The sequence below is a fragment of the Streptomyces sp. NPDC046977 genome (assembly GCF_040644455.1).
Classification (GTDB): Bacteria; Actinomycetota; Actinomycetes; order Streptomycetales; family Streptomycetaceae; genus Actinacidiphila.
Window position 1 is genome coordinate 228669 of sequence record NZ_JBEYWO010000001.1, and the last position, 56594, is coordinate 285262.

General features: G+C 72.5%; 53 protein-coding genes (2 of these 53 cut by a window edge). 33 read left to right on the forward strand and 20 right to left on the reverse strand.

Going from position 1 to position 56594, the window contains the following annotated elements; all coding sequences use genetic code 11:
* The 8 genes in view from ABZ883_RS00900 to ABZ883_RS00935 are tightly spaced (at most 37 nt apart) and all read right to left on the reverse strand, a layout consistent with a single transcriptional unit that may run on beyond the window.
* A protein-coding gene (locus tag ABZ883_RS00900) for a hypothetical protein (RefSeq protein ID WP_360899285.1) crosses the window boundary here: on the reverse strand, positions 1-412 show its 5' portion. The gene continues 455 nt to the left of window position 1, outside the view; only the first 412 of its 867 coding nucleotides appear in the window; its start codon is at positions 410-412; its stop codon lies beyond the left edge, outside the window.
* Positions 413-449: 37 nt separating this feature from the next.
* Positions 450-1064 carry a TetR/AcrR family transcriptional regulator gene (locus ABZ883_RS00905; RefSeq protein WP_360899288.1) on the reverse strand — a complete coding sequence of 205 codons (615 nt, stop codon included), beginning with the start codon at positions 1062-1064 and terminating at the stop codon, positions 450-452.
* Positions 1052-1798, reverse strand: a complete 747-nt coding sequence (locus tag ABZ883_RS00910; protein WP_360899291.1) for an enoyl-CoA hydratase family protein — start codon at positions 1796-1798, stop codon at positions 1052-1054. The genes ABZ883_RS00905 and ABZ883_RS00910 overlap by 13 nt, the downstream gene beginning before the upstream one ends.
* Complete coding sequence (locus ABZ883_RS00915) at positions 1798-3384, reverse strand: 4-coumarate--CoA ligase family protein (RefSeq protein WP_360899294.1); 1587 nt, start codon at positions 3382-3384, stop codon at positions 1798-1800. Before ABZ883_RS00915 ends, ABZ883_RS00910 begins: the two co-directional genes overlap by 1 nt.
* Positions 3385-3413: 29 nt before the next feature.
* Positions 3414-4616, reverse strand: coding sequence for an acyl-CoA dehydrogenase family protein (locus tag ABZ883_RS00920; RefSeq protein WP_360899297.1), 1203 nt, complete (start codon positions 4614-4616; stop codon positions 3414-3416).
* Complete coding sequence (locus ABZ883_RS00925) at positions 4613-6505, reverse strand: biotin carboxylase N-terminal domain-containing protein (RefSeq protein ID WP_360899300.1); 1893 nt, start codon at positions 6503-6505, stop codon at positions 4613-4615. Before ABZ883_RS00925 ends, ABZ883_RS00920 begins: the two co-directional genes overlap by 4 nt.
* A gap of 23 nt (positions 6506-6528) precedes the next feature.
* On the reverse strand, positions 6529-8091 hold the full coding sequence (locus ABZ883_RS00930) for a carboxyl transferase domain-containing protein (RefSeq protein ID WP_360899303.1): 1563 nt from the start codon (positions 8089-8091) through the stop codon (positions 6529-6531).
* On the reverse strand, positions 8088-8894 hold the full coding sequence (locus ABZ883_RS00935; protein ID WP_360899306.1) for a TIGR03084 family metal-binding protein: 807 nt from the start codon (positions 8892-8894) through the stop codon (positions 8088-8090). The genes ABZ883_RS00930 and ABZ883_RS00935 overlap by 4 nt, the downstream gene beginning before the upstream one ends.
* Before the next feature lie 200 nt (positions 8895-9094).
* Here ABZ883_RS00935 and ABZ883_RS00940 point away from each other — a divergent pair, with 200 nt between their 5' ends.
* Entirely contained in the window at positions 9095-10069 is a 975-nt protein-coding gene (locus ABZ883_RS00940; protein WP_360899309.1) for an AEC family transporter, read from the forward strand.
* A 56-nt stretch (positions 10070-10125) separates the two neighbouring features.
* On the opposite strand, the gene ABZ883_RS00945 is transcribed toward ABZ883_RS00940, so the two are convergent.
* Both ABZ883_RS00945 and ddaH read right to left on the reverse strand, forming a co-directional pair.
* On the reverse strand, positions 10126-11091 hold the full coding sequence (locus ABZ883_RS00945) for an acyl-ACP desaturase (RefSeq protein ID WP_360899312.1): 966 nt from the start codon (positions 11089-11091) through the stop codon (positions 10126-10128).
* 88 nt (positions 11092-11179) lie between these two features.
* Positions 11180-11956, reverse strand: coding sequence for a dimethylargininase (gene ddaH / locus ABZ883_RS00950; RefSeq protein WP_360899315.1), 777 nt, complete (start codon positions 11954-11956; stop codon positions 11180-11182).
* A 162-nt stretch (positions 11957-12118) separates the two neighbouring features.
* Here ddaH and ABZ883_RS00955 point away from each other — a divergent pair, with 162 nt between their 5' ends.
* The 7 genes from ABZ883_RS00955 (at position 12119) to ABZ883_RS00985 (ending at position 20120) form a co-directional block, all read left to right on the forward strand.
* The gene (locus ABZ883_RS00955; protein WP_360899318.1) at positions 12119-13756 is read left to right on the forward strand and encodes an ABC-F family ATP-binding cassette domain-containing protein; all 1638 of its coding nucleotides are present in this window, start codon (positions 12119-12121) and stop codon (positions 13754-13756) included.
* A 116-nt stretch (positions 13757-13872) separates the two neighbouring features.
* Positions 13873-14361, forward strand: a complete 489-nt coding sequence (locus ABZ883_RS00960; RefSeq protein ID WP_360899321.1) for a glutathione peroxidase — start codon at positions 13873-13875, stop codon at positions 14359-14361.
* A 95-nt stretch (positions 14362-14456) separates the two neighbouring features.
* Positions 14457-15116, forward strand: a complete 660-nt coding sequence (locus ABZ883_RS00965) for a L,D-transpeptidase family protein (protein WP_360900188.1) — start codon at positions 14457-14459, stop codon at positions 15114-15116.
* A 106-nt stretch (positions 15117-15222) separates the two neighbouring features.
* Positions 15223-15834, forward strand: coding sequence for a TetR-like C-terminal domain-containing protein (locus ABZ883_RS00970; RefSeq protein WP_360899324.1), 612 nt, complete (start codon positions 15223-15225; stop codon positions 15832-15834).
* Positions 15831-17030, forward strand: coding sequence for a GDSL-type esterase/lipase family protein (locus ABZ883_RS00975; RefSeq protein WP_360899327.1), 1200 nt, complete (start codon positions 15831-15833; stop codon positions 17028-17030). The genes ABZ883_RS00970 and ABZ883_RS00975 overlap by 4 nt, the downstream gene beginning before the upstream one ends.
* A gap of 95 nt (positions 17031-17125) precedes the next feature.
* A complete protein-coding gene (locus tag ABZ883_RS00980; RefSeq protein ID WP_360899330.1) occupies positions 17126-19111 on the forward strand; it encodes an FUSC family protein in 1986 nt (661 codons plus the stop codon).
* A 94-nt stretch (positions 19112-19205) separates the two neighbouring features.
* Positions 19206-20120 carry a DMT family transporter gene (locus tag ABZ883_RS00985; protein WP_360899333.1) on the forward strand — a complete coding sequence of 305 codons (915 nt, stop codon included), beginning with the start codon at positions 19206-19208 and terminating at the stop codon, positions 20118-20120.
* Here the strand turns inward: ABZ883_RS00985 and ABZ883_RS00990 are convergent, their stop codons facing one another.
* Complete coding sequence (locus ABZ883_RS00990; RefSeq protein ID WP_360899336.1) at positions 20121-21032, reverse strand: LysR family transcriptional regulator; 912 nt, start codon at positions 21030-21032, stop codon at positions 20121-20123.
* Positions 21033-21134: 102 nt separating this feature from the next.
* Between ABZ883_RS00990 and ABZ883_RS00995 the strand changes: the two genes are divergently transcribed.
* A complete protein-coding gene (locus ABZ883_RS00995) occupies positions 21135-22040 on the forward strand; it encodes an EamA family transporter (protein ID WP_360899339.1) in 906 nt (301 codons plus the stop codon).
* 573 nt (positions 22041-22613) lie between these two features.
* Here ABZ883_RS00995 and ABZ883_RS01000 read toward each other — a convergent pair.
* Entirely contained in the window at positions 22614-23489 is an 876-nt protein-coding gene (locus ABZ883_RS01000; protein ID WP_360899342.1) for a hypothetical protein, read from the reverse strand.
* Positions 23490-23651: 162 nt separating this feature from the next.
* Between ABZ883_RS01000 and ABZ883_RS01005 the strand changes: the two genes are divergently transcribed.
* Entirely contained in the window at positions 23652-24308 is a 657-nt protein-coding gene (locus ABZ883_RS01005; protein ID WP_360899345.1) for a pyridoxamine 5'-phosphate oxidase family protein, read from the forward strand.
* Here ABZ883_RS01005 and ABZ883_RS01010 read toward each other — a convergent pair.
* A complete protein-coding gene (locus tag ABZ883_RS01010) occupies positions 24305-25081 on the reverse strand; it encodes an enoyl-CoA hydratase-related protein (protein WP_360899348.1) in 777 nt (258 codons plus the stop codon). The genes ABZ883_RS01005 and ABZ883_RS01010 overlap by 4 nt on opposite strands.
* A gap of 167 nt (positions 25082-25248) precedes the next feature.
* Here ABZ883_RS01010 and ABZ883_RS01015 point away from each other — a divergent pair, with 167 nt between their 5' ends.
* Both ABZ883_RS01015 and ABZ883_RS01020 read left to right on the forward strand, forming a co-directional pair.
* Positions 25249-25854 (forward strand): DUF308 domain-containing protein, encoded by a 606-nt coding sequence (locus ABZ883_RS01015; protein WP_360899351.1) that lies wholly within the window; start codon positions 25249-25251, stop codon positions 25852-25854.
* A 214-nt stretch (positions 25855-26068) separates the two neighbouring features.
* Positions 26069-26557: an ATP-binding protein gene (locus tag ABZ883_RS01020; RefSeq protein ID WP_360899354.1), complete on the forward strand. Its 489-nt coding sequence runs from the start codon at positions 26069-26071 to the stop codon at positions 26555-26557.
* Between the two features lie 10 nt (positions 26558-26567).
* Here ABZ883_RS01020 and idi read toward each other — a convergent pair whose 3' ends face one another.
* The 3 genes from idi to galE all read right to left on the reverse strand — a co-directional run bounded on the left by idi (position 26568) and on the right by galE (position 29411).
* Positions 26568-27179, reverse strand: coding sequence for an isopentenyl-diphosphate Delta-isomerase (idi, locus tag ABZ883_RS01025; protein ID WP_360899357.1), 612 nt, complete (start codon positions 27177-27179; stop codon positions 26568-26570).
* A gap of 122 nt (positions 27180-27301) precedes the next feature.
* Positions 27302-28252, reverse strand: a complete 951-nt coding sequence (locus ABZ883_RS01030) for a cation diffusion facilitator family transporter (RefSeq protein WP_360899360.1) — start codon at positions 28250-28252, stop codon at positions 27302-27304.
* 172 nt (positions 28253-28424) lie between these two features.
* The gene (gene galE / locus ABZ883_RS01035) at positions 28425-29411 is read right to left on the reverse strand and encodes a UDP-glucose 4-epimerase GalE (RefSeq protein ID WP_360899363.1); all 987 of its coding nucleotides are present in this window, start codon (positions 29409-29411) and stop codon (positions 28425-28427) included.
* Positions 29412-29656: 245 nt separating this feature from the next.
* On the opposite strand from galE, the gene ABZ883_RS01040 reads away from it, so the two are divergent.
* From ABZ883_RS01040 to ABZ883_RS01125, 18 genes are all read left to right on the forward strand, one after another.
* Positions 29657-31462, forward strand: coding sequence for a DUF5941 domain-containing protein (locus ABZ883_RS01040; protein ID WP_360900191.1), 1806 nt, complete (start codon positions 29657-29659; stop codon positions 31460-31462).
* The gene (locus tag ABZ883_RS01045) at positions 31459-32208 is read left to right on the forward strand and encodes a phosphocholine cytidylyltransferase family protein (protein WP_360899366.1); all 750 of its coding nucleotides are present in this window, start codon (positions 31459-31461) and stop codon (positions 32206-32208) included. The genes ABZ883_RS01040 and ABZ883_RS01045 overlap by 4 nt, the downstream gene beginning before the upstream one ends.
* On the forward strand, positions 32196-33257 hold the full coding sequence (locus ABZ883_RS01050) for an iron-containing alcohol dehydrogenase family protein (protein ID WP_360899369.1): 1062 nt from the start codon (positions 32196-32198) through the stop codon (positions 33255-33257). The genes ABZ883_RS01045 and ABZ883_RS01050 overlap by 13 nt, the downstream gene beginning before the upstream one ends.
* Positions 33235-34020, forward strand: coding sequence for a CDP-alcohol phosphatidyltransferase family protein (locus ABZ883_RS01055; protein ID WP_360899372.1), 786 nt, complete (start codon positions 33235-33237; stop codon positions 34018-34020). Before ABZ883_RS01050 ends, ABZ883_RS01055 begins: the two co-directional genes overlap by 23 nt.
* Before the next feature lie 53 nt (positions 34021-34073).
* Positions 34074-34919 (forward strand): glycosyltransferase, encoded by an 846-nt coding sequence (locus tag ABZ883_RS01060; protein ID WP_360900194.1) that lies wholly within the window; start codon positions 34074-34076, stop codon positions 34917-34919.
* Positions 34920-34998: 79 nt separating this feature from the next.
* Positions 34999-35928, forward strand: coding sequence for an ABC transporter permease (locus ABZ883_RS01065; protein WP_360899375.1), 930 nt, complete (start codon positions 34999-35001; stop codon positions 35926-35928).
* Positions 35929-36391: 463 nt separating this feature from the next.
* Complete coding sequence (gene hpnC / locus ABZ883_RS01070) at positions 36392-37261, forward strand: squalene synthase HpnC (protein WP_360900197.1); 870 nt, start codon at positions 36392-36394, stop codon at positions 37259-37261.
* A 26-nt stretch (positions 37262-37287) separates the two neighbouring features.
* On the forward strand, positions 37288-38196 hold the full coding sequence (hpnD, locus tag ABZ883_RS01075; RefSeq protein WP_360900200.1) for a presqualene diphosphate synthase HpnD: 909 nt from the start codon (positions 37288-37290) through the stop codon (positions 38194-38196).
* Between the two features lie 183 nt (positions 38197-38379).
* Positions 38380-39822: a hydroxysqualene dehydroxylase HpnE gene (gene hpnE / locus ABZ883_RS01080; RefSeq protein WP_360899377.1), complete on the forward strand. Its 1443-nt coding sequence runs from the start codon at positions 38380-38382 to the stop codon at positions 39820-39822.
* Positions 39819-40940 (forward strand): polyprenyl synthetase family protein, encoded by a 1122-nt coding sequence (locus ABZ883_RS01085; RefSeq protein ID WP_360899380.1) that lies wholly within the window; start codon positions 39819-39821, stop codon positions 40938-40940. The genes hpnE and ABZ883_RS01085 overlap by 4 nt, the downstream gene beginning before the upstream one ends.
* Positions 40941-41038: 98 nt before the next feature.
* Positions 41039-43066 (forward strand): squalene--hopene cyclase, encoded by a 2028-nt coding sequence (shc, locus tag ABZ883_RS01090; RefSeq protein ID WP_360899383.1) that lies wholly within the window; start codon positions 41039-41041, stop codon positions 43064-43066.
* Positions 43066-43701: a 1-hydroxy-2-methyl-2-butenyl 4-diphosphate reductase gene (locus ABZ883_RS01095; RefSeq protein ID WP_360899386.1), complete on the forward strand. Its 636-nt coding sequence runs from the start codon at positions 43066-43068 to the stop codon at positions 43699-43701. Before shc ends, ABZ883_RS01095 begins: the two co-directional genes overlap by 1 nt.
* Before the next feature lie 5 nt (positions 43702-43706).
* On the forward strand, positions 43707-44735 hold the full coding sequence (gene hpnH, locus ABZ883_RS01100; RefSeq protein ID WP_360899389.1) for an adenosyl-hopene transferase HpnH: 1029 nt from the start codon (positions 43707-43709) through the stop codon (positions 44733-44735).
* Between the two features lie 7 nt (positions 44736-44742).
* The gene (gene ispG / locus ABZ883_RS01105; RefSeq protein WP_360899392.1) at positions 44743-45909 is read left to right on the forward strand and encodes a flavodoxin-dependent (E)-4-hydroxy-3-methylbut-2-enyl-diphosphate synthase; all 1167 of its coding nucleotides are present in this window, start codon (positions 44743-44745) and stop codon (positions 45907-45909) included.
* 34 nt (positions 45910-45943) lie between these two features.
* Positions 45944-47869 (forward strand): 1-deoxy-D-xylulose-5-phosphate synthase, encoded by a 1926-nt coding sequence (gene dxs, locus ABZ883_RS01110; RefSeq protein ID WP_360899395.1) that lies wholly within the window; start codon positions 45944-45946, stop codon positions 47867-47869.
* A complete protein-coding gene (locus tag ABZ883_RS01115; protein WP_360899398.1) occupies positions 47850-49253 on the forward strand; it encodes an aspartate aminotransferase family protein in 1404 nt (467 codons plus the stop codon). Before dxs ends, ABZ883_RS01115 begins: the two co-directional genes overlap by 20 nt.
* Positions 49254-49326: 73 nt before the next feature.
* Positions 49327-49947: an XRE family transcriptional regulator gene (locus ABZ883_RS01120; RefSeq protein WP_360899401.1), complete on the forward strand. Its 621-nt coding sequence runs from the start codon at positions 49327-49329 to the stop codon at positions 49945-49947.
* A gap of 23 nt (positions 49948-49970) precedes the next feature.
* The gene (locus ABZ883_RS01125; protein WP_360899404.1) at positions 49971-50102 is read left to right on the forward strand and encodes a DUF6126 family protein; all 132 of its coding nucleotides are present in this window, start codon (positions 49971-49973) and stop codon (positions 50100-50102) included.
* A gap of 16 nt (positions 50103-50118) precedes the next feature.
* Here the strand turns inward: ABZ883_RS01125 and ABZ883_RS01130 are convergent, their stop codons facing one another.
* Positions 50119-50949, reverse strand: a complete 831-nt coding sequence (locus ABZ883_RS01130) for a tyrosine-protein phosphatase (protein ID WP_360899407.1) — start codon at positions 50947-50949, stop codon at positions 50119-50121.
* Positions 50950-51213: 264 nt separating this feature from the next.
* On the opposite strand from ABZ883_RS01130, the gene ABZ883_RS01135 reads away from it, so the two are divergent.
* Positions 51214-52005 (forward strand): SGNH/GDSL hydrolase family protein, encoded by a 792-nt coding sequence (locus ABZ883_RS01135; RefSeq protein WP_360899410.1) that lies wholly within the window; start codon positions 51214-51216, stop codon positions 52003-52005.
* Between the two features lie 37 nt (positions 52006-52042).
* Here the strand turns inward: ABZ883_RS01135 and ABZ883_RS01140 are convergent, their stop codons facing one another.
* Positions 52043-52501: an ATP-binding protein gene (locus ABZ883_RS01140; RefSeq protein WP_360899413.1), complete on the reverse strand. Its 459-nt coding sequence runs from the start codon at positions 52499-52501 to the stop codon at positions 52043-52045.
* Positions 52502-52636: 135 nt separating this feature from the next.
* Between ABZ883_RS01140 and ABZ883_RS01145 the strand changes: the two genes are divergently transcribed.
* Both ABZ883_RS01145 and ABZ883_RS01150 read left to right on the forward strand, forming a co-directional pair.
* A complete protein-coding gene (locus ABZ883_RS01145; protein WP_360899416.1) occupies positions 52637-53503 on the forward strand; it encodes a helix-turn-helix transcriptional regulator in 867 nt (288 codons plus the stop codon).
* A gap of 228 nt (positions 53504-53731) precedes the next feature.
* The gene (locus tag ABZ883_RS01150; protein WP_360899419.1) at positions 53732-54538 is read left to right on the forward strand and encodes an SAM-dependent methyltransferase; all 807 of its coding nucleotides are present in this window, start codon (positions 53732-53734) and stop codon (positions 54536-54538) included.
* A gap of 46 nt (positions 54539-54584) precedes the next feature.
* On the opposite strand, the gene ABZ883_RS01155 is transcribed toward ABZ883_RS01150, so the two are convergent.
* Together ABZ883_RS01155 and ABZ883_RS01160 are read right to left on the reverse strand one after the other, a co-directional pair.
* On the reverse strand, positions 54585-55472 hold the full coding sequence (locus tag ABZ883_RS01155; protein WP_360899422.1) for an STM4011 family radical SAM protein: 888 nt from the start codon (positions 55470-55472) through the stop codon (positions 54585-54587).
* 11 nt (positions 55473-55483) lie between these two features.
* On the reverse strand, positions 55484-56594 hold the 3' portion of the coding sequence (locus ABZ883_RS01160; protein ID WP_360899425.1) for an STM4012 family radical SAM protein. Its footprint extends 278 nt past the window's final position; only the last 1111 of its 1389 coding nucleotides appear in the window; its start codon lies off the right edge, out of view; its stop codon occupies positions 55484-55486.

Consider the following 56594-nt stretch of genomic DNA (forward strand, 5'->3'; position numbering starts at 1 on the left):
GCCCCATCGACCCCACCTCGCGCAGTACGGCCGTCAGTTCCTCGGGACCGGACGCCAGGCGAACCTCCGGCGGGGGGAACCGTGACAGAGCCCTGTCGACTTTGACACGCCGGGTGCGGCCGGGGCCTTGCGGGACGCCGCGGAGGATGTCGTGCCGTACCCGGTCGTCGATCCGGGCATGCTCGTAGACCAGCACATTGACGTCCGGATCGTCCTGCTGGAGCATCCACCACACCACCGAGGCGGGCAGGTCACGCAGGCCGTACTGCCATCCGTAGCCCTTCGGGGGCCGGCCGGCCGCCGCGGGGTCCTCCTCCGGGAGGCCCGTGCGCAGACGTACCCGTGCCGCCTGCTCCCGGTCCACCAACGCCAGCAGGAAACCCAGTCCGCCGGCCTGATCCACTGTCGCCATGCCGGGATCGTCCCACCGGACACCGACAGCGGGCGAATCAGAATCCGCCGCGCAACACCCCGTCCAGGACCGTCGACCACTGGCGGACGATGCCCGCGCGGCGCGCGCTGTCGTCGCTGAGCAGATGGGCCAGTCCCAGTCCGCGCGCCATGTCCAAGGTGGCCTGGACGGTCTCGCGCACCCCCGGCACGGACTCGTCGGCGCCCAGCATCTCCACCGCCAGGCGGTGCGCCTCACGGCCGATCCGGGCCTCCAGGGCCCCGACGCGGGGCCGCAGTTGCTCCTCGTTGGCCGCCGCGACCCACAGGTGCAACGCGGCACGGAAGATCGGGCCGGTGTAGAGATCGACGATCAGCTCGACCACGGCGCGCGTGCGCGGGACGCCCTGGTCCGGCAGCTCGAGCGCCCGCTCGCGCAGCGCCGTCAGCCACTGCTCGGAGACGAACCCGATCGCCCCGGTGAACAGGTCCTCCCGGGTGGGGAAGTGGTGCTGCGCCGCCCCCCGGGAGACCCCGGCGTGCTCGGCGACAACGGCGACCGTGCTGCCCGCCCAACCGCGATCGGCCAGGCAGGCGACGGCCGCCTCCAGCAGCCGCTGCCGGGTGGCGCGGCTGCGGTCCTGCTTGGGCACCCGGGCGCTCACAACGTCCATGGCGCCGCCCGCCGTTCGAGAAGGGCCCGCATCCCTTCGGCGGCCTCGGGGGAGCCGAACAGCCGTGCCGAGCGTTCCGCCAGCGCGTCCGCGTTCCGGTCGAAGGCCCGCAGCACCTCCGCCGAGGTCAGCGCCTTGGACTCCGCCAGCCCTTGGGGCGAGCCGGCGCGCAGGCCCGCGAGGATGCCGTCCAGCGCCTCCTCGGGCGCCGTGACCAGGCCGATGCGCACCGCCTCCGCCGCGTCGAAGACCTCTCCGGTGAGGTAGTAGCGGGCCGCGGCCCTCGCATCCAGGCGCGGCAGCACCGTCAGCGAGATCACCGCGGGCGCAAGGCCGAGCCGCGCCTCGGTGAAGGCGAAAGCGGCCCCGGGGCCCGCCACCGACAGGTCGCACGCCGCGAGCAGCCCGAGGCCGCCCGCGCGCACATGGCCGGTCACCTTGGCCACGACCGGCTTGGGCAGCTCCACGACCGACCGCAGCAGCGCGACCATCCGGCGCGGGCCCTGCGGGGACGTCGCCTCCTTAAGGTCGGCCCCGGCGCAGAAGGTGCCGCCGGTGTGCGTCAGCAGCACCGCGCGGGTCGCCGGGTCCTCGCCTGCCCGCGCGAGCGCGTCGGACAGTTCGTCCACCATGCGCGCGGAGAGCGCGTTGCGGTTGGCGGGGGAGTCCAGGGTGAGTGTGGTGATCCCCCGCTCGTACGCGGCGCGCACCAAGGGTGCCGTTTCGCCGGCCATCAACTGCCGCCCCTTTCGCGGGCGCGGAGCTCGCGCCGCAGGATCTTTCCGCTCGCGGCACGCGGTATCGCGTCGGTGAACTCCACCCGCCGCACCTTCTTGTACGGGGCGACCTGCGCCGCCACGTGCGCCATCACGTCGTCCTCGGTGAGGGGGCCGCCCTGCTGCGGGACGACGTACGCCTTGGGGATCTCGTTGCCGTCCTCGTCCAGGACGCCGATGACGGCCGCGTCGGCGACCCGGGGATCGGTGAGCAGCACCGCCTCCAGCTCGGCCGGCGGCACTTGGTAGCCCTTGTACTTGATCAGCTCCTTGACCCGGTCGACCACATGGAGCCAGCCGCCCTCGTCGACCCGTCCGACGTCGCCGGTGTGCAGCCAGCCGTCCTCGTCGACGATCGCGGCCGTCTCGTCGGGCCGCCCCAGGTAGCCCTTCATCACCTGGGGGCCGCGGATGTGGATCTCCCCGGTGTCGTCCGCTCCGGTGCCCGCCTCGCCGTCCAGCGGGACGATGCGCATCTCGGTGCTGGGGACGAGCCTGCCGACCGTCCCCGCGGGCGCGTCCCGCACGTCCAGCGGCACCACATGGGTGCCCGGCGACAGCTCCGTCATCCCGTACGCCTGGAGGAGGGGCGGCAGCCCGAGCCGCTCCGAGCAGGCCCGCGCCAGATCGGCGTCCAAGGGCGCGGCCGAGCACAGCACGTACTCCAGGGAGCTCAGATCGTGCCCCGCTACCGCCGGGTGCTTGGCGAGCGCCAGCACAATGGGCGGGGCTACGAACAGACCCTGCACCTTGTGCGTCTCGATGGCGGTCAGGAACTGCTCCAGGTCGAAGCGCGGCAGCACGACGACGGTCGAGCCCTTGCGCAGGGGGACGTTCATCAGCGCGGTCAGGCCGTAGATGTGGAAGAACGGCAGCACCGCCAGGATGCGGTGGCCGGGCTCCGAGGCCAGCATCGGGTCGAGCTGGGCGAGGTTGGTCGCGATGTTGCGGTGGGTCAGCATCACGCCCTTGGGGACACCGGTGGTGCCCGAGGAGTACGGCAGCGCCGCCAGGTCCTCGGCCGGGTCGAAGGAGACCTCGGGCTCGGGCGCGGTGGAGGCGAGGAACTCCAGCACCGAGCGGTGTCCTTCGGCGGTGTCGCAGACGAAGATCTCCCGGACGCCGCCCGCCTGCTCCGCCGCCTTGCGGGCGGTCTCCAGCAGCGGCGAGACGGTCACGATCCACGCGGCGCCGCTGTCGCGCAGCTGCCGCGCGAACTCCTCGGCGGTGGCGAGCGGATGCACCGTGGTGACCGCCGCCCCGGCACGCGTCGCCCCGTAGAAGACCGGCGGATAGGCGACGGTGTTGGGGCTGTGCAACGCCAGGACGTCACCTTTGCGCAGCCCGGCCTCCGCCAGGGCGGCGGCGATGCGCCGCGTGAAGGCGTCGAGCTGCGCATAGGTGAGGGTCGTGCCGTCCACACCGTCGATCAGCGCGGGCCGTTCGCCGAACTCGGCGGCCCGGCCGAGCACGGCCTCGTGGATCGGCAGGTCGACGGCGGGAACCGCGGGGTACTCGCTGTGGAACACGGCCGGCTGTGCCATGACCGCTCCCCCTCCTCGATAGGACGTGCTCAGTAGGACTTGGGCAGGCCCAGCGTGTGGTGCGAGACGTAGTTGAGGATCATCTCCCGGCTGACGGGCGCGATGCGGCCCACACGCGACGCCGTGAGCATCGACGCCAGACCGTACTCGGTGGTGAGGCCGTTGCCCCCCAGCGTGTGCACGGCCTGGTCCACCGCCCTCGCGCCCGCCTCGGCGGCGGCGTACTTCGCCATGTTGGCGGCCTCGCCCGCGGCCGCGTCGTCACCGGCGTCGTAGAGGAAGGCGGCCTTCTGCATCATCAGGCGGGCCAGTTCGAGTTCGATGTGCGCCTGCGCCAGAGGGTGGGCGATCGCCTGATGCGCGCCGATGGGCGCCTGCCACACCTGCCGTGTACGGGCGTAGTCGACGGCCTTCTCCAGCGCGTGCCGGCCCATGCCGATCGAGAAGGCGGCGGTCATCACGCGTTCGGGGTTGAGCCCCGCGAAGAGCTGGAGCAGGCCCGCGTCCTCGTCGCCCACCAGGGACTCGGCCGGCAGCCGCACATCGTCCAGGAAGAGCTGGAACTGCTTCTCCGGGGCCGACAGTTCCATCTCGATCTGCCGGAACTCGAAGCCCGGGGTCTCGCGCGGGACGATGAACAGGCAGGGCTTGAGCCGGCCCGTGCGGGCGTCCTCGGTGCGGCCCACGACGAGCGTGGCGTCCGCGATGTCGACGCCGGACACGAAGACCTTGCGCCCGGTGAGCAGCCAGTCCGAGCCGTCGCGGCGCGCGGTGGTGGTCAGCCGGTGCGAGTTGGAGCCCGCGTCGGGCTCGGTGATGCCGAAGGCCATGCGGACCGACCCGTCGGCCAGCCCCGGCAGCCACTGCCGCTTCTGCTCCTCGGTGCCGAAGCGCGCGATCACCGTGCCGCAGATCGCGGGCGAGACGATGAGCAGCAGCAGCGGGCAGCCCGCCGCGCCCAGCTCCTCCAGGACGATGGCCAGTTCGGCCAGTCCGCCGCCCCCGCCGCCGTACTCCTCCGGCAGGTTGACGCCGAGGTAGCCGAGGGCGCCGGCCTCCTGCCACAGCTCGTCGGTGTGCTTGCCCTCCCGGGCCGCCGTGGCGAAATAGCCGCGCCCATAGCGGCGGCCGAGGTCGGAGACCGCCTTGCGCAGGGCGCGCCGTTCCTCGCTCTCCACCAGGGCGTTGTCAAAGGTGCCTGCCGGTCCGCTCGCAGCGGTGATCCCGCTCATGCCGAGCCCTCCTCCTGAACGACGGCGAGTACGGTCCCGACGTCGACCTGGCGGCCGACCTCGGCGTGCAGTGCGGTGAGCACGCCGTCCGCCGGGGCGGCGACGCGGTGCTCCATCTTCATGGCCTCCAGCCACAGCAGCGGCTGACCGGCCGCCACCTTGTCGCCGACCGCCACCTCGGCGATCCGGACGACCGTGCCCGGCATCGGCGCCAGCAGGGAGCCGGGCGCGATCCTGTCCACGGGATCGGGGAAGCGCGGTAGTGCGGTCAAGCGGTGCCCGCCCGTGGGACTGTCGACGTGCACCTCGGCCCCGTACGCGGTGACCTCGAAGGCGCGGCGGATGCCGGAGACCTCCAGGACGACCTCGTGCGCGGCCGCGGACAGCAGCCGCACGTCCGGTTGGCCCTCTGCGGTCAGGCCGTCGCGTCCGAGGCGGTAGCGGACCTCGTGCTCCGTCCCGTCGGGCTCGGCGCGGTACGTTTTGCGCTGCGGCGCCGACGGCACATTGCGCCAGCCGCCCAGGGCGTGCCGCCCGGACGCGTCGGCCAGGGCGGCGGCCAGCGCGGCCAGCCGCACGGTGCCGGGGTCCGCGGGGGCGGCCGGGCCGAGCCGTTCGAGGAACGCCGTGGACAGCCGCCCGGCCGCGAAGTCGGGGTCGCGCAGCACGCGTACGAGCAGGTCGCGGTTGGTGACCAGGCCGTGCAGGCGGGCCCGTTCCAGAGCGCCGGCGAGCTGCCGCAGGGCCCGTTCGCGGGTGGGGGCGTGGACGATCACCTTGGCGAGCATCGCGTCGTAGTGCACGCCGACGCGGTCCCCGTTCGTGAAGCCGGCGTCCACGCGCAGGCCGGGCATCGCGGGCAGCGCGAACCGGTGCAGGACGCCGGTCTGCGGCTGCCAGTCGCGCGCCGGGTCCTCCGCGTACAGGCGTGCCTCCACGGCGTGCCCGGAAGGGCGCGGGGGAGCGGCCGGCAGGCGGCCGCCCTCGGCGATGTCCAGTTGCAGGGCGACGAGGTCGACCCCGAAGACGCACTCGGTCACCGGGTGCTCCACCTGGAGGCGGGTGTTCATCTCCAGGAAGTACGGGCGGCCGTCCGCGGAGACCAGGAACTCCACCGTTCCCGCGCCGGTGTAGTCGATGGCCCGCGTCGCCGCCTCGGCGGCCTCGTGCAGGGTGCGGCGCAGTCCGTCGCCGATGCCGGGGGCCGGGGTCTCCTCGATCACCTTCTGGTGGCGGCGCTGCACCGAGCAGTCGCGCTCGCCCAGCGTCCATACGGTGCCGTGCGCGTCCGCCAGCACCTGGACCTCGATGTGGCGCCCGTCCTCGACGTACGGCTCCAGGAAGACCTCGTCGTCGCCGAACGCGGACAGCGCCTCGGCGCGGGCGGCGGCCATCTCCGCGTCGAGGGCGGCCGCTTCGCGTACGACGCGCATGCCGCGTCCGCCGCCCCCGGCGGCCGCCTTGACCAGGAGCGGCAGGTCGTCGGGACCGGCCTCCAGCACCGGGACACCGGCCGCGGCCATCAGGCGCTTGGCGCGGGTCTTCGAGCCCATCGCCTCGATGGCCTCCGGGGCCGGGCCGATCCAGGTGAGGCCCGCGGCGATGACGGCCCGGGCGAACTCGGCGTTCTCCGACAGGAATCCGTAACCAGGGTGCACGGCGTCGGCACCGGCAGCCAGGGCGGCCTTCACGATCAGGTCGCCGCGCAGATAGGTGTCGGCCGGGGCGTCTCCCGGTAGGCGCACGGCGGCGTCGGCCTCCCGTACGTGCGCCGCCCCCGCGTCCGCGTCCGAGTACACGGCGACCGTGGCGATGCCCAGGTCGCGGCAGGTGCGGAAGACGCGGCGGGCGATCTCGCCGCGATTGGCCACCAGCACTGATGCGATCACGGTCACGCTGCCCCTCACACCACTCACATCCGGAAGACGCCGAAGCCGCCGCGCGTGCCCTCGACGGGTGCGCTGTGGATCGCCGACAGGCACATGCCGAGCACCGTGCGTGTGTCGCGCGGGTCGATCACCCCGTCGTCGTACAGCCGCCCCGACAGGAACATCGGCAGGGACTCGGACTCGATCTGCTGCTCCACCATGGCGCGCAGGCCCGCGTCGGCCTCCTCGTCGAAGGGCAGGCCCCTGGCCGCCGCCGACTGCCGCGCCACGATCGACAGCACGCCCGCGAGCTGCTGCGGGCCCATGACGGCCGACTTCGCGCTCGGCCAGGCGAACAGGAAGCGCGGGTCGTAGGCCCGGCCGCACATGCCGTAGTGCCCGGCGCCGTAACTGGCACCCATGAGCACGGAGATGTGCGGGACCCGCGAATTGGACACCGCGTTGATCATCATCGCGCCGTGCTTGATGATGCCGCCCTGCTCGTACTCGCGGCCCACCATGTAGCCGGTGGTGTTGTGCAGGAACAGCAGCGGGATGTCGCGCTGATTGGCGAGCTGGATGAACTGCGCCGCCTTCTGCGACTCCGCGCTGAACAGCACCCCTTGTGCGTTGGCCAGGATGCCGACGCGATAGCCGTGCACCTGGGCCCAGCCGGTGACCAGGCTCGTCCCGTACAGCGGCTTGAACTCGTCGAACAGGGAACCGTCGACGACGCGGGCGACGACCTCGCGGGGGTCGAAGGGGGTCTTGAGGTCACCGGGGACGATGTCCAGCAGGTCGTCCTCGTCGTGCAGTGGCGGGTCGTAGGCGGCCTCCGGCGCCGGGCCCTGCTTGCGCCAGCCAAGCCGGGCCACGACGCGGCGGGCGGTGCGCAGCGCGTCCGGCTCGTCCAGGGCGAAGTAGTCGGCCAGCCCGGACACCCGGGCGTGCATGTCGGCGCCGCCCAGCGACTCGTCGTCGCTCTCCTCGCCGGTCGCCATCCTCACCAGCGGCGGGCCGCCGAGGAACACCTTGGAGCGCTCCTTGACCATGACGACGTGGTCGGACATGCCGGGCACATAGGCGCCGCCGGCGGTCGAGTTGCCGAACACGACGGCCACGGTGGGGATGCCGGCCGCCGAAAGCCGCGTCAGGTCGCGGAAGAGCGCGCCGCCCGGAATGAAGATCTCCTTCTGGCTGGGCAGGTCCGCCCCGCCCGACTCCACCAGGTTGACCAGGGGCAGCCGGTTGGCGAGCGCGATCTCATTGGCCCGCAGCGCCTTCTTGAGCGTCCACGGGTTGCTCGCGCCGCCGCGCACCGTCGGGTCGTTGGCGGTGATCACGCACTCGGTGCCCTCGACGACTCCGATGCCGGTGACCAGCGAGGCGCCGACGGGGTAGTCGCTGCCCCACGCCGCCAGCGGCGACAGCTCCAGGAACGGCGTGTCCGGGTCGAGCAGCAGTTCCACCCGCTCGCGGGCGGTCAGTTTGCCCCGGCCGCGGTGCCGTTCGACGTACTTGGGGCCGCCGCCGGCGAGCGCCTTCTCGTGCTCGGCCTCGATCCCGGCGAGGCGCTCCAGCATGATCGCCCGGTTGTCCCCGGTCATTTCGTCGCCTCCTGCCGCGGATCACGTGGCTTGCGTCCTTCACCGGGTGGCCCGGCGAAGGCCTGCGCGATGTCCAGCCAGCGGTCGGCGCCGGCGCCCTGCGCCCGCAGTGCCAGGTCGTCGCGGTGCCGGCGCCGGGTGGCCAGCAGGCACAGGTCGAGGGCGGGGCCCGTCACGCGCTGGACGGCGTCCTCGGGCCCGAACGTCCACAAGGTGCCGTCCGGGGCAGTCAGTTCCACCCGGAACTCCTCGGCGGGCGGCGTGAGCCCGTTGACGGCGTGGGCGTAGTCCCTGGCCCGCACGGCGATCCGTGCCACGTGCCGCAGCCGCGTCGTCGGCTCCCGGCGCACCCCGAGGGCGTCCGCGACGTCCTCGCCGTGCGCCCAGCTCTCCATCAGCCGGGCCGAGGCCATCGAGGCCACCCCCATGGGCGGCCCGAACCAGGGCAGGCGCGCGCCGGGCGGCTGTGCCCGCAGGGCCTCCTGGAGGGCGCTCCGGCCGGCACGCCAGCGCTCCAGCAGCTCGGCGGGCGGCAGCGCCGCGCCCTCCTCCGCGCCTTCGTCGACGAAGGTGTCGATCGCGGACGCGGCCTTGCCGACCTCGGCTCCGAAGCCGGCCGGATCGGTCGCGGCGAGCAGCGCCTGCCTGTCCGTCCAGGCCAGGTGCGCGATCTGATGAGCGACCGTCCAGCCGGGAGCGGGTGTGGGCGTGGCCCAGGCGGACGCCTCCAGCGGGGCCACGAGGGCGTCCAGCCCCTCGCTCTCGTCCCGCAGGTCGTCCAGTACGGGTGTGGGGTCGGACACGGGTCCCCCTGGTTGACGCGGCGTCAGCGAAGCCGTGGTGCGTCACAGGCTGGCACCGCCCGCAGAAACAATCAAGCGTGCTTGCATGATTTTTCATACCGGCCCCCGCGCGCCGGCCCGGGGGCCGCCTGATTGACTGCACCGGGCCTCCCGGGGATTCCGGCCTCGGCCCGATTGCCTGTCGGACAAACCGAGGTTCCATGCACACCCTGCCACCACTGCTCTCCGGTTTCGTCCCCATATGGGCGCTCAGCGCGGCGGGCTACGCGGTCGGCCGCAGCGGGCTGCTGGGCCCGCAGGCGGAGTCCGTGCTCGGCGGCTTCGTCTTCAACGTGGCCATGCCGGCTGCCCTGTTCACCATGGTCGCCGGGACACCCTTGGGAACCTTCGCGAACATGTCCATGATCGCCTTCGCGGCGGGAACGGCACTGGCCTGCCTGCTCGGGTTCGCCGTGAGCCGGTGGATTTTCGGTCGGGGCCTGCCCGACCAGGCGATCGGCGGCATGGCCGCCGGTTACGTCAACTCGGCCAACCTGGGCATCCCGGTCGCGGTGCAGATCCTCGGCGACGCGTCGTTCGTCGCTCCTGTACTGCTGTTCCAGGTGCTGCTGGTCACCCCGGTGATCCTGACCGCGCTCGATGCGGGCACCGCCGGAACCGCCGGCGCCGGCGCCGGCGGGCGGTGGGGGGAGCGGGGCGCGGTCCGCATGCTGCTGCTGCCGCTGCGCACCCCCGTCATCCTGGGCACGGCACTGGGGTGCGCGGTCTCCGCCACCGGCTGGCGGCTTCCTGTCGCCCTCGGCCACTCGGTCGAGTTGCTGGGCAACGCGGGCGTGCCGACAGCACTGATCACTCTGGGCATGTCGCTGCACGGCCGCCGGCCCGCCACCGGCATCGCGATCCGGGCGGAGGTCGGGGCCACCGTCCTCATCAAGACCCTCGTCCAGCCCCTGGCCGCGTTCGCGGTCGGCAGTCTCGTCCTGCACCTGCCCGCGCACCAGTTGTTCGCGGTGGTGATCCTCTCCGCGCTGCCCAGCGCGCAGAACGTCTTCATCTACGCCCGCCAGTACGAGCTCAGCACTGCCCTCGCCCGCGACGCGGTCATGTTCTCGACACTGCTGTCGATGGGCACGCTCTCCGCCGCGGCCTGGGCGCTGGGCCCGGGGCACACCTAGACGCGCCCCCGCGGGCGAGGCGCCCCCAGGGGGGTGCCCCGCCGCGTGCGGTTCGGTCAGGCGCGGGCGGCCCGCCGTGCCAGGAGGGCGTCCCGGCGCTCCTCGAACTTGCGGGCCTGGCAGTCCAGCTCGCCCATGAAGAAGCCCAGTTCCTCCTGCGCCTTCAGGCCCTCCGGGCCCAGTCCCGCGACCTCCAGCACCTTCAGGTGCCGCAGCACGGGCTGCAGGACGTCGTCGTGGTGGATGCGCAGGTTGTAGACACCGCCGATCGCGATCCGTGCCGCCGACCGCTCGAAGCCGGGCATGCCGTGGCCCGGCATCCGGAAGCCGACCACCACGTCGCGGATCGCCCGCATCGCCTGGTCCGGCGCCAACTGCAGGGCGGCCGCGAGCAGGTTGCGGTAGAAGACCATGTGCAGGTTCTCGTCGGTCGCGATGCGCGCCAGCATGCGTTCGCACATGGGGTCACCGGACTCCCGGCCGGTGTTGCGGTGCGAGATGCGCGTGGCCAGCTCCTGGAAGGCCACGTAAGCGACCGAGTGCAGCATGCTGTGCGCGTTGTCGGACTCGAAGCCCTCCGACATGTGCTGCATGCGCAGCCGCTCCAGTTGCACCGGGTCCACGGCACGGGTCGTCAGCAGGTAGTCCCGCATGACGATCGCGTGCCGGCCCTCCTCGGCGGTCCAGCGGTGCACCCAGGTGCCCCAGGCGCCCTCGCGGCCGAAGAGCGTGGCGATCTCGTGGTGGTAGCTCGGCAGGTTGTCCTCGGTCAGCAGATTGACCACCAGCGATATCCGGCCGATCTCGGTGACCTTCGACTGCTGCGGCTCCCAGGCCTCGCCGCCCATGACCCCGTCGTAGTCCCGGCCCTGACTCCACGGCACGTACTCGTGGGGCATCCATTCCTTGGCCGCCTTCAGATGCCGGTTCAGCTCGGTCTCGACGACCTCTTCGAGGGCGTAGAGCAGCCGGGTGTCACTCCACACGTCCGATCCGGTGTTCTGGGGCGGGGCAATGGTCACGCTGCGCTCCTGGCGGTTCGCTGAGGGTACCTACGGAATCGTAAGTTACGAAACCGTAGGTTACGTGCCGCCCACATGGCAACCCGCTCTACGTGTCCGTCCCCCGAACCCGCACCGAGAGGCAGGTCACGCAGCCCTCGAGCTTTTCGAACTCCCCTATGTCGACAAGTACGGGCGTATAGCCCATTGCGGCGAAAATCTCCGCGCTGCGCGGCGCGCTCGCCGCCATCAGCAGCTTCCCGTCTCCCAGAAGCACCACATGGGAGCCCGATTCCTCCGGGACCGGCAGGAAGTTCGGGAACACCTCGGGCGCGTCCACCAGCGGCGGATGGCCCACGACCGTGCCGTCCGGGAGCGCGGTGACGGCCGACTTCAGATGCAGCACCTTGGTGACGGGTACCGCCACCACCCGTGCCCCCAGCGGCTCGAACGCGGCGCGCAGTTGGCGCACGCCTTCCGCGTTCGTCCGGCCCCCGGTGCCCACGTAGACCGTGTCCCCCGTCTTGAGGACGTCGCCCCCCTCCAGGGTGCCCGGCGCACGCACCTTGGTGACGGACATCCCGAGCCCCGCCACGACCGCCTCGGCCCCCGCCGTCTCCGGGCGGCGCGGCAGCGCGCCCGGCCGCGCGATGAGCGCCGCGCCGCGGAACAGCACCATGGTGTCCTCCACGAACACCGCGTCCGGGCACGCGTCCGCCGGCGGGACCTCCACGGTCTCCCACCCGTGCGCCCGCAGCGCCGCCCCGTAGGCCTCCCATTGCTGCAGGGCCCGTTCCCCGTCCACGGGCGACCGTTCCAGGTGGGTCACGATCCCCTCCGCCAGACGCGGACCCGGACGCCGGACAAGTGCCCTGCGGTGCGGCATGGTGTGCGATCTCCCCTCGTGGCGGCAACGGCTTGCCGAAGGTGATGCTCCCTCACCCGGCGCGGCGCGCCCAGGGCGCGCGGGCGGGGTCCCGACGGGGTCCCGCCGTCCTGGTCGCGGCCGGCCGGGACGGACACGGGGGGCGATAGCATCGGCGGTCTGATGAGTGCCACTCTTGTCGTCAAAGACCTCGCCGCAGGCCACGGGGACCGCGTCCTCTTCTCGGGCCTGGACCTCGTCGTCGCGCCCGGCGACGTGATCGGGCTCGTCGGTGCCAACGGCGCCGGCAAGTCCACCCTGCTGCGTCTGCTGGCGGGCCTGAGCGCGCCCGAGGACGGGCAGTTGCGGCTGAACCCGCCCACCGCCACCGTGGGCCATCTGCCGCAGGAGCCCGAACGGCGGGCGGACGAGACGGTACGGGACTTCCTGGGGCGCCGCACCGGGGTCGCCGCCGCACAGGCGGCCCTGGACGCCGCGACCCAGGCGCTGATGGACGAGGCGCCGGGCTCCGACGACGCCTACGCCGACGGTCTGGAGCGCTGGCTGGCGCTCGGCGGGGCGGACCTGGACGAGCGGGCCGAGGAAGTGGCCGCCTCGCTGGGCCTGACCGTCGGCCTCGACCTGCCGATGACGGCACTGTCCGGCGGCCAGGCCGCCCGTGCGGGCCTCGCGTCGCTCCTGCTGAGCCGCTACGACGTCTTCCTCCTCGACGAGCCGACCAACGACCTCGACCTGGACGGCCTGGAGCGCCTGGAGGCGTTCGTCACGGGCCTGAAGGCCGGCACCGTCGTGGTCAGCCACGACCGCGAGTTCCTCGCCCGCACCGTCAACCGGGTCGTCGAACTCGACCTCGCGCAGCAGCAGGTCAACACCTATGGCGGCGGCTACGCCTCCTACCTGGAGGAACGGGAGACCGCCCGCCGGCACGCCCGCGAGGAGTACGAGGAGTACGCCGACACCAAGGCGAGCCTTGAGGCTCGCGGGCGCATGCAGCGCAACTGGATGGAGCACGGCGTCCGCAACGCCCGGCGCAAGGCGACCGACAACGACAAGATCAGCCGCAAGCTGCGCACGGAGTCCACGGAGAAGCAGGCCGCCAAGGCGCGGCAGACCCAGCGCATGATCGAGCGCCTGGACGTGGTCGAGGAGCCCCGCAAGGAGTGGGAGCTGCGCATGGAGATCGCCGCCGCCCCTCGCGCCGGCGCGGTCGTGGCGACGCTGCGCGGCGCCGAGGTGCGCCGCGGGGACTTCGCCCTCGGTCCGGTCGACCTCCAGATCGACTGGGCGGACCGGGTCGCCATCACCGGCGCCAACGGCTCCGGCAAGTCGACGCTGCTCGCCGCGCTCCTCGGACGCCTGCCACTGGACGCGGGCGCGGCCTCCCTCGGCCCCGGAGTCGTCGTCGGCGAGGTCGACCAGGCGCGCAAGCTCTTCCACGGCGACCAGGCCCTGCTGGACGCCTTCGGCGCCGAGGTGCCCGACATGCCGCCCGCCGACGTGCGCACGCTACTGGCCAAGTTCGGTCTGAAGGCCGCCCATGTGATGCGTTCCGCCGCCACGCTCTCCCCGGGCGAGCGCACCCGGGCCGCGCTGGCCCTCCTCCAGGGCCGCGGCGTCAACCTGCTCGTCCTGGACGAGCCGACCAACCACCTCGACCTGCCCGCCATCGAGCAGCTGGAGTCGGCGCTCGCCTCGTACAACGGCACCTTGCTGCTGGTCACCCACGACCGCCGGATGCTGGAGGCCGTGCACACCACGCGCCGCATCCAGGTGGCGGCCGGACGGATCACGGAGAACTGACACCTCGCGTCGCTGCCCCTTTCCGGGGACCCTCCCGTGGGAAGATCACCGGAGCGGACGGGGTTGAATGGGCGGTCTGTGATCCCTTACCCGTCCCCCGACGAGGAGTTCTAATCGTGAGCATCTACGACATTCCGCTGCGCACGCTCTCCGGTGAGTCCGCGTCTCTCGCCGACCACGAGGGCAAGGCGCTGCTGATCGTCAACGTGGCCTCCAAGTGCGGGATGACTCCGCAGTACGAGGGCCTCGAGCGTCTGCAGAAGCGTTACGCCGACCGTGGCTTCACCGTGCTGGGCTTCCCCAGCAACCAGTTCGGCGGTCAGGAGCCGGGCACCGCCGAGGAGATCGCGACGTTCTGCTCCGCGACGTACGGCGTGAGCTTCCCGCTCTTCGAGAAGACGGACGTCAACGGCGAGGACCGGCACCCGCTCTACGCGACGCTGACCGAGACCGCCGACGCCGAGGGCGCGGCCGGCGACATCCAGTGGAACTTCGAGAAGTTCCTGATCAGTGCGGACGGCCAGGTCGTCGGCCGGTTCCGTTCGCGTACCGAGCCCGAGGCCGACGAGGTCGTGGGCGCGATCGAGGAGCACCTCCCGCGTTGATCCGAGACCGCTTCGTACGACTCGTCGTGGCGGGTTCCGCCGTGCTGGCCGCAGCGGCCGGCACGGCGGGCGCGGGCACGACCGCGCCCACGGCCATGGCCACGACCGCGGCCGAGCAGCCGCGCGTGCTGACGCTCCCCGACGACATGGTGGACACCGGCGGCGGCAGCCAGCTCATCACCGCCGTGGCACCGGACACCGGGTCGACCAAGGGCACCGTGACCTGGTGGGACCTGCGCGACGGCGTCTGGCACGCGGCGGGCTCCGCGCCCGCCCGCTTCGGTGCGGGCGGTCTCGTCGAGGGCGAGGAACGCGCCCAGAGCACCTGGACCACCCCCACCGGCCTGTACGACCTGCCGTACGCGTTCGGCATCAAGCCCGCGCCCAAGGGCACCCGCATGCCCTACCGCCCCGTCACCCGGGACTCCTACTGGTGCCAGGACAACGCCTCCTGGTCCTACAACCGGTGGGTCGAGCCCCTGCCGCCGGACTGCGCCGCCTCGGAGTCCGAGCACCTGATCAGGTACCGCAAGCCGTACGTCCACGCCTTCGTCATCGGCTTCAACTACGACGAGCCGGAACAGGAGCGCGGCGCCGGCATCTTCCTGCACGCCAACGGCCCCGGGCCCACCGCGGGCTGCGTCTCCGTGCCCGTCGAGGCCATGCGCCGCCTGCTCGTGTGGGCCGATCCGGACCGCTACCCGCACATCGCGATCGGCACCGAGTCGGGCGACACCGCGATCACCACGTACTGACGACCGGGAACGGCCGGTGAAGCCGTTCCCCAACCCTCCTCTGCCGGTATTTGCCTAAAGGCTTTAGGCAAATGCATACTCGCTACAGGCAGAGGAGGGCATCATCATGGCACCACGCGCAGGACTCAGCGCCGCACGCCTGGTCCGGGCGGGAGCGGAATTGGCCGACGAGGCCGGCTTCGAGCAGGTGACGCTGTCGGCGCTCGCCAGGCGGTTCGACGTCAAGGTCGCCAGCCTGTACGCGCACCTGAAGAACTCCCACGACCTCAAGACCGGGATCGCGCTGCTCGCGCTCGAGGAACTCGCCGACCGGGCAGCCGACGCCCTGGCGGGACGGTCCGGCAAGGACGCGCTCGCCGCCTTCGCGGACGTCTACCGCGACTACGCCCACGAGCACCCCGGGCGCTGGGCGGCGGCCCAGTACCGGCTCGACCCGCGGACGGCGGCCGCCAGCGCGGGCGTCCGGCACGCCCAGATGACCCGCGCCCTGCTGCGCGGCTACGACCTGGCGGAACCGGACCGGACGCACGCCGTCCGGCTGCTCGGCAGCGTCTTCAACGGCTACGTCGGCCTGGAGACGGGCGGGGCGTTCAGCCACAGCGCCCCCGACACGCAGGAGACCTGGACGCGTGTCGTGGACGCCCTCGACGCCCTGCTGCGCAATTGGCCCGCACCCGTGAACGACCAGCCCGACCACCCCGACAGGCAGAGGACATGAACACCGAGCACCAGTGGATCACCACCCCCGTCACCGCCGACCTCGTGCGCGGCGCCCTCGAACTGGAGCGCACCGAACGCGGCATACTCCCGCACCGGCTGCCCGCCCGGGCCCGCGCCCAGAACACCGACCCGCAGCTCGCCATGGCCGAGGCCCAGCCCGCCGGGGTCCGGCTGGTCCTGCGCACCCGGGCCACCCGCATCGAACTCGACACCGTGCCCACCAAGCGGGTCTACGCGGGCGTTCCCCCACGCCCGGACGGCGTCTACGACCTGCTGGTCGACGGCCGTCTCACCGGCCGGGAGAGCGTCACCGGCGGCAACACCCTGACCATCGACATGGCCACCGGTGCGTTCGACCACCGGACCGGCCCCGCCGGCACCCTCCGCTTCAGCGGTCTGCCCGAGGGCGACAAGGACGTCGAGATCTGGCTGCCGCACAACGAGACCACCGAACTGGTGGCGCTGCGCACCGACGCCCCCGTCGCGCCCGTACCGGACCGGGGCCGCAGGGTGTGGCTGCACCACGGCAGTTCGATCAGCCACGGCTCCGACGCCGCGGGCCCCACCGCCACCTGGCCCGCGCGCGCCGCCGCCCTCGGTGGCGTGGACCTGGTCAACCTCGGCTTCGGCGGCAGTGCGCTGCTCGACCCGTTCACCGCCCGCGCCCTGCGCGACACCCCCGCGGACCTGCTCAGCGTCAAGATCGGCATCAATGTCGTCAACACCGACCTGATGCGCCTGCGCGCCTTCGGCCCCGCCGTCCACGGCTTCCTCGACACCGTCCGCGAAGGCCACCCCACCGCACCGCTCCTGGTGGTCTCGCCCGTCCTGTGCCCCATCCACGAGGACACCCCCGGCCCCACCGCCCTGGACCCCGCCTCCCTCGCCACGGAACAGCCGCGCTTCCTGGCCACCGGCGACCCGGCGGAGCGCGCGAACGGCAAGCTGACGCTCAACGTCGTCCGTGAGGAACTGGCCAGGATCGTTGGGCAGCGGTCGGCCGAGGACCCGAACCTGTACTACCTCGACGGCCGCACGCTCTACGGCGCCGACGACCACGCCGAACTGCCGCTCCCCGACGGACTCCACCCGGACGCCGCGGCACACCTGCGCATCGGCGAGCGCTTCGCGGCCCACACCTTCGCCGCCGGCGGTCCCTTCGCCCTCCCCGAGGGTGCGCCGGACCGGGCATGACGTGGCAATGACCGGGCCGCGGGGCCGGCATCACGGACAGCTACGCTGAAGAGGGTCGACAAAGGACGAAGCGCTTAGTGAGGATGCCCGTGCTTGTGAGTGGCCCCGGCCGCCGCGTCGTCCTGCCCTCGTGGCTGGCCCACCCGCTGCGTTTCCAGCGTGGGCCCGTCCCGTGGCCGGCGGTGCTGCGCGGGGCCCTGTCCGCGGGACCCGTGATGGCGATCGGGGTGGCCCAGGGGTGGGTCGAGTTCGCAGTGCTGGCCGGGTTCGGGACGCTGTTCGCGGGCTTCAACGACCTGCCGGGGACGCGCCGGACCGGCGCCGTCTACATCGGCCTCCCCGTGCTCGTCGGGGCGCTCGGGCTGCTGATCGGGTCGGCCACCGCCGACGCCGTCCCCAGCGGCTGGTGGGTACTGCCCCTGCTGTTCGCCGTCGGACTGGCGTCGGGCGCCGTGAGCACCGTGGGCCCGGTGTGCTCACGGACCGGGATGCAGACCCTGTGCCTCATGGTGATCGGGACCGGGGTCCCGCTGCCCGGCACGCCCTGGCTGAAAGCGCTGTACTTCCTCGTGGGCGCGATCTGGCTGCTCCTGCTGCGGCTCGTGCTGCGGACACCGCGGCCGGTCGGCGGCGCCCTGGCCGGTGAACAGGCCGCGCTGGCGGGAGTCTTCGACGCGCTCGTCGGCGCCCTGGAAGCCGTGGGAGGGCCCGGGGCCGAGGCCGCGCGGCGCCGGCTGACCGCGGCGATGAACCGGGGCGACGAGGCCGTGCGCCTGCGCCGTCTGTTCCGTCGGCTGGCGCACCGTTCCGCACGTCCCGGCGAACTGCTCCTGGCGGAGCGGTTCGCGGCCGCCACGGCACTGTGCGAGGCGAGCATCGCCCTGCTCTGGGAGGCGCGCCCCCTGCCGCCGGGCGTCGCGGAGGGCCCGCGTCGCCTCGCCGCCGCACTGCGCGCCGGCGAACCCCCCGGGCCGCTCCCCGCCCCCGGAGGGGACACCCCGGCCCGCGCCGCGTTCGACCGCGCGCTGCAGTACGCCGCCGCGGTCTTCGCCCGAACGGCCCCCGGCGTGACCAGTGCCGAGGAGGTGGCACCGCTCCCCGCTCCGGGAACCGTCCCCACCATGCGGCGCCGCGTCCTCGGGCCGGCCGGGCGCGAGTACGGACTGCGCGTCGCGGTGTGCGTGACGGCGAGTGCCGCCGTGGCCCTCGCCCTGCGGGCGGACCACTGGTACTGGCTGCCGCTCACCGCCGTCTTCCTGGTGAAGCCCGACATTGGCCCGCTGTTCTCCCGCGTCGTCAACCGCTTCGTCGGGACCGCGGTCGGAGTCGTCGTCTTCGGCGGCCTGGCCGCGATCTGGGGCGGCGGAGGCGTGTGGTGGACGGTGGTCTGCGCCGCCGTCGCGGGCGCGCTCCTGCCCGTCTCCTTCCGGCACTTCGGCCTGCAGACCTCGGTGGTCACGCTGATGGTGCTGCCCTTCGTCTGGGTGGGCGGCGACACCCAGGCGGCCGGCGACCGCCTGCTGGACACCGCGACGGCCTGCGCGATCGTGCTCGTCGTCGGTCACCTGCCGGGGTTCACCGATCCCACCGCACGGGTGGCCCACCTGACGGCCGAGGCGCTGCGGCGCACCCGGGAGTACCTGGCCCACGTCCTCACCGCCCCCGCCGGCGGCAGCCCCGGGGACCGCATGGTGCTGCGCCGCGCCGCCTACAGTTCCCTGGCCGAGGCGCGGTCCGCCGCCGAGACCGTCGCCGCGGAGCTGCCCTGGGGCCGCGGTCCCCACACCGACTGGTTCCGTGCGGTCGCCGCCTCCGAGCGGATCGTGGACGCCGTCACCGCCTGCGCGGTCCGGGTCGAGCAGGGCGCGGAACGCCCCTCCCGTGAGGAGGCCGCCGGGGTGGCCCGCGCCCTGGACGCGCTCGCGGACTCCCTGGACGGCCGAACGCCGGCCACCGTCCGGCCGGAGCTCCGTCAGACCCCTGCCTGCGCGTCCCTCGCCGACGTCGTGGCCGAGCTGCGGCACATCCAGGTCTTCACCGGCGGCCTCACCGCGGACTCCCGCACCTCCCGTAGCACATAGCCGCCGGGGCCGGAGCCGTCGCCGGCATTCGTCGCGATCAACCCGGTGGAGCGGCTATGGTCGGGCCAGTCGGCGACACCGGGAGGTTGACGAGGTGGCCGTTTTCCTGCTTGGGGTGGGTGCAGCGTGCTGCCTGGGCTTCGGCTTCGTCCTCCAGCAGCTCGCCGCCCAGCGCGCCCCGCTGTCCAGCTTCCTGTCGTTCCGGCTGCTGCTGGATCTCATGCGGATGCCGCAATGGCTGCTCGGCATTTTCCTGATGATCTTCGGCATGGTGCTGAGCGCGCTCGCCCTCGCCGAGGGGGAGCTCTCCCTCGTCGAACCCCTCACCGCGACGAACCTGCTCTTCGCGATGGCACTGTCGCGCCATCTGACCGGCCAGAGACTCGGCCGGCACGGCTGGTCCGGCGTGGGCCTGCTCGCGCTGGGCGTCACCGCCTTTATCGCGGCCGGACGGCCCACGGGCGGCGGCCACGTCGGCGGCCCCCTGCGGCACTGGCTGGTCATCGGCATCGTCATGGGCATCGCGCTGCTGCTCGTCGCCTGCGCGCGGCGGCTGCGCCCGTCGCCGGAAGCCACCGTCATCGCGCTCGCCGCGGGCCTGCTCTACGGGCTCCAGGACTCCCTCACGCGCACCTCGGGCCAGATCGCCGAGGTGGAGGGCTTCGCGGCCCTGCTCGTGCACTGGCAGCCCTACGCCATCCTCGGCATCGGGCTCACCGGCCTCGTGCTGGTCCAAAGCGCCTTCGAGACGGCTCCGTTGCGCATGTCCCTGCCCGCCCTGACCGCAGCACAGCCGCTCGCCGGCATCGCCTGCGGTGTCGGCTTCCTCGGCGACCGCCTCCGTGTCACACCCGGAGCCCTCGCCTGGGAGGCGGCGGGCCTGGTCGCCGTCACCGTCGGCGTCGTGCTGCTCGGCCGCCATCCCGCGCTGCCCTGCGCCCAGAGCGCGCGCACCGGCGCCCGACCCGACGCGACGGGCGAGGAGGAGTCGGTCCGGGCGGCCGGCTAGTCACGCCGCCAGGAGCCTGGCGACCTCCGCGAGCGGGGGCCAGGACCACTGGCCGGCCCGGGCGGCGAGGAAGTGGCGACGCGTCCCCACCAGGGGGTCGAGTGGCCGGCACACGACGTCGGGGCGCTGCCGCTCGACGCCCGACTCGGCAAGGAGCGCGACCCCCAGACCGGCCCCCGCGAGCAGGTTCACCAGGTGGAGACTGTCGACGCGGTGGACGATGCGCGGGGCGAAGCCGGCCAGGGCGCACACGCGCTGCACGAGCTCGTCGTCGTCACTGCCCCGGGAGTTGGTGATCCACCCGGCCTCCGCGAGCCGGCGCAACCCCGCCAGGGGGACCGGGCCGCCCGGACCGGGATCGGACGGGTGGCCCGCGGGGAGCAGAAGGAGCATCGGCTGCTCGGCGAACTGCCGTACCGACAGCCCCTTGGGCACGGTGCGTGGCACCAGGCTGTAGTCGTACACGATGCCGAGGTCGATGTCCCCGGCGAGCAGCAGCTCCAGGGTCTGCTCGGGCTCGTGCTCGTTCAGCTCCACCTCGACGCGCGGGTACCGCTCGCTTAGCCGCAGCAGGGCCGGCATCACGACCGCCTCGACCGCGCTGACGAAGGTCGCCATCCGCACCCGCCCCACCGGCCCGGGCTCGCCGCGCAGCTCGGCGCGTGCCTCCTCGACGAGCGCCAGGATCCCGACGGCGTGCTCGACCAGCCGCTCCCCGGCGGGGGTCAGCCGGACACGGCGGCCCACCGGTGCCAGCAGCGGCGCGCCGACCTCCTGCTCCAGCACGGCGAGGTGCTTGGAGACGGCGGACGTGCCGTACCCCGTGCGCTCGGCGACCGCCGCCATGGTTCCCAGCCGGCTGAGCTCGACCAGGAGGCGCAGTCTGCCGAGGTCGGGAAGGGACTCGATCATCCACTTATGGTAAACAATGCGTCCACCTATGACGCGTGGACAGAAACAGACGTCGGGCGCTGCAATGGACGGGTGAAGCCGCATACCTTTGCAATGCCCCGCATGCCTGGCGCGGTGCTGATTCTGGCCGCGATGACGGTGCTGCACACCGGCAGCGCCCTGACGACCGAACTCTTCGACGAAGTCGGCCCGGCCGGCACCACGTGGCTGCGCGCCGGATTCTCGGCCGTCCTGCTGCTGGCCTTCACCGGCCGCTCCCTGTGGCCCGCGCTGCGCGCGGCCGCGCGTCGCGACCTGATCGCCGCGGCCCTGCTCGGCACGGTCAGCGGCGCCATGATGCTGCTCTTCTCCGAGGCCGCCGCCCGCATCCCGCTCGGCACGGCGACCGCCCTGGAGTTCCTCGGCCCCCTGGCCGTCGCGGTCGCCTCCCTGCGGCGGCCCCGCGAACTGGCCTGGCTGCTGCTGGCCGCGGCCGGCGTCCTCTGCCTCACCTCGCCCTGGCAGGACGGCGCCGACCTCGCCGGCGTCCTCTTCGGCATGGCCTCCGGCGCCTGCTGGGCGCTGTACGTGATCGGCACCCAGCACGTCGGCAGCCGCTTCTCCGCCACGCACGGCCTCGCCGTCTCCTTCACCGTGGCCGCGGTCTTCACCGCGCCCTTCGGCGCCCCCGGCGTGGTGGCGGGCGGCACCTTCCCGGTCGTCGCGGCGGTGGCGGGAATCGCCGTGCTGATGCCGCTGGTGCCCTTCCTGCTGGAGATGAAGGCGCTGCAACGCGTCGGCAAGACCGCCTACGGAACACTCGCCGGCATGGAACCCGCCGTCAGCCTGCTGGCGGCCCTGGTGCTGGTCTCGCAAGTGCCTACGGCCTTGCAGGCCGTGGGGACGGGGCTGGTGGTGGTGGCGGGCGTGGGGGCGGCACGCGGCGAGGCCCGCGGGCGGCGCGAGACCGTGCCGGTGAGCACGGGCGAGGCGCCCGTCCTGCCCCCTGCGGTCAGTTCCTCCCCTTGACGACGGGCCCGAGCGCGGTGCCGCTTGGTTTTTTCCCCGCCCTCCCGCCCGAGTACCCGGCGCGGTAAGTGCGGGCCCCGCTGCGTGCGTTGTGGGGGTCGGCGCCGCTCCGGAGTCCGTCCTCGGGGCTCGCGGTTTCCCCCTGCAATTTGTGTACCGCAGTCTCCGCTCGTCCCCTGCGGGCGGACCCCGGCGCACCCCCTCCCGGGGTCGGCTGAGGCGACTTACGGCCGGTGGGGGTGACTGTTGGCGGCGACGGCTGCGCACTTGGACAGCGCTGCGCCTACGGGTGCCCGAGTACGGTGCCGTCCATACCCACCCACCGGGGATCAGGCGCGAGAGCTCACGGAGGGGGCGGGGTCGGAGGGGTGGATGTCCTGGACGTTCGGCATATTTGTGTGCGGTACCCGGGGCGAACAGTCGAAGGCACTGGAAACGCACGTAAATATCCAGTCCAGGACGTGCAGCCCCGGAGGCCCCGCACCCGGCCCCCACACCACTTGCGTCGGGGCGCGTGACTTCACAGGGCACACGGGCGGGAGGGCGGGGAAAAAAACCCGGTAAGCGGCAACGCTAGCGCTTGCCGAAATACTTGGGCGGGAAACCCCCGCCCGCCAGTACACGCCCCACCGCCCCACCCGCGATCACCGTGAGGCGCTCCACCCCCTCCGCCCCGAGGTGCTCGTACGGCGCGCGGTCGAGGCGGTCCGTCACGGACTCCACCTCGCGGCGCAGTTCCACGCCGCGCTCCGTGAGTTCGCCTTCCGCGTCGAGCAGGCCGCGGTCGCGGAGGCGGTCCTGCGCGGCGGCCCAGTCCTCGGCGGTCCAGCCCCGGCTGCGCTGGACGAATCGCGGGGTGAAGCTCTTGCCCGTGGCGGTGTGCGTGACGAGCGCCTCGATCCCGTCGAGCCCTGCGGCGAGCAGCGCGGCGAGATGGCCGTCCCCGCGGTGCTCGCGCAGCAGCGTCGCGGCGTGCCACAGCGCGAGGTGCGGCTGCTCGGGCACGGGGAGTTCGGCGTTGGCGGCGTAGAGGGGGCGGGCTTCGCGGGTGCAGGCCTCGGCGGCGCGCAGGGCGAGCGCGGCCGCGTCGGCGATCTCGGCGGAGGCGACGCCGTCCGCTCCGAGCAGCCGGGTCAGGACGGCGTCGGCGATGCGCAGCCGCGCGTCGAGGACGGCCGCGGGCGGGGCGAGGTCCCAGGCGCGGGGGACGACGGGCGCGATGACCGCGTGGTTGAAGTTGTAGAAGGTCGCGGTGACCGTTCCCGCCGTCACCGCGCCGAGCGGCGCGGCGCGCCCGGCGAAGTAGGCCATGGCGCCGCGATCCAGCCCGATCGCCGAGAGCGTGTCGTCGTACTCGGGGGAGAAGTAGACGACGGAGTGCAGGGGGTTCAGGGTGTTGTGGCAGCGCCGTCCGGCGCGCGGTTCCAGGGCGGTGGCGGTCATGGTCATCAGGTTACCGACCGGTCGGAATGTCATAGAGGGTGCCTCCGGGGACAGCTGATTTCGTCGCGGGGACGCGTCAACGGCACCGTTTCCGCGGACACGGGCCATCTCGTGTGCTGATATCGCTAGCCTGAACGCCGCCGCCCCGAAGCCCCTGGAGGCTCCTTCATGCCTGCCGACCGCACGCTCCCGGTCACCGACCGCACCCGTCACCGGCGCCTGCGCGAGCAGGGCAGCGTCTCCCGCGACGACCTGGACGCGGTGCTGGGCGCCGGCTTCGTGTGCCATCTGGCCGTCGTGGTCGACGGCACCCCGCTCGCCGTGCCGACGGTCTACGGTCACGACGCCGGGGCCGGGACGCTGTACCTGCACGGCTCGGTCGCCAGCCGCAGCCTCGTCCAGGCGCCCGGCGCCCAGGTCTGCGTCACCGTCACCCACGTCGACGGCCTGGTCCTCGCCCGGTCCGTCTTCGAGCACGGCGTCAACTACCGCAGCGCCATGGTCATCGGAGTGCCGCGCCGGGTCACGGACCCGGAGGAGCGGCTGCACGGGCTGCGCGTGCTGAGCGAGCAGTGCGCCCCCGGCCAGTGGGACTACGCCCGCCGCCCCGACCGCCGGGAACTGGCGGCCACCGACCTGCTCGCCCTCGCCACCGACGAGGCTTCCGTCAAGATCCGTACCGGCCACCCGGGCGACGGCGACGGCCCCGACGCCGCACTGCCGGTCTGGGCGGGGGTGGTCCCGCTCGGCACGACCCGGGGTGCCCCGGTCGCCGACCCCGCGTTGCGCGCCGGCATCCCCCTGCCGCCGCACCTCGTGGGTTAGCCCCCCACCGACCAGGTGAACCGCGGTTCGCGCCGCTCCAGGAACGCCGTCACGCCTTCCGCGGTGTCGCTGCTGTCCGCGGCCTGCCGGGCCCAGTGCTCGACACGGGAGGGGTCGGGGTCCGGGGCAGTGAAGTCCTTGGCCGCGGCCTGGGTGAGCTGCGAGCGGACGGCCAGCAGGGCCGCGTACTCCTCGACGCGCTTGTCGAGGGCGCCGTCCGGCAGCACCTCGTCCACCAGCCCGGTCCGCAGGGCGCGTTCGTGGTCGATGAGCTCGGCGGAGAAGAGCAGGTGCTTGGCCGTGGACGGGCCGACCAGGCCGGTCAGCCGGCGGGTCGAGGAGGCCGGGTAGACGATGCCGAGCCGCGCGGGGGTGACCCCGAAACGCGCGCCCTCGGCGGCGAAGCGCAGGTCGCAGGCGGCCGCGAGCTGGCAGCCGCCGCCGACGCAGAAGCCGCGGACGGCCGCCAGCGACGGCTTGGGGAAGGCGGCCAGCGCCTCCTCCGCCTCGACGGCCGCGCTCTGCGCCGCGCCCGGGCCGCCGGCCGCGTCGCGCAGGTCGGAGATGTCGGCGCCCGCGCAGAAGCTGCCGTCGGCGCCGGTGAGCACCAGCACCCGTACGGCGGGGTCGTCCGCCAGCCGGGCCAGCAGACGCGGCAGTTCGCGCCACATGGCCAGGGTCATGGCGTTGCGCTTGGCCGGATTGCTGATGGTCACGGTGGCGGTGGCGCCCGCCGTCTCCAGCAGCAGACCGGGCCCGGACGGGTCGGACATGCCCGCATCCCCCACTCGTCGTGTCGTCGCGGGATTCCGCGCCGGCCGTGTGCCCATTGGCGCGCACCACGGTGACGGGGATCCTATCGGTGCCTCCGGCCGGGCAATCGGGGGTATATGTCCGGTAGCCGGCCCGGACCGGTCCCGACGCGTTCAAGGAGGCGGCCATGGCCCCGTTCAAGGGACGCAAGAAGTACCCGGACCCCCCGGAGGCCGGGCTCAAGCGCAGTTTCGGCTGGGTCGCCGCGCTCGGCGTGGTCCTCGTCGTCTGCGGCCTGATCGGGCTCTTCTACGTGGGAATCGCCACCATCACCTCCATGGTGCTGTTCGGCTGGCTGCTCCTCATCGGCGGGATCGTGGGTCTGGCGCAGGCCGTGCAGAACCGCGATCACAACTACTTCTGGCTGGCCCTGGTCGTCGCGGCCCTGTACATCGCGGCGGGCGTGGTCGTGATCCGCAATCCGGAGCAGACGGCGGCGGCCCTGACGATGTTCGCGGCGCTGCTGTTCCTGACCGGCGGGATCTTCCGGTTGTTCGGCGGGCTGGTGGTGCGCGGACCGCAGATGGTGTGGACGCTGATCCAGGGGGCGATCGGCATTCTGCTGGCCGTCCTGGTGCTGGCGAACTGGCCGCACAGCAGTGTCTACGTGATCGGCGCGTTCTTCTCGCTGGCGCTGCTCTTCGACGGTCTCGGGCTGCTCGGGGCGGGTCTGGGCGGCCGCCGGATCGTCGGCATGGTGGCCGAGGCCCGGCAGACCCCACTGGAGCATTGAAACCGGTACCGGCGCGTCATCATGGCTCATCGAGCCCACCAACTCCGGTCACTCCGTGTCGCAGGCGGTCGAAAGCTGCGGATTTGCGGTCAGCGACTCGGGGTGGAGTCCCCGGCTGCCGACACTCGGAACGTGAGGCGGACCCCGTCGCCGCCCAGCGGGCCGGGAAGGGGAACCGCGGGGAGCATCGCTGAATGCGAGGGTGAACGCCGCCATGGACGTACGCGGGAGCGTCCCGCCCGAACCGGTGCCGCCGGTGGCACCGGACTTTCCGCGCCCCTATGAGGGCGTGTGGCGCTTCACCGCCTCCGCGCTGGACTCCTCGGTACCGCAGGCGCGGCACGCCGTCCGGGACCTGCTCGTGCGGCAGCGCGTGCCCATCGACGACGACCTGCTGCAGGGCCTGCTGCTGATCGTCTCCGAGCTGGTGACGAACGCGGTGCGGCACGCCGCGCTGCTCTCCCCGGAGATCGCGGTGGAGGTCGCCGTCGGCCTCGACTGGGTCCGTGTCGCGGTCGAGGACAACCACCCCTACCGCCCCAAGGCGCTCCAGGTGGACGACGCGGACACCGGTGGGCGCGGCCTGCTGCTGGTCAAGTCGGTCACCGCCGAGGCGGGCGGGATGTGCGACGTGCAGCAGACCGCTTCCGGGGGAAAGGTCATCTGGGCGGCGCTTCCGCTGCCGCCCGGCGCTCCTTTGTGACGGGCGGCGGCTACCAGCCGGCGCGCTCGCCCGTCAGCTCGCGCACGGCGGGCAGCGCCGCCCCCAGCACGGTCCGGAACCAGGCGGAGAACGGCCCGGACTCCTCCAGCGCGGCCAGTTCCCGCGGGGTCACGAAGGCGGTCTCGCCGATCTCCTCCGGGTCCGGGTTCAGCGGCGCGGTCATCAGCCCCACGAAGAGGTGGTTGTACTCCTGCTCCACCAGGCCCGACGCCGGGTCCGGGTGGTTGTAGCGGACGGTGCCGGCCTCGCGCATCGACGCGGGGGCCGCGCCCAGCTCCTCGGCGGTGCGGCGCGCCGCGGCGACGAACGGCGGCTCCTGCGGGTACGGGTGGCCGCAGCAGGTGTTGGACCACACGCCGGGGGAGTGGTACTTGCCCAAGGCGCGGCGCTGCAGCAGCAGCCGGCCCTCGCCGTCGAAGAGGAAGACCGAGAACGCCCTGTGGAGCCGGCCCGGCGGCAGGTGCGCCGAGAGCTTCTCCGCGGTGCCGATCGTTGCGCCGGTCTCGTCGACCAGTTCGAGCATGATCGGAGCCGAGGCACCGTTGGAGGAGGTGTCCGGGGCGGGGTTGAGGGGCCGGCCGGCGGCGGGACTCGTGGGCATGGCCATCCTTTGCATCGACGACAAGACCTCAGTTTGCCTCACGCGAGGGGCCCGGAGGTCGTCGCAGCGCGCTCAATGTCGGTGACGCTGTGTCGATCACGCCGTCCGGCCCGGTCGCGGCGTCAGTGGCACAGCCGTGCCTCGTGCTCCGCGTGGCCGCCGGGTTCGAGCTGGAATGTGCAGTGCTCGACGTCGAAGTGGCTGCCCAGGCAGCCCTGCAGGTCGTGGAGGACCTTCTCGTGGCCCACGGCGTCCAGGGTGTCGGGGCTCACCACGACGTGGGCGGAGAGCACCGGCATGCCCGAGGTGATGGTCCACACGTGCAGGTCGTGCAGGCCCTCGACGCCGGGCAGCCCGAGGATGTGGTTGCGGACGTCCGCCATGTCGACGTCCCGGGGGGCCGCCTCCAGGAGCACGTCGATGGCCTCCCGCAGCAGCTTCCACGTCCGCGGGACGATCATCACACCGATGAGGAGCGAAGCCACCGGGTCGGCCTGCTGCCACCCGGTGGTGAGGATCACCACGGCCGCCACGACCACCGCGAACGACCCCAGGGCGTCCGCCATGACCTCCAGGAACGCGCCGCGGACATTCAGGCTCTCGCGCTGCCCGCGCATCAGCAGCAGCAGCGACACCGAGTTGGCCACAAGGCCGATCACGCCGAAGACGACGGTGAGGCCGCCCTCGACCGCGGTCGGGCTGATCAGCCGGGAGACCGCCTCGTAGAAGATGAACGCGCCCACGCCGAACAGCAGCACGGCGTTGGCCACCGCCGACAGGATCTCCGCCCGCGCCAGGCCGAACGTACGGCGCTCGCTCGGCGGGCGGTTGGCGAAGTGGATCGCCACCAGCGCCATCCCCAGGCCCGCCGCGTCCGTGGCCATGTGGCCCGCGTCGGCGAGCAGCGCGAGGGAACCGGTGAGGGCGCTGCCCACCACCTCCGCCACCAGGATCAGCAGCGTGATGCCGAGCGCGATCCGCAGCCGCCCGCGGAACTGGGCCGCGGCCGTGCCCGTCAGCCCGGCGGCGGACGCGTGGCTGTGGCCGTGGTCGTGCCCGTGACCTGCCCCCATCGCCTGGGACTCCCCTCTCGCCGTCCGTGCTCGGGCGCCGGCCCGCTTCGGCCGGCGTGCCCCAGTGAACATCGGTGACCGTCCGTGGGCAACTCGCCACCGATCACCGTTGTCATGTGCGGTGACCTGCGGCGATGGCGCGGGTACGGGGCGTGTTCCGGAGGCCGGCGGGTCAGCGGCGGCGGGCCTCCGGGTACCGCAGGCACCAGCCCTCCCACGCCGACTCGACCATCTCCCGGACCCCGCGCACGGCGCTCCAGTCGAGCTCCTTGCGGATCAGCTCGGCCGAGGCCACCACGCTCGCCGGATCCCCGGCGCGGCGCGGGACGACCACGGGCGCCACGTCGGGGTACCCGGCGACCTCGGTGATGAGGTCGATCAGTGCACGAACGGAGACACCCTCGCCGCGCCCGATGTTGACGGTCAGGTCCTCGGCGGTGTCCCGGCCGGTGACCCAGCGGGCGGCCGCGAGATGCGCGTCGGCCAGGTCCTCGACGTGGATGTAGTCGCGCACGCAGGTGCCGTCGGGGGTCGGGTAGTCGTCGCCGAAGATGCGCGGCGGCTCGCCCTGCGTGAGCTTCTCGAACACCATCGGGACGACGTTGAAGACCCCGGTGTCCGCCAGCTCCGGCACGGCCGCGCCCGCGACGTTGAAGTACCGCAGGCAGGCCGTGGAGATCCCGTGCGCCCTGCCCGCCGCCCGCACCAGCCACTCGCCGGCCAGCTTGGTCTCGCCGTAGGGGCTCAGCGGCAGGCACGGCGTGGACTCGGTCACCAGCGGCACGTCCGGCAGGCCGTACACCGCGGCGGAGGAGGAGAAGACGAAGCGGCCGATCCCGGCCGCCGCCACCGCCTCCAGGAGCGTGCCGAGGCCGCCCACGTTCTCCCGGTAGTACCGCAGCGGCTGCTCCACGGACTCCCCGACCTGCTTGCGCGCCGCCAGGTGCACCACGCCCGTGACGCCGTGCTCGGCGATCGTGCGGTCCAGCAGGTCCCGGTCGAGTGTGGAACCGGTCACCCTCGGTACATCGGCGGGGACCCGCGAGGCCACGCCGGCCGAGCCGTCGTCGTAGACCACGACGCGCTCCCCGGCGCGGGTCATCGCCCGCACGACATGAGAACCGATGAATCCCGTGCCACCAGTGATCAGCCACGTCATGGCGTTCACCCTAGCGGCGGATGCGCACGGAGGGTTGTCCCCTCGCCTCCGATCCGTGATGATCAAACCATCTGTGCGACGGCCAGGGAAACGGCCGGTGAACAGAACCTTCCGACAATCCGATAGCCTCTGCCGTCACAGCCGCTCCGGCACGGCGCGCCGGGGTGTCCGGCCGCCATGCCGGCGCTCGGTGCCGAACGGCACCGCCCCATCCGTCCACTGTGTGTCCCAGGGAGTGAGTCCGTCTGTCGACCGCCATACTCACCGGTCCGCCGGTCGCGGGTTCACCGATCGAGGCCGATCTGCGCGGCCTCGGCTTCGAGGTGGTCGCGGTGGACGACGCCGGTGCCCTCGCGGCACGCATGGCCGCCGTCCCGCCCGCCGAGCGCATAGCGGTCGTGGACCCGCGCTTCGTCGGCCATGTCCACGCACTGCGGCTCGCCCTGACCGACCCCCGCTTCGACGCCGCCGCCGTGCCGGGCGCACTGTCCGTCCGGGCGGCCGCCCGCCCCGCGCTCGTACGGGCTCTGGCACCGGCTGCCGGCCGGGACCGGGGTGCGGGCCGCACCGCCGTCGTGGGCGCGGCGAGCCTGCCCGACGAGCTGGCCGCCGGACTGGACGCCGAGGGCGTCACCGTGCAGCGCCCGGAACTCGGCGTCCTGGTCGCCCGGGTGCCGGCCGACGTGCCGGAGCGGGCGCGGGCCGAGGAGGCCGTCGCCGCGGTGGACGACGAGGCGGTGCGCCTGCGCGGCGCGGTGAAGGCCCGCGACGGCTTCTTCACCACGCACTTCGTCAGCCCCTACTCCCGCTACCTCGCGCGCTGGTGCGCCCGGCGCGGCCTCACGCCGAACCAGGTGACGACCGCCTCGCTGCTGGTCGCCCTGATCGCCGCCGGCTGCGCCGCCACCGGCACCCGGCCCGGCTTCGTCGCGGCAGGGGTGCTGCTCGTCGCGTCCTTCGTACTGGACTGCACCGACGGACAGCTCGCCCGCTACTCGCTCCAGTACTCCACGCTCGGGGCCTGGCTCGACGCCACCTTCGACCGCGTCAAGGAGTACGCGTACTACGCGGGGCTCGCGCTCGGCGCGGCCCGCGGCAGCGACGACGTATGGGCGCTCGCCCTCGGCGCGATGGTCCTGCAGACCTGCCGGCACGTGGTCGACTTCTCGTTCAACGAGGCCAACCACGACGCGGACGGCAACAGCAGCCCCACCGCCGCCCTCTCCGACCGGCTCGACCGGGTCGGCTGGACGGTGTGGATGCGCCGGATGATCGTGCTGCCCATCGGTGAGCGCTGGGCGCTGATCGCGGTCCTCACCGCGGCCACCACCCCGCGCGTCACCTTCGTGGTGCTGATCATCGGCTGCGCCGTCGCCGCCTGCTACACCACCGCCGGCCGCGTGCTGCGCTCGCTGACCCGCAAGGCGGTGCGCACCGACCGCGCCGCCGCCGCGCTGAGCGAGCTCGCCGACACCGGCCCCCTCGCCGAGGCCGTCGCCCGCCTGTCGCGCGGCCGCGGCCTCCCGGCCGCCGCCGCGGTGGGCGCGGGAGTGATGATGGCCACGTCCCTGGCCGCCCCGGCGGGCAGCCGGTGGCCGCTCGCGGCCGCCGCCGTCTACGTCCTCGCCTCGGGCCTGGCGGTCGCCGGACCGCTCAAGGGAGCCCTCGACTGGCTCGTCCCGCCCCTTTTCCGGGTGGCGGAGTACGGAACCGTCCTGGCGCTCGCGGCTGTCTCAAAGGTGAACGGAGCATTGCCGGCGGCTTTCTGCCTGGTTGCCGCCGTCGCCTACCATCACTACGACACGGTGTACCGCATCCGCGGCGGGACCGGGGCGCCCCCGCGGGCCCTGGTCCGTGCCACCGGCGGGCACGAGGGACGGACGCTGCTGGTCGCGGCCGCGTCCGTGGCCCTGACACACACCACGGGATTCACGGTGGCGCTGACGGCACTGGCCGTCGCACTGGCCCTGCTGGTGCTTGCCGAGAGCATCCGCTTCTGGATGTCCTCGGGGGCGCCCGCCGTGCACGACGAAACAGGAGAACCCGCATGATCGGCCTCATTCTGGCGGCCGGCGCCGGACGGCGTCTGCGCCCCTACACCGACACCCTTCCGAAGGCCCTGGTGCCGGTGGACCCGGACGGCGAGGGCAGGACGACCGTCCTGGACCTGACGCTGCGCAACTTCGCCGAGGTCGGCCTGACCGACGCCGCCGTCGTCGTGGGGTACCGCAAGGAGGCCGTGCACGAGCGCCGGACCGCGCTGGAGGCCAAGTACGGCGTCAAGCTCCACCTCGTCGAGAACGACAAGGCCGAGGAGTGGAACAACGCCTACTCCCTGTGGTGCGCCCGTGACGTGCTGACCGAGGGCGCGATCCTGGCCAACGGCGACACCGTGCACCCCGTCTCCGTCGAGCAGAAGCTGCTGGAGGCCCGCGGCGGCGCCCGCCGCATCATCCTCGCCCTGGACACGGTCAAGGACCTGGCCGACGAGGAGATGAAGGTCGTCACGGCCGGGGACCAGGGTGTGCGGCGGATCACCAAGCTGATGGACCCGGCCACCGCCAGCGGCGAGTACATCGGCGTCACCCTCATCGAGGGCGCCGCCGCGGCCGACCTCGCCGACGCGCTCAAGGCGACCTACGAGCGCGACCCGCAGCTGTACTACGAGGACGGCTACCAGGAACTGGTCGACCGCGGACTGCGCGTCGACGTCGCGCCCATCGGCGAGGTCCCCTGGGTCGAGATCGACAACCACGACGACCTGAACCGGGCACGGGAGATCGCGTGCCGGTACTGACGAGGCTCATACCCTCGCCGGTCGTCGTCGACATCCGTGCCGGGGCCCTCGACGACCTGGCGGACGTCCTGGCCGATCAGCGCATCTCCAGCTCCGGCCGGCTGGCCGTCGCGGTCAGCGGCGGCTCCGGTCAGGTGCTGCGCGAGCGGCTGGCCCCGGCCCTGCCCGTCGCCGACTGGTTCGAGGTGGCCGGCGGCACCATCGACGGTGCCGTCAGGCTCGCCGACGCCATGCGCGGCAAGCGCTACGACGCGGTGGTGGCCCTCGGCGGCGGCAAGATCATCGACGCGGCCAAGTACGCCGCCGCCCGCGTCGGGCTGCCGATGGTGGCCGTCGCGACCAACCTGGCGCACGACGGCCTGTGCTCGCCGGTGTCCACGCTGGACAACGACAACGGCCGCGGCTCCTACGGTGTGCCGAGCCCCATCGCCATGGTGATCGACCTCGACGTGATCCGTGAGGCCCCGGTGCGCTTCGTGCGCTCCGGCATCGGCGACGCGATCTCCAACATCTCCTGCATCGCGGACTGGGAACTGTCCCACCGCGAGACGGGCGAGCCGATCGACGGCCTGGCCGCCGCGATGGCCCGTACCGCCGGCGAGTCCGTGCTGCGGCACCCCGGCGGCACAGGGGACGACGAGTTCCTGACCGTGCTCGCCGAGGCGCTGGTGCTCACCGGCATCGCCATGTCGATCAGCGGTGACAGCCGGCCCGCTTCCGGCGCCTGTCACGAGATCAGCCACGCGATCGACCTGCTGTACCCGCGGCGGGCCGCCGCCCACGGTGAACAGGTCGGCATCGGCGCCGCCTTCGCGATGTTCCTGCGCGGCGCCGAGGAGCAGGCGGGGCTCTTCGCGGAGACCTTGCGTGTCCACGGACTGCCCGTCATGCCGGGCGAAATCGGTTTCACCGAGGACGAGTTCGTCAAGGCCGTCGCCTACGCACCGCAGACCCGGCCCGGGCGCTACACGATCCTCGAGCACCTGGAACTTTCCACCGACGAGATCAGGGACGCATACGCAGGCTATGCCAAAACCATCGGTAGCTGAGCTGCGGCCGGTCGTTCACCCCGCAGGGCTGAAGGACCGCCGCAGCGGTGAGCACTGGGCCGGGCGCATCTACATGCGCGAGGTCTCGCTGCGCTGGACCCGTCATCTGGTGAACAGCCGGGTGACGCCCAACCAGCTGACGTATCTGATGATCGTCGCGGGCATCGCGGCCGGCGCGGCACTCCTGGTGCCGGGCGCGGCCGGAGCGGTGGCCGCCGCCCTGCTGATCCAGCTCTACCTGCTGCTGGACTGCGTGGACGGCGAGGTCGCCCGCTGGCGGAAACAGACGTCGATAACCGGCGTCTACCTCGACCGGGTGGGCCACTACCTGTCCGAGGCCGCCCTGCTGATCGGCTTCGGCGTGCGCGCCGCCGACCTGTTCCACCGGGACGGGGCGACCACCCAGTGGGGCTGGGCGTTCCTCGGGACGCTGGCCGCGCTGGGCGCGATCCTGATCAAGGCGGAGACCGACCTCGTGGACGTCGCCCGGGCGCGCAGCGGCCTGCCCGCGGTGCGGGACGAGGCCTCCGTGCCGCGCTCCTCCGGTCTGGCGCTGGCCCGCCGCGCGGCGGCCGCCCTGAAGTTCCACCGGCTGGTCGGCGGGGTCGAGGCCTCGCTGCTGATCCTCGCCGCCGGGATCGCGGACGCCTTCCACGGCGACCTGCTGTTCACCCGCGCGGCGGTGTGCGCGCTGGCCGCCATCGCGGTCCTGCAGACGCTGCTGCACCTGGTCTCGATCCTCGCCTCGAACAGGCTTCGGTGACAGCCGTGGGGACGTCGGCGGAATCGGTGCGTCTCGGCGCGGTGATCATCACCATGGGCAACCGTCCGAAGGAGCTGAGCGACCTGCTGGACTCGGTCGCCAAGCAGGCCGGCCCGGCGATAGAGGTCGCCGTCGTCGGCAACGGTTCCCCGCTGCCCGAGCTGCCGGCCGGCGTTCGCACCGTGGAGCTGCCCGAGAACCTCGGCATACCCGGCGGGCGCAACGTCGGCATCGAGGCCTTCGGCCCCGGCGGCCGGGACGTCGACGTCCTGCTGTTCCTCGACGACGACGGGCTGCTGCCCAACGAGGACACCGGCGCGCTGGTCCGCGAGGCCTTCACCGACGACGCCCGGCTGGGCATCGTCAGCTTCCGGATCGCCGACCCCGAGTCCGGCACCACGCAGCGCCGCCACGTCCCCCGGCTGCGGGCCTCCGACCCGATGCGCTCCTCGCGCGTCACCACCTTCCTGGGCGGGGCCAACGCCGTCCGCACCGCGGTCTTCCAGCAGGTCGGCGGATTGCCGGACGAGTTCTTCTACGCCCACGAGGAGACCGACCTCGCCTGGCGGGCCCTCGACGCGGGCTGGCTGATCGACTACCGCTCGGACATGGTCCTCTACCACCCGCTGACCGCCCCGAGCCGGCACGCCGTCTACCACCGCATGGTGGCCCGCAACCGGGTGTGGCTCGCCCGGCGCAACCTGCCCTGGGCGCTGGTGCCGGCGTACCTGGGCGTCTGGCTGCTGCTGACCCTGCTGCGGCGGCCGTCGCGACCGGCGCTGCGCGCCTGGTTCGGCGGGTTCCGGGAGGGCTGGTCGACCCCGTGCGGCCCGCGCCGGCCCATGCGCTGGTCCACCGTCTGGCGGCTCGCCCGACTGGGCCGGCCCCCGATCATCTGACAAGCTCGAAAGTCGACAGCACTCGGCGCATCCGCCGTTTTCCGGCCGGATGCGCGTCCACGGGACGAAAGTGTCGACAGTGAGCGAGACAACGCACGACGGTACGGTCGCCGCGGGTGCCGGATCGGCGTCGTCCGCGGACGGCCGCCTGACGCCGGCCGAGCTCGCGGCCAAGTACGGCCTCGCCGTCAGCGGCGCCCGGCCGGGCCTTGCCGCCTATGTGCGGCAGTTGTGGGGCCGCAGGCACTTCATCTCGTCGTTCGCCAGGGCCCGGGCGTCCGCGCAGTACACGCAGGCCCGGCTCGGCCAGCTGTGGCAGGTGCTGACGCCGCTGCTCAACGCGGCCGTCTACTACTTCATCTTCGGCCTGCTGCTCGGCACCGACCGCGGGGTCGACAACTTCATCGCGTTCCTGGTGACGGGCGTCTTCGTCTTCACCTACACCCAGTCCTCGGTGATGGCCGGGGTCCGCTCGGTCTCCGGCAACCTCGGTCTGATCAGGGCGCTGCACTTCCCCCGTGCCTCGCTGCCGGTGGCGTTCACGCTGGTGCAGCTGCAGCAGCTGCTGATGTCGATGCTCGTGCTGCTGGCCATCGTGCTCATGACGGGCGAGGTGCCGCGCACGGCCTGGCTGCTCGCCGTGCCGGCGCTGCTGCTGCAGTCGGTGTTCAACGCCGGTCTCGCGATGATCATGGCTCGGCTCGGCAGCAGGATGACCGACTTGGCCCAGTTGATGCCGTTCATCCTGCGCACGTGGATGTACACCTCCGGCGTGATGTACAGCATCACGCACTTCGCGGCGCACGCCCCGACGCCCGTGCAGCTGGCCCTGCAGCTGAATCCGGCCGCCGTCTACATCGACCTCGTGCGCTTCGCGCTGATCGACAGCTTCACCGCGGAGCAGCTGCCCCCGCATGTCTGGCCCGTCGCGCTGGGCTGGGCGCTGGCGACCGGTGTGGGTGGATTCGTCTATTTCTGGAAGGCCGAAGAGCAGTACGGACGCGGCTGACCACGAAATTCATCGCCTGTTGGGGCGGCCTTAGTGAGACAAGTGGCCGAAACGGTCATTCGGGACCTGTGTGGCTCCTGATTTTTCCGGGACTTTGCCAGCACCCTGGAAGGCGACCCTCCGAATGTGCGTTGGAGCTTGCGGATCGACATCGTTGTGCACCCCGGCGCACGCCCGGGCGGCTCTGCGCCGTAAGCTGTAGCGGTACTCAATCGCCGGATCTCAGGTGATACGTCCGGAGAGTCGGTTCGGGTGCGCGGCGGCCCGGAGCAGGAGATATGGCAGCGGCGTGTCCGAAATTGGGTGTTATGGGCTATCAGTGTAGAACGGGGGATGTGACGGCAATGGCTCTGTGGACCCCTGGGGAGAACGCGCCCACCGCCCGGACACCGGGACGTCCACGGTGACCGGCCTCCGCCCCGCGGAGTCGGGCGACGCGGCTCCGGACGCCCATTCACAGGCAGTGCTCGCCAAGGCGGCCAGGGAGAACTTCCCGGTCGCCCCGTTCTTCCTGCCCCGCTCCTGGCGGGGCGACCTCATGGCGGTCTACGGCTACGCCCGGCTCGTGGACGACATCGGCGACGGCGACCTGGCCGGCGGGGGCCGCGAGGACGCCCTGCGCCTGGGGCTGCCCGCCGACGCCGCCGACGACCGCCTGGCCATGCTGGACGCCTTCGAGGCCGATCTGCGCCGGGTCTTCGACGGCCCGCCGGACACGGTCCGGCACCCCCTGCTCCGCGCCCTGCGGCCCACCGTGGAGCGGCACGGCCTGACCCCCGAGCCCTTCCTCGGCCTGGTGGAGGCCAACCGGCAGGACCAGCTCGTCCGCCGCTATGCCACGTTCGAGGACCTGCTCGCCTACTGCGAGCTGTCGGCCAACCCGGTCGGCCGCCTCGTCCTGGGCATCACCGGCACCTCCACCCCCGAGCGGGTCCGCCTCTCGGACGCGATCTGCACCGCGCTGCAGATCGTGGAGCATCTCCAGGACGTGACCGAGGACCTCGGCCGCGACCGCATCTACCTGCCCGCCGACGACATGAAGCGCTTCGGCGTGACCGAAACCGATCTCACCACCGCGACCGCGGGCGCATCGGTGCGCGCGCTGGTGGCCCATGAAGCGGAACGCGCCCGCGATCTTCTGAATGAAGGCACCCCCTTGGTGGGTAGCGTCCACGGCAGGCTCAGACTGCTGCTCGCCGGATTCGTCGGGGGAGGGCGCGCCGCCCTCCGCGCGATCGCGGACGCCGGGTACGACGTGCTGCCTGGGCCGCCGAAGGCGGGCAAGTACAGCCTCCTGCGCGAGGTGGGGTCGACATTGCGAAGAGAGGGGTGAGCCGGACAGTGAACGGCTCCGATCGCATGTCCGGACCGGTGCTCGCGGCATACGCCTACTGCGAGAGCGTCACCGGCCACCAAGCCCGCAACTTCGCCTACGGCATCCGGCTGCTGCCCACCCCCAAACGGCAGGCGATGTCGGCTCTGTACGCCTTCTCCCGCCGGGTCGACGACATCGGCGACGGCGACCTCGCGCCCGCCGAGAAGCAGGCCCGGCTGGACGAGACGCGCGCGGTGCTGGCGCGGGTCCGCGCCGGCGAGGTCACCGAGGAGGACACCGACCCGGTGGCCGTGGCCCTCGCGGACTCCGCCCGCCGCTTCCCGATCCCGCTCGGCGGGCTCGACGAGCTGATCGACGGCGTCCAGATGGACCTGCGCGGCGACACCTACGAGACCTGGGAGGACCTGGCGGCCTACTGCCGCTGCGTCGCCGGGGCCATCGGCAGGCTCTCGCTCGGCGTTTTCGGGACGGCGACGTCCGAGGAGGAACGCGAGCGTGCCGCCGAGTACGCCGACACCCTCGGGCTCGCACTCCAACTCACCAACATCCTGCGGGACCTGCGCGAGGACGCGGCCAACGGGCGGACCTACCTGCCCGCCAACGACCTTGCCAAGTTCGGCTGTTCCGAGGGCTTCCTCTCCGACACCCCGCCGACCGGCGCGGACTTCGCCGGCCTGATGGAGTTCGAGGTGCGCCGGGCCCGTGCCCTGTTCGCCGACGGCTACCGGCTGCTGCCCATGCTGGACCGCCGCAGCGGCGCCTGTGTCTCCGCGATGGCGGGCATCTACCGCCGGCTGCTGGAGCGCATCGCCGCCGACCCCGAGGCCGTGCTGCGCGGCCGGGTCTCGTTGCCCGCGCACGAGAAGGCGTACGTCGCGGCCCGGGGCCTTGCCGGAGTCGACGCCCGCCGGGCGGCCAGGAGGCGCGTGTGACCCCCGCCCCAGCCGCCACGGGCGCCGCTGCCGCTCCGGGCGGCGCGTCCGAACCGGGTACGTCAGCATGCCCGCGGCGGACGAACGTGTTTTCCCGCTCCGTGGCAACCGGCACCGTGTCCGGTGCGTCACTGTCGGCAACGGTGCGGTGCGCCCCGCGGGGCGGGCCGAGGGGGAGGGCGCATGGCTGAGCACACGGCCGTCGTGGTCGGCGGCGGGCTCGCGGGTACGACCGCGGCCCTGGCCCTGGCCGACGCCGGGCTGCGCGTGACCCTGCTGGAGGCCCGGCCCCGGCTGGGCGGCCTCGCGTTCTCCTTCCGCCGCGGCGACCTGACCGTCGACAACGGCCAGCACGTCTTCCTGCGCTGCTGCGACGCGTACCGCCGGTTCCTGGACCGGATCGACGCGGCCGACCTCGTCACCGTGCAGGACCGGCTCGACGTGCCCGTGCTCGACGTCGGCCGCGCGCGGCCGCGGCTCGGCCGGCTGCGGCGCGCCGCGCTCCCGGTGCCGCTGCACCTGGCCGCGAGCCTGGCCACCTATCCGCACCTGTCGCTCGCCGAGCGTGCCTCCGTCGGCCGTGCAGCGCTGGCCCTGCGGGGGCTCGACCTCGCCGACCCCGCGCTGGACACCGTGGACTTCGGCAGCTGGCTGAGCCGGCGCGGCCAGTCGCCGCGCACGATCGAGGCCCTGTGGGACCTGGTCGGCGTCGCGACCCTCAACGCCACCGCGGGGAACTCCTCGCTGGGCCTGGCCGCGATGGTCTTCAAGACCGGCCTGCTGTCCGACCCGGGCGCCGCCGACATCGGCTGGGCCTCCCGGCCGCTCGGCGAACTGCACGACGACCGGGCCCGCACCGCCCTGGACAAGGCCGGGGTGCGGACCCTGCTGCGGGCCCGCGTCACCTCGGTCACCCGCACGGACGCGGCCGAGCCGGTACGGTCCGGCGGCGACACGGACGATCATGCCGCTGTCTGGGAGGTCGAGGCCGAGACCGGCCCCGGCCGCGCCGAGCGCCTCACCGCCGACGTCGTGGTGCTGGCCGTCCCGCAGCAGGAGGCGCACGGACTGCTGCCCGCGGGCGCGCTGGAGGACCCCGGCGCCCTGCTGCGCATCGGGACCGCGCCCATTCTCAACGTCCACGTCGTCTACGACCGCGAGGTGCTGCGGCAGCCCTTCCTCGCGGCCCTCGGCAGCCCCGTGCAGTGGGTCTTCGACCGAACCGAGCCCTCCGGGCTCACCGGCGGCGGTCAGTACCTGGCCCTGTCCCAGTCCGCGGCCGAGGAGGAGATCGACCTCCCGGTGGCGGAGCTGCGCAAGCGCTACCTGCCCGAGCTGGAGCGGCTGCTCCCGGCCACGCGTGACGCCGTCGTACGCGACTTCTTCGTCACCAGGGAGCGGACGGCGACCTTCGCGCCCACCCCCGGTGTCGGCGCCCTGCGCCCCGGGCCCCGTACCCGGGCGCCCGGTGTGTGGCTCGCCGGCGCGTGGACCGCGACCGGCTGGCCCGCGACCATGGAAAGCGCAGTCCGCAGCGGTTTGCAAGCCTCCCGAGCAGCTTTGACCGCACTCCGCCATCCCTTCGACCCACGCCCCTTCGACATCGAAGGCCTGGAGCCGGCATGAGCCTCACCAGTGCAACCAGAGGAGACATTGTGACCGCTGGCCACGAGCAGATGAACACGGGCGTCGACAGAGCGACCGTGACCGCGCTCCTGGAGCGCGGCCGCGAGCTGTCCACGCCGGTGCTGCGCGCCGCCGTGGACCGTCTCGCACCCCCCATGGACACCGTCGCCGCCTACCACTTCGGGTGGATCGACGCCGCGGGCAACCCCACCCACGGCGACAGCGGCAAGGCCGTCCGTCCCGCACTGGCCCTGCTCTCCGCCGAGGCCGCGGGGGCGGGCCCGGAGACCGGCATCCCCGGCGCGGTCGCGGTCGAGCTGGTGCACAACTTCTCGCTGCTCCACGACGACCTGATGGACGGGGACGAGCAGCGCCGGCACCGCGACACGGTCTGGAAGGTGCACGGTCCCGCCCAGGCGATCCTGGTCGGCGACGCGCTGTTCGCGCTCGCGAACGAGATCCTGCTGGAGCAGGGCACCGCGGAGGCCGGCCGGGCCACCCGGCGGATCACCACCGCCACGCGGAAGCTGATCGACGGTCAGGCGCAGGACATCTCCTTCGAGCACCGCGAGCGGGTCACCGTCGAGGAGTGCCTGGAGATGGAGGGCAACAAGACCGGCGCGCTGCTGGCCTGTGCCTCCTCCATCGGCGCGGTGCTCGGCGGCGCCTCCGAGGCGGACGCCGACGCGCTGGAGGAGTACGGCTACCACCTGGGTCTGGCCTTCCAGGCCATCGACGACCTGCTGGGCATCTGGGGCGACCCGGCGGCAACCGGCAAGCAGACCTGGAGCGACCTGCGCCAGCGCAAGAAGTCGCTGCCGGTGGTGGCGGCGCTGGCCGCCGGGGGCCCGGCCTCGGAGCGTCTGGCGGAGCTGCTGGCAGCGGATGCGAAGGCCGCGGATTCGTTGGACCGTAATGATATTGAGTCCTTCGACGAGGAAGAGTTCGCGACGAGGGCGGCGTTGATCGAGGAGGCTGGGGGTCGGGAGTGGACATCCCAGGAGGCCCGACGCCAGTACGCCACCGCAATTTCCGCACTCGACAAAATGGACATGTCGGGTGACGTTCGCCGTAAGCTCGTGGGCCTGGCGGATTTTGTGGTGGTTCGCGAGAAGTAAGGACGCAAGTGGAGCGCAGTACGTCGCCGGCCGGGTGCGCGTAACGGCCGACGGCAGCCCCAACACCGCAGACAGAACGACTGTGCAAAGGGGAAGCCATGACAGCGACGACCGACGGCGGTTCCGGGGGCATCGCGGCCTCCGGGGCACCCTCGGCCAGCACGAGGACAGCGGGCAGACCGACGCATGCGACGCCCGGCTCGTCACGCGACGGCACGACACGTCCCATCGAGACGGAGGCGGCGCGCGCGGCGCGGCGCGCCACCGACCACCTGCTGGCCCGTCAGCACCCTGACGGATGGTGGAAGGGCGACCTCGAGACCAATGTGACGATGGACGCCGAGGACCTGCTGCTCCGTCAGTTCCTCGGTATCCAGGACGAACGGATCGTCGCGGCCGCCGCCCGCTGGATCAGGTCCCAGCAGCGCGCCGACGGCGCCTGGCCGACCTTCCACGGCGGTCCCGGCGACGTGTCGGCCACCGTCGAGGCGTACGTCGCGCTCCGGCTCGCGGGGGACGCACCTGACGCCCCGTGGATGGCGTCGGCCTCCGCCTTCGTACGCGAGCAGGGCGGTGTCGCCCGGGCCCGGGTCTTCACGAGGATCTGGCTCGCCCTGTTCGGCTGGTGGCGCTGGGAAGACCTGCCCGAGCTGCCGCCCGAGCTGATCTTCCTGCCCAAGTGGGCGCCGCTGAACATCTACTCCTTCGCCAGCTGGGCGCGGCAGACCATTGTGCCGCTCACCATCGTCGCCGCCCACCGGCCGGTGCGGCCGGTCTCCTTCGGGATCGACGAGCTGCACGTCGACCCGGCGCTGCCGAACCCGCCGGTCAAGCGGGCCTTCCTGGGCAGCTGGGACGGGGTGTTCCAGCGGGTCGACAGGGCCCTGCACGCCTACCGCAGGATCAGCGTCCGGCCGCTGCGCCAGGCCGCGCTGCGCTCCGCCGCCCGCTGGATCATCGAGCGGCAGGAGAACGACGGCTGCTTCGGCGGCATCCAGCCCCCCGCCGTCTACTCGGTGATCGCGCTCCACCTGCTCGGCTACGACCTCGACCACCCCGTGCTCCGCGCCGGCCTGCGGGCCCTCGACGACTTCGCGGTCTGGCCGGACGAGGACACCCGCATGATCGAGGCGTGCCAGTCCCCGGTCTGGGACACCTGCCTCGCCGCCATCGCCCTCGCCGACGCCGGGGTCCCGGCCGACGACCCGGCGCTGGTCAAGGCGGCCGAGTGGATGCTCGGCGAGCAGATCAGCAAGCGCGGCGACTGGGCCGTGCAGCGGCCCGATCTGCCGTCCGGGGGCTGGGCGTTCGAGTTCGAGAACGACACGTACCCCGACATCGACGACACCGCCGAGGTGGTCCTCGCCCTGCTGCGCGTCGACCACCCCGAACCGGGCCGGCTGAGGTCCGCCGTCGAGCGCGGCGTCCGCTGGAACCTGGGCATGCAGTCCAAGAACGGCGCGTGGGGCGCGTTCGACGCCGACAACACCAGCGCCTTCCCCAACCGGCTGCCCTTCTGCGACTTCGGCGAGGTCATCGACCCGCCCTCGGCCGACGTGACCGCGCACGTGGTCGAGATGCTCGCCGCCCTCGGCATGGAGCACGACCCCCACGCGCGGCGCGGCATCGACTGGCTGCTCGCCGAACAGGAGCCCAACGGCGCCTGGTTCGGCCGGTGGGGCGTCAACTACATCTACGGCACCGGGTCGGTGGTCCCCGCCCTCGTCGCGGCCGGGCTCCCGGGCAGCCACCCCGCCGTCCGGCGGGCCGTGGAGTGGCTGGAGTCGGTGCAGAACGAGGACGGCGGCTGGGGCGAGGACCTGCGGTCCTACTCCTCCGCCGACTGGGCCGGCCGCGGCGAGTCGACCCCCTCCCAGACCGCCTGGGCGCTGATGGCGCTGCTGGCGGCCGGTGAGCGGGAGAGCGAATCCGTCACACGCGGCGTGCGCCGGCTCGTCGAGACCCAGAAGGAGGACGGCTCCTGGGACGAGCCCTACTTCACGGGCACCGGCTTCCCACGGGACTTCTCCATCAACTACCACCTCTACCGGATGGTGTTCCCGCTCACCGCCCTCGGGCGCTACGTGCACGGGGAGCCCTTCGGCGGCGTACGGAAGGGGGACTGATGGGGCCGTCCGGCCCACCTCTGCTCATCGTCTGCGCGCTGCGGGTGGAACGGTTCGCACTGCGCGGCGCCGGCCGTGCGCGCGCGGCGGCGGGGGCCCACCCCCGCGGCACGGGGGAGGGACCCCCGGTCGTCTTCGTGCGCACAGGTATGGGGCCGCAGGCGGCGGAGCGCGCCGTGACCGAGGCGCTCCGCGACCCCGCGCTCGAGGGGGCCCCCGTTCTCACCACCGGCTTCTGCGCCGGACTGGCCACCGGAATGCGGCCCGGCGACGTGGTGGTCGCCGACGGCCCGCAGGACGGTGCGACACTGGCCGCCGCGCTCAAGGCGGCCGGGCACACCGTGCACATCGGCCGGCTCGCCGAGTCGGACCATGTCGTACGGGGACCGGAGCGCACGGCGCTCCGGTCCACCGGTGCCATCGCCGTCGACATGGAGTCGGCGGCGATGATGCGGGCCGCGCTCGCCCGGGGTCCACGCCCGGTCGCGGCGGCACGTGTGGTCGTCGACACGCCCGAGTTCGAGCTCGTGCGTCTCGGCACCCTCCGCACCGGAATCACCGCGTTCCGCGTACTGAGGGATCTTCTTCCGGCATTTCTTGATTGGCACCGCTCTACCGCGCTCCCCTGGAGGTGAGCTAGATGGCCATGCCTCTCCGTCAGTCCATCCGGGTCGGCACCTACCTCTTCGAACAGAAAATGCTCCGCAGGCGCGAGAAGTTCCCTCTCATCGTCGAACTGGAGCCGCTCTTCGCCTGCAACCTCGCATGCGAGGGCTGCGGGAAGATCCAGCACCCCGCCGGGGTGCTCAAGCAGCGCATGCCGGTCGCGCAGGCGGTCGGCGCGGTTCTGGAATCCGGTGCGCCGATGGTCTCCATCGCCGGTGGGGAACCGCTGATGCACCCGCAGATCGACGAGATCGTGCGGCAGTTGGTGGCGAAGAAGAAATACGTCTTCCTCTGCACCAACGCCATGCTGCTCCGCAAGAAGCTCGACAAGTTCACGCCGTCGCGCTATCTCGCGTTCGCCGTGCACATCGACGGCCTGCGCGAACGGCACGACGAGTCGGTGGCCAAGGAGGGCGTCTTCGACGAGGCCGTTGAGGCGATCAAGGAGGCCAAGCGGCGCGGTTTCCGGGTCACCACGAATTCGACGTTCTTCAACACCGACACCCCGCAGACCATCATCGAGGTGCTCAACTTCCTCAATGACGAGCTCGAGGTCGACGAGATGATGATCTCGCCGGCGTACGCCTACGAGAAGGCGCCCGACCAGGAGCACTTCCTCGGCGTCGAGCAGACCCGCGAGCTGTTCCGGAAGGCCTTCTCCGGTGGCAACCGGGCGCGGTGGCGGCTCAACCACAGTCCGCTGTTCCTGGACTTCCTGGAGGGGAAGGTCGACTTCCCCTGCACGGCGTGGGCCATTCCCAACTACTCGCTCTTCGGCTGGCAGCGCCCCTGCTACCTGATGAGCGACGGGTACGTGACCACGTACAAGGAGCTCATCGAGGACACCGACTGGAGCAAGTACGGCCGCGGCAAGGACCCGCGCTGCGCCAACTGCATGGCGCACTGCGGCTACGAGCCGACCGCCGTCCTGGCCACGATGACCTCCCTGAAGGAGTCCATCAGGGCCGGCCGCGAGACCGTCGCCGGAAACCGCGGGAAGTGACGTCGCGATGACCGCAGTCGAGCGTGTGTCGCTCGGCCTGCCCTCCGTACCGGCCCGACCGCTCGCGGAGCGCCGCCGTTCGCGGCGCATCCAGGTCGGGCCGGTGGCGGTGGGCGGCGACGCGCCGGTGTCCGTCCAGTCGATGACGACCACACTGACCGCCGACGTCAACGCGACGCTGCAGCAGATCGCCGAACTGACGGCGGCCGGCTGCCAGATCGTGCGGGTCGCCTGCCCCTCGCAGGACGACGCGGACGCGCTGCCGCAGATCGCGAGGAAGTCGCAGATCCCGGTGATCGCCGACATCCACTTCCAGCCGAAGTACGTGTTCGCGGCGATCGACGCGGGCTGCGCGGCGGTGCGGGTGAACCCGGGCAACATCCGGCAGTTCGACGACAAGGTGAAGGAGATCGCGAAGGCGGCCTCCGACGCCGGTACGCCGATCCGGATCGGGGTGAACGCCGGGTCGCTGGACCGGCGTCTGCTGGAGAAGTACGGGAAGGCGACGCCCGAGGCGCTGGTGGAGTCGGCGCTGTGGGAGTGCTCGCTGTTCGAGGAGCACGGCTTCCGGGACATCAAGATCTCGGTGAAGCACAACGACCCGGTGGTGATGGTCAATGCCTACCGTCTGCTGGCGGCGCAGTGCGACTACCCGCTGCACCTGGGTGTGACGGAGGCGGGTCCGGCGTTCCAGGGCACGATCAAGTCGGCGGTGGCGTTCGGCGCGCTGCTGAGCGAGGGCATCGGGGACACGATCCGGGTGTCGCTGTCGGCTCCTCCGGCGGAGGAGGTCAAGGTCGGCATCCAGATCCTGGAGTCGCTGAACCTGCGGCAGCGGCGGCTGGAGATCGTCTCGTGCCCGTCGTGCGGCCGGGCGCAGGTGGATGTGTACAAGCTGGCCGACCAGGTGACGGCGGGTCTGGAGGGCATGGAGGTCCCGCTGCGGGTCGCGGTGATGGGCTGTGTCGTCAACGGTCCGGGTGAGGCGCGCGAGGCGGACCTGGGGGTGGCCTCGGGCAACGGCAAGGGGCAGATCTTCGTGAAGGGCGAGGTCATCAAGACCGTGCCGGAGTCGAAGATCGTGGAGACCCTCATCGAGGAGGCCATGAAGCTCGCCGAGCAGATGGAGGCCGACGGAATCCCGTCAGGGGAGCCGCAGATCAGTGTGAGTTGAGCGAACCATCCCCGGAGGGGAGCGAGGTGGGAAAGTGTCGCTGCTCGAAAACATCCGTGGTCCGCGCGATCTGAAGGTCCTCCCGCAGGAGCGGCTGGACGAACTCGCGTCGGAGATCCGTGACTTCCTGGTGCAGGCGGTCGCCAGAACCGGTGGTCACCTGGGGCCCAATCTCGGCGTGGTCGAGCTGACGATCGCGCTGCACCGGGTCTTCGACTCGCCGGCCGACCGGATCCTGTGGGACACGGGTCATCAGTCCTATGTGCACAAGATGCTGACAGGACGTCAGGACTTCTCCAAACTGCGCGGCAAGGGGGGACTGTCGGGTTATCCGTCGCGCGCCGAGTCCGAGCACGACGTCATCGAGAACAGCCACGCCTCCACGGTGCTGGGCTGGGCGGACGGGCTCGCCAAGGCCAACCAGGTGCTCGGCCGCCAGGACCACGTCGTCGCCGTCATCGGCGACGGCGCGCTGACCGGCGGCATGGCCTGGGAGGCGCTGAACAACATCGCCGCCGCGAAGGACCGCCCGCTCATCGTCGTCGTCAACGACAACGAGCGCTCCTACGCGCCGACCATCGGCGGCCTCGCCAACCACCTGGCCGCGCTGCGCACCACCGACGGCTACGAGCGCTTCCTCGCCTGGGGCAAGCAGGTGCTCAACCAGACGCCGGTCGTCGGCAAGCCGCTGTACGAGTCCCTGCACGGGGCGAAGAAGGGCTTCAAGGACGCCTTCGCGCCCCAGGGCATGTTCGAGGACCTGGGGCTGAAGTACGTCGGCCCCATCGACGGGCACGACGTCGCGGCGGTGGAGTCCGCGCTGCGCCGGGCCCGGCGCTTCAGCGGGCCGGTCCTGGTGCACTGCCTCACCGAGAAGGGCCGCGGATACGCCTTCGCCGAGCGCGACGAGGCCGACCGCTTCCACGCGGTGGGCGCCATGGACCCGTTGACCTGCGAGCCGCTGACCCCGTCGAGCGGCCCGAAGTGGACCTCGGTCTTCGGCGACGAGATGCTGAAGATCGGTGCCGAGCGCAAGGACGTCGTGGCGATCACCGCGGCGATGCTCCAGCCGGTGGGCCTGGACAAGTTCGCCAAGGCCTTCCCGCGCCGGGTCTACGACGTGGGGATCGCCGAGCAGCACGCGGCGGTCTCGGCCGCCGGTCTGGCCACGGGCGGCCTGCACCCGGTGGTCGCGGTCTACGCGACGTTCCTCAACCGGGCCTTCGACCAGGTGCTGATGGACGTGGCGCTGCACAAGTGCGGGGTCACCTTCGTCCTGGACCGGGCCGGTGTGACGGGCGACGACGGCGCCTCGCACAACGGCATGTGGGACATGTCGATCCTCCAGGTCGTGCCCGGCCTGCGGATCGCCGCGCCGCGCGACGCCGACCAGTTGCGCGCCCAGTTGCGCGAGGCGCTCGACGTGGACGACGCGCCGACGGTCGTCCGCTTCCCGAAGGAGACGGTCGGCGAGCCGCTGCCGGCCATCGACCGGGCCGGCGGCATGGACGTCCTGCACCGCGGTGAGCGCCCCGACGTCCTCATGGTCTCCGTCGGCGCGCTGGGGCACGTCTGCCTGGCCGCGGCAGCCCTGCTGCGCGAGCGCGGCATCGGCGTCACCGTCGTCGACCCCCGCTGGGTCAAGCCGCTGGACGCGGCCCTGCCGGGACTGGCGGCGGAGCACCGCATGGTGGCCGTCGTGGAGGACAACGGCCGTGCGGGCGGCGTCGGTTCGGCCGTGGCCCAGGCACTGCGGGACGCCGACACCGATGTGCCGGTACGGGACTTCGGCATCCCGCAGCAGTTCCTCGCCCACGCCAAGCGCGGTGAACTGCTGGCCGACATCGGGCTCACCCCGGCGGAGATCGCGGGCCGCATCGGCGCGACCCTCGCCCGTCTCGGGGCGCACACGGAGCAACGGACCGAGGAGTACACGAGCGATGACACCGCCCGATCCTGAGCCGAAGGGCTTCGACCTGGCGACGCTGCTGGCCGAGCGGGGCGCGGAGCGCTACGACCTGCACGGCCGGTACCTCAACCACCAACTGCCGCGGATGCTGCACACCATCGGCTTCGACCGGGTCTACGAGCGGGCGGAGGGCGCCTACTTCTGGGACGACGAGGGCCAGGACTACCTCGACATGCTCGCCGGGTTCGGGGTCATGGGCCTCGGCCGCCACCACCCGGTCGTCCGCAAGGCCCTGCACGACGTGCTGGACGCGGGCCTCGCCGACCTCACGCGCTTCGACTGCCAGCCGCTGCCCGGACTGCTCGCCGAGAAGCTGCTGTCGTACACCCCGCACCTGGACCGGGTGTTTTTCGGCAACAGCGGCACGGAGGCGGTGGAGACGGCCCTGAAGTTCGCCCGCTTCGTCACCGGCAGGCCGCGCGTGCTCTACTGCGACCACGCCTTCCACGGCCTGACCACGGGCTCCCTGTCCGTCAACGGCGAGGGCGGCTTCCGCGACGGCTTCGCCCCGCTGCTGCCCGACACGGCGGTGCCGCTGGGCGACCTGGCGGCCCTGGAGCGGGAGCTGGCCCGCGGCGACGTGGCGGCGCTGATCGTCGAGCCCATCCAGGGCAAGGGCGTCCACGCGGCGCCCCCGGGCTACCTGCGGGCCGCGCAGGACCTGCTGCGCCGGCACAAGGCCCTGCTGATCGCGGACGAGGTGCAGACCGGCCTCGGCCGTACCGGCGACTTCTTCGCCTACCAGCACGACGAGGGCGTGGAACCGGACCTGGTGTGCGTCAGCAAGGCGCTCTCCGGGGGCTACGTGCCGGTCGGCGCCACGCTCGGCAAGGACTGGATCTTCAAGAAGGTCTACTCGTCCATGGACCGGGTGCTGGTGCACTCCGCCAGCTTCGGTTCCAACGCGCAGGCGATGGTGGCGGGCCTGGCGACGCTGTCCGTGATGGAGGACGAGCAGATCGTGGCCAACGCCCGGGCCAGCGGCGACCTGCTGCGCACGCGGCTGGCCGCGCTGGTGGACCGCTACGAGCTGCTGCACGAGGTCCGCGGCCGCGGCCTGATGATCGGCATCGAGTTCGGCCGCCCGAAATCGCTCGGCCTGCGCAGTCGCTGGACGATGCTGCAGGCGGCCCGCAAGGGGCTGTTCGCGCAGATGGTCGTCGTACCGCTGCTGCAGCGGCACCGCATCCTCACCCAGGTCTCCGGGGACCACCTGGAGGTGATCAAACTGATCCCGCCGCTGATCATCGGCGAGCAGGAGGTGGACCGGTTCGTGACCGCCTTCACCGCCGTGATGGACGACGCACACGGCGGCGGTGGCCTGATGTGGGAGTTCGGCAGGACACTGGTGAAGCAGGCGGTCGCGCACCGCTGACCGCCCGCCCGAGGACTTTTGCCCCGGAGGCAAGTTTTTTGCCTCCGGGGCGAAGTGTGTCTATACCTGAAGCATGACCTCGACACCGGGGCAGGACGAGCCCCTGCCGGATGTCGCACCCCGCCTGCGGGACCTGCGCCGCCGCGGCGGCCTGACCCTCGAAGCCGCCGCCGCCCGCGCCGGGCTCTCGCCGGCGCACCTGTCGCGGCTGGAGACCGGACAGCGGCAGCCGTCGCTCCCCATGCTGCTCGCCCTCGCCCGCACCTACGGCACCTCGGTCTCCGAGCTGCTCGGCGAGACCGCCCCCGAGCGCGACCCCGTCGTGCGCGCCGGGACCGTGGAGCCCGCCGACGCCGGCGGCTGGACGTACTGGCCGACCGGGAACCCGGGACGCGCGATGCAGGCCCTGCGCCTGCACGTCCCGCCGGGCCCCCAGGACGGGCTGGTGAGGGTGCACCCCGGGGAGGAATGGCTGTACGTGCTGAAGGGCGAGCTGCGGCTCACCCTCGGCGAGGCCGTGGACCGGCTCGCACCCGGCGACAGCGCCCACTTCGACTCCATGACCCCGCACCGCATCGCGGCCGCCTCGCCCGGCGGTGTGGACCTGCTCTTCGTCCACACGCTGCTGCGCAGCCCCGTCGCGGACCTCTGCCTGGGCAACGGCCGGGCACCGCGACCGCACGGCACCCCCTGACCCGTCCGATGAGAGGACTTCCCGTGTCCGTCAAGACCCCCGGTTCCGAAAAGGCCCCGATGGGCTTCAAGGTCCGTGCCTTCATCTACCTGGTGGGGGTGCACATCATCGCCGCGTTCTTCTTCCTGATCTTCCACCTGGCCGGGGCCAAGTAGGCCCCGGCGGGCCGGTTCACGCCGGGTCCGCGGCCCCGTTCTCCAGGAGCAGCGAGCGCAGCCGCTCACGGCGCTCCGGGGTGAGGCCGAGCCCGTCCTCCAGGTACCGGTCGACCGACCCCCAGTGCTCCTCGATCGTGTCGAAGGCGGCCTCCAGGTACTCCCGGCGGGCGTCGAAGAGCGGGCTCAGCAGCTCCATGACCTCCGGGGTGCCGGCCGGCTCGGCGTGCTCGCCGCGCTGCACGCGGTAGCGGCGGTGCGCCTCGTTGCTCTTGAGGTAGTCCGCGACGATCGCCTCCCGCTCGACGCCCAGGGCCAGCAGGATCACCGCGATCGAGGTGCCCGCGCGGTCCTTGCCCGCCGCGCAGTGCAGCAGCGCGGGCACCGACTCCTCCTCGGTCAGCAGCTCCAGCATGCGGCTGTGCTCCGCGGTGCGGTCCAGCACGATCCGGTGGTAGGCCTCCAGCATGCGGGCGGCGGCCCGGCCGTCGCCGAGAGTGGCGCGCAGCGCCTCGATGTCGCCCTCGCGGACGGTGGTCCAGAACTCGGCGCCGTGGGCGGGGTCGCTGAGCGGCATGTTCACGTTGCGCACGCCCGGCAGGTCGACGTCGGGACCCTCCAGCTTGATGTCGGAGGCGTTCCGGAAGTCGAAGACCGTGTGCAGGCCGAGGGAGGCGAGGAAGGCGGCGTCCTGCTCGGTGGTGTGCGACAGGTGCCCGCTGCGGAAGAGCCGTCCGTGCCGTACCCGGCGGCCGTCGGTCGTCGGGAGCCCGCCGACATCACGGAAGTTGCGCACCCCGGTCAGCTCGGGCTCCGACGAGGCGGTCTGCGGCGTCTGCTGGGTCACCGGCGCTCCTTTGCTCGCGGGCCGGGCGGTGCTGGTCACCGGCGGCCGGACCACTGCTGACCCTACGACACACGGGTTCCGTTGACGTACCGAGCGGTATGTGATGTCCGGGCACGGCCACCCGGTCGCGGGAGGACCACCGGACAGCTCGGGGGCCCGCCGTATTCCGCCCGCGGCGCATTTGAGCGGGTGGGATGAATCACCCCGCGTCAGGCCCTGGTTACGGTGGCGTAGCCCGTTTCGGGAGGTGGATGATCTGCTGACGTGGCAGACGATTCGACAACAGACAGCAGTGGCGCGATCGGGTCGTACGCAGCCGTAGGGGACAGCTTCACGGAAGGTGTGGGCGACCCCGGACCGGACGGACACTTCATCGGCTGGGCCGACCGGCTCGCCGTTCTCCTCTCCGATCGCCGCCCCGAGCACGACTTCCGGTACGCGAACCTGGCGGTGCGCGGCCGGCTCCTCGACCAGATCGTCGACGAGCAGGTGCCCCGGGCCATCGAACTCCGTCCGGACCTGGTGACCTTCTGCGCGGGCGGCAACGACATCCTCCGGCCGGGCAGCGACCCCGACGACGTGGCCGAGCGCTACGAGGCGGCGGTCGCCCGCCTCACGGACGCCGTCGGCACCGTCGTGCTCTGCACCGGCTTCGACACCCGAGGCGTTCCCGTGCTGCGCCACCTGCGCGGCAAGATCGCCACGTACACGGCCCACGTGCGGGCCATCGCCGACCGCCACGACAGCCCTGTGCTGGACCTGTGGTCGCTGCGCTCGGTGCAGGACCGCCGGGCCTGGGGCTCCGACCGGCTGCACCTGTCGGCGGAGGGCCACACCCGGGTCGCGCTGCGCGCCGGGCAGGTACTGGGGCTCGACGTGCCGGCCGACCCGGACCAGCCCTGGCCGCCGGAGCCGTTCCGCGCGCCCGCGGAGATCCGCCGGGACAACATCCAGTGGGCGCGGGAGTACCTCGTGCCGTGGATCGGGCGGCGGCTGCGCGGCGAGTCCTCGGGCGACCACGTGGAGCCCAAGCGCCCCGACCTGCTGCCGCTGTAGTTCCCGTTCGGGCCGTGTGCTCACAGCGGGGGTGTGGTCACACGGCGCTCGTGCCGGCGACCAGTTCGGCCCAGACGACACGGCCCAGGCCGTCGTCGGAGGGCCGGACCCCCCACGCCTGCGACAGCGCGCCCACGAGCAGCAGCCCGCGGCCGCCCTCCTCGTCCACCCCCGCCGCACGCGGCCGGGGCGCCGTCGGCGCGCGCCCCTGGTCGGTGACCTCAAGACGCAGTCGCTCGCCGTCGAACCACAGCGCGCACGCGATGTACTCGCTGCCGGTGTGCCGTACGGCGTTGGTGAAGAGCTCGGAGACGATCATCTCGGCGTCGTCGCGCAGACCTTCGTCCGCCTCCCACTCCCGCAGCCGCGCCCGCACGCGATGGCGTGCCGCGGCGACCGAGGACCCGTGGGCGGGCAAACGGAACAGGTCGTGACAGCGACGGGCGTCGAGGTCGCCACGGCGCTCTAACCGCAGAGCGTCTGGTGAGGGGGCCACGTCAGTACTATGCGGTTTCGTTCGAACTGTTGGCAAGATGCGATCTGTAATTTGCAGAACGGCCCTCGCGCACTGTTCGATTCCGATGACGGCATGACACACTGCTCTCCGTTGAGGGGAGTTGGGGAAGTGGTCGTGACGGACGCACGGGCGGCCGGTGCTCCCACCGTCCTGCGGGTGGTGCTCGGGAAGCGGTTGCAGGACCTCCGCGAGAAGGCCGGGCTGAGCTTCGAGGACGCGGGCCGGGCGCTGGACGTCACGCATGCCACCATCCGGCGCATGGAGAAGGCCGAAGTCGGCCTGAAGATCCCGTACGTCGAGAAACTGCTGCACACCTACGGGGTCGTCGACCCGGCAGAGGTCGAGGCCTTTGTCTCCCTCGCCCGCGAGGCCAACCGCCCCGGCTGGTGGCACCGTTACCGCGACGTGCTGCCCGACTGGTTCAGCGCCTTCGTCAGCATCGAGGGCGAGGCCAGCGTCATCCGCGCCTACGAACCGCACTACATCCCCGGGCTCCTGCAGACCGAGGACTACGCGCGTGAAGTGCTGCGCGCCGGCCGCCCGCGCGCCTCCGCGGAGGAGGTCGAGCGGGTCGTCGCGGTGCGCCTGGAGCGGCAGGCCCTGCTCTCCCGCCCGGACGCGCCCCTGGTGTGGATCGTCATCGACGAGACGGTGCTGCGCAGACCCATCGGCGGCCCGGAACTGATGCGGGCACAGATCTCCCGGCTCGTCGACAGCTGCTCGCTGCCGAACGTACGGTTGCAGGTCATGCGGTTCTCCGACGGCCCGCACCCCGCCATGTACGGGCCGTTCCACATCTTCCGCTTCCAGACCGACGAACTGCCGGACGTCGTCTACTCCGAGAACCTGGTCGGCTCCGTCTACTTCGACGACCGCGACGACGTCTCGTCCTTCCTCGAGGCGCTGGACCGGATGTGCGCCCAGGCCGCGCCGGCCCAGCGGACCGAGGAGATCCTCCGCGACATCCTCCGGGAGACATGACGTGCGGCCGCACCAGGACAACCCGGCCCCGTCCCCGGCCCCGTCGACGTATGCCCGTCCGGAAACCACCTGCCCCACCGGCACCGGCCGGGGGATGATGTCATGCACACGGAGCGCCGGAGCGGGCCGGGCGGTCCCTCGCCGCCCCGCGCGGCCGCCTCACCTGCGGCACCCCACCGCACCGACCTGGATCCACCCGGACCAGAGGATTCCGAACGGAGCACGGCGTTGACCGACAAGGGCTTCTCCGCGGACGAGATCGACACCAGCAGGCCCCACCCTGCGCGGATGTACGACTACTACCTCGGAGGCAAGGACAACTACGAGGCCGACCGCGAAGCCGCCGAGATGGTCATCCGCATGACCCCCGACGCGCGCCCCAGCGCCCGCGCCAACCGGGACTTCATGCGGCGCGCCGTACGCCACTCCGCCGCGCAGGGCATCCGGCAGTTCATCGACATCGGCACCGGGATCCCCACCTCGCCCAACACCCACGAGGTCGCCCGGACCGTCGTCCCCGACGCGCGCGTCGCCTATGTCGACAACGACCCGATCGTGGCCGCCCACGCCGGTGCCCGGCTCACCAACACCGGCAACGCGGGCTTCTTCCTCGCCGACGTCCGCGACCCCGACTCGATCCTCGAGCACACCACGCTGCGCGAACTCATCGACTTCGACGAGCCCGTGGCGCTGATGCTCGTCGCCCTCCTGCACTTCGTGCGCGACGACGAGGACCCCATGGGCATCGTGCACACCCTCGGCAAGAACCTGCCGAGCGGCAGCCGGCTGATCCTGTCCCATGCGACCACCGACTTCCACCGGGACGTGGACGCCGACGCGGGCGAGGCCTACAAGAACGCCACCTCCACGCTCACGCTGCGCGGCAGGGAGCAGATCGAGCCCTTCTTCGACGGGTTCCCGCTGGTCGAGCCGGGCCTGGTGCAGGTCCCGAGCTGGCGGCCCGACACCCCGCTGCCCGAGACCGGCGAGCACACGCGGATCGCATTCTGGGGCGGTGTCGGCCACAAGCCCTGACGGGCCCACCCGCCGCCGCCCGGTGCCCACGGCCCGCGTCCGGGGTTCAGGCGCCGGGCACGGGCCGCGCGACCGCGTGGACCGGCCGGGGCGACGCGGCGGGTATCCGCTCCAGGACCCCGCCCGCGAACACGTCGTACAGCGGCAGCGTCTCCAGGTGGACATAGCCGATGTGGCAGTCGCACACCGCCAGCGGGCAGGCGCGCGGCCCCAGAGCGGCCCGGTAGGAGCCGTCGTAGAGGTTGCCCAGCTCGGCCCTGACGAAGTGGCAGCGGCGGACCGTGCCCTCGCCGTCCACGGAGACCACCGACTCGCCCGTGCGGCAGGGCAGGCCCGCGCTGCTGTGCGGGTGGCGGCTCCAGGGGAAGAGCGGGTCGAGGGCGGTCCACTCGTCCGCCTCGGCGTCGGCGTAGGTGTGTCCCTCGGCGGCGTTGATCCACAGGTAGACATGGTCCGGGAGGTCCGCCCGCAGCCGGCGGGCTGCCTCCAGATGGTCCGGCAGGCCCACCACCCCCACGCTGAAACGGGCGCCCCGGTCCGCCAGTTCGCGGGTCTTGCCGAGGAAGCGGTCGTAGGGCGTCTGCCCGGGGTGGAACGTGCACCACAGGGCGAGCGTGGACAGGTCGGCGGCGTCCAGCCAGTCCGTGCGGCAGCTCAGATTGGTCTGGATCGCCACCCGGCCGATGTGCGGCAGCCGGCTCAGCTCCGCCAGGGTGCGCCGGTACCAGGAGCGCACCAGGCCCTCGCCCCACGGCGTGAACAGCAGCGACAGGCGGTCGCCGTGCTGCGCAGCCGCCCAGCCCGCGAAGCGTTCCAGCGCGGCCCGGTCGGCGGCCAGCTCGGCGCGGCTGTCCCGGCGCTTGGCGAAGGGGCAGTACGGGCAGTCGTAGTCGCACGAGGCGAGCGGGCCCCGGTAGAGAACCGTCAGATCCATGGCAGGCGCCCTCACTTCAGTTCGTACGCGGCCATGCGGGAGCGCACCGCGGCGGAGAACAGTGCCGGGCCGATCGCGTCGGAGTGCGCCAGGCCCTCCGGGGACAGCCGCAGCAGCCCCGGCCCCGCGGCGGGGTCCAGCCAGCCGCGATCGGCGAAGCGCTCCAGCTCGGCGGCGAAGTCCTCGCCGGGCACCGTGCCGAAACGGGCCCGGTAGTCGGCAGCACGCAGGCCCTCGGCCTGCAGCAGCGACTGCAGGAGGTGGCGGCGACGGCTCTCCTCGGCGTCCATCGCCCAGCCGAAGTCGGCGTCCGCGAAGTCCTCCTGGGGGCGGGCGGTGTAGTCGTCGACGATCCTGCGTATCTCCTGCATGCCGACGGCGTAGTCGAAGGAGTAGTGCAGCGCCGAGGTGTACGAACGGGCGCCGCAGCCCAGGCCCACCATGCCGTCGGTCTGGCAGGCGTAGTCCCCGCCGCCGTCCGCGGGCGCGCCGGACCGGCGGAACATGCGCATCGACACCTGCTCGTAGCCGTGCGCGAGGAGGTGGTCGCGCCCGTGGCGGTACAGGCGCAGGCGCTGCTCGTCCCACGCGGTGTCGCGGTCCGTCGAGGCCTCGCCCGCCAGCCGGCCGAGACCGGTCAACGGGCGTACGTACAGCGGGTAGAGGTAGAGCTCCTCCGGCTCCCAGGCGAGGGCCGTGTCGAGGGACCGCTGCCAGGACACCTCGGTCTGGCCCTCGATGCCGTAGATCAGATCGACGTTCAGGACCGGTATGCCGGCGTCCCGGACGCGGCCGAGGGCCGCCTCGACGTCGGCGCGGCGCTGCGGGCGCACGGCGGCGCGCGCCTCGGCGTCGTCGAAGCTCTGCACGCCCAGGCTCAGCCGCGTCGTGCCGCGCGCGGCCAGCACGGAGAGCCGGTCCGCGGTCGCCGTGGCGGGCGAGGCCTCGACGGACAGCGGCACCGCCGTCAGGTCGGCGCCCAGGACGCGTTCCGCCAGGTCGCACAGCCGCTCCAGCTCGGCGGCCTCCAGGAAGGTCGGAGTGCCGCCGCCGAAGGCCGCGTTGGCGAACCGCGCCCCGTCGCCCAGCGCCTCGCGGACGGCCCGCGCCTGGCGTTCCATG

Bases quoted from the DNA above. Each gene is read 5' to 3' on its own strand.
- ABZ883_RS01010 (WP_360899348.1), bottom strand. From the start codon at position 25,081: ATGTCCGACCCGTCCGGGCCCGGTCTGCTGCTGGAGACGGCGGGCGCC.
- ddaH (WP_360899315.1), bottom strand. From the start codon at position 11,956: ATGCCGCACCGCAGGGCACTTGTCCGGCGTCCGGGTCCGCGTCTGGCG.
- ABZ883_RS00930 (WP_360899303.1), bottom strand. From the start codon at position 8,091: ATGACCGGGGACAACCGGGCGATCATGCTGGAGCGCCTCGCCGGGATC.
- ABZ883_RS01115 (WP_360899398.1), top strand. From the start codon at position 47,850: ATGACACCGCCCGATCCTGAGCCGAAGGGCTTCGACCTGGCGACGCTG.
- ABZ883_RS01015 (WP_360899351.1), top strand. From the start codon at position 25,249: ATGGCCCCGTTCAAGGGACGCAAGAAGTACCCGGACCCCCCGGAGGCC.
- hpnH (WP_360899389.1), top strand. From the start codon at position 43,707: ATGGCCATGCCTCTCCGTCAGTCCATCCGGGTCGGCACCTACCTCTTC.
- ABZ883_RS00920 (WP_360899297.1), bottom strand. From the start codon at position 4,616: ATGAGCGGGATCACCGCTGCGAGCGGACCGGCAGGCACCTTTGACAAC.
- ABZ883_RS00905 (WP_360899288.1), bottom strand. From the start codon at position 1,064: ATGGACGTTGTGAGCGCCCGGGTGCCCAAGCAGGACCGCAGCCGCGCC.
- ispG (WP_360899392.1), top strand. From the start codon at position 44,743: ATGACCGCAGTCGAGCGTGTGTCGCTCGGCCTGCCCTCCGTACCGGCC.
- ABZ883_RS01060 (WP_360900194.1), top strand. From the start codon at position 34,074: ATGGGCAACCGTCCGAAGGAGCTGAGCGACCTGCTGGACTCGGTCGCC.
- ABZ883_RS00955 (WP_360899318.1), top strand. From the start codon at position 12,119: ATGAGTGCCACTCTTGTCGTCAAAGACCTCGCCGCAGGCCACGGGGAC.
- shc (WP_360899383.1), top strand. From the start codon at position 41,039: ATGACAGCGACGACCGACGGCGGTTCCGGGGGCATCGCGGCCTCCGGG.
- idi (WP_360899357.1), bottom strand. From the start codon at position 27,179: ATGCCCACGAGTCCCGCCGCCGGCCGGCCCCTCAACCCCGCCCCGGAC.
- ABZ883_RS01055 (WP_360899372.1), top strand. From the start codon at position 33,235: ATGCCAAAACCATCGGTAGCTGAGCTGCGGCCGGTCGTTCACCCCGCA.
- ABZ883_RS01030 (WP_360899360.1), bottom strand. From the start codon at position 28,252: ATGGGGGCAGGTCACGGGCACGACCACGGCCACAGCCACGCGTCCGCC.
- ABZ883_RS01155 (WP_360899422.1), bottom strand. From the start codon at position 55,472: ATGGATCTGACGGTTCTCTACCGGGGCCCGCTCGCCTCGTGCGACTAC.
- ABZ883_RS00995 (WP_360899339.1), top strand. From the start codon at position 21,135: ATGCCTGGCGCGGTGCTGATTCTGGCCGCGATGACGGTGCTGCACACC.
- ABZ883_RS01045 (WP_360899366.1), top strand. From the start codon at position 31,459: ATGATCGGCCTCATTCTGGCGGCCGGCGCCGGACGGCGTCTGCGCCCC.
- ABZ883_RS00970 (WP_360899324.1), top strand. From the start codon at position 15,223: ATGGCACCACGCGCAGGACTCAGCGCCGCACGCCTGGTCCGGGCGGGA.
- ABZ883_RS00975 (WP_360899327.1), top strand. From the start codon at position 15,831: ATGAACACCGAGCACCAGTGGATCACCACCCCCGTCACCGCCGACCTC.
- ABZ883_RS00915 (WP_360899294.1), bottom strand. From the start codon at position 3,384: ATGGCACAGCCGGCCGTGTTCCACAGCGAGTACCCCGCGGTTCCCGCC.
- hpnE (WP_360899377.1), top strand. From the start codon at position 38,380: ATGGCTGAGCACACGGCCGTCGTGGTCGGCGGCGGGCTCGCGGGTACG.
- galE (WP_360899363.1), bottom strand. From the start codon at position 29,411: ATGACGTGGCTGATCACTGGTGGCACGGGATTCATCGGTTCTCATGTC.
- ABZ883_RS00910 (WP_360899291.1), bottom strand. From the start codon at position 1,798: ATGGCCGGCGAAACGGCACCCTTGGTGCGCGCCGCGTACGAGCGGGGG.
- ABZ883_RS01095 (WP_360899386.1), top strand. From the start codon at position 43,066: ATGGGGCCGTCCGGCCCACCTCTGCTCATCGTCTGCGCGCTGCGGGTG.
- ABZ883_RS01085 (WP_360899380.1), top strand. From the start codon at position 39,819: ATGAGCCTCACCAGTGCAACCAGAGGAGACATTGTGACCGCTGGCCAC.
- ABZ883_RS00940 (WP_360899309.1), top strand. From the start codon at position 9,095: ATGCACACCCTGCCACCACTGCTCTCCGGTTTCGTCCCCATATGGGCG.
- hpnD (WP_360900200.1), top strand. From the start codon at position 37,288: ATGTCCGGACCGGTGCTCGCGGCATACGCCTACTGCGAGAGCGTCACC.
- ABZ883_RS00990 (WP_360899336.1), bottom strand. From the start codon at position 21,032: ATGATCGAGTCCCTTCCCGACCTCGGCAGACTGCGCCTCCTGGTCGAG.
- ABZ883_RS00965 (WP_360900188.1), top strand. From the start codon at position 14,457: ATGGCCACGACCGCGGCCGAGCAGCCGCGCGTGCTGACGCTCCCCGAC.
- ABZ883_RS01120 (WP_360899401.1), top strand. From the start codon at position 49,327: ATGACCTCGACACCGGGGCAGGACGAGCCCCTGCCGGATGTCGCACCC.
- ABZ883_RS01005 (WP_360899345.1), top strand. From the start codon at position 23,652: ATGCCTGCCGACCGCACGCTCCCGGTCACCGACCGCACCCGTCACCGG.
- ABZ883_RS01020 (WP_360899354.1), top strand. From the start codon at position 26,069: ATGGACGTACGCGGGAGCGTCCCGCCCGAACCGGTGCCGCCGGTGGCA.
- ABZ883_RS01000 (WP_360899342.1), bottom strand. From the start codon at position 23,489: ATGACCATGACCGCCACCGCCCTGGAACCGCGCGCCGGACGGCGCTGC.